Raw genomic sequence first — 54170 nt, 5'->3', positions numbered from 1 at the left:
GCGGAAGCATCATTTTCAGCAGCGCAGCTTTACGTTCTTCTGAGTAGAAAGGCATGACCATACTCTTGCCGCCCCCGGAATGCTTTTCAAAAAGCGGGGGACACGACAACTACCCTGACACCGGGGGAGCAGATCAAGATCAAGAGCGACTCGCTTCGCATCGTGGTTACCGTCGGCTGCTACAGCCTACAAAGTTGTGTAGATACCTATGCTGCGATAGCGGTGCATCAGGTTAAACATCTGGAGCTGACCCACCGCTATCGCAGGCAAGCCACACATTTAGTCCGCAAACCGCATTTCCAGCGTCTGCCCCATCAACAACCCCTGATTCTGCTCCGTCACCTCCCTGATGTAATCCCACAACAACGTGATCCGCTTCAACTTCCTCAAATCCTCCCGGCAGTACATCCAGAACTGCCGCGTAATCGCAATCTGCTCCCCCAGCACCGGTAACAAGCGCGGGTCCTGCGCCGCCAAAAAACACGGCAATATCGCCATCGACCGGCCTTGCTGCGCCGCCACGTACTGCGCGATCACGCTGGTACTGCGCAAACTTGCGCTGGCGCCGGGCACGACGTTGGCCAGGTACAGCAACTCTGAGCTGAAGGCCAAATCATCCACATAGCTGATAAACGGATGCTCGGCCAAATCCGCAGGTTTGCCGATCGGCGGGTGTTGGTCGAGGTAGTCCTGGGTGGCGTAGAGCTGCAGCTTGTAGTCGCACAGTTTGCAGCACACATACGGCCCGTGTTCCGGGCGTTCCAGGGCGATGACGATGTCGGCTTCACGCTTGGACAGGCTGATGAAGTGGGGCAGGGGCAGGATATCCACCGAGATCGCAGGGTAAGTGTCGACAAAGTGGCTCAGTTGCGGGGTGACGAAGAAGCTGCCGAAGCCTTCGGTGCAGCCCATGCGCACATGGCCGGACAGCGCCACGCCGGAGCCGGAGACTTGCTCACAGGCCATGTGCAGGGTGCTTTCGATCGACTCCGCGTAGCCGAGTAAACGCTGGCCCTCGGTGGTGAGCACGAAGCCGTTGGTCCGGGATTTTTCGAACAGCAGCGTGCCGAGGGACACTTCCAGAGAGCTGATGCGCCGCGACACGGTGGTGTAGTCCACCGCCAGGCGCTTGGCGGCCACGCTGGCCTTGCGGGTGCGGGCTACTTCGAGGAAAAACTTCAGGTCATCCCAGTTCAGGGCGCCCAGGGAGGTGATGTTTTTTTGCATATTAGACCGGCTTTTATGTGCGTTCTTATTAGAGATTTGCACATCTATACTCCAAAAACAGTCCGAACGCCTCATTCTTCAAGGCGATTCAACGCCTTGGTTCTCTGCATAACTACAAGATTCTGGAGACCACATGAACGCATCTGCCGATATTTCCGTGCAACAGGTCAAGTTGCTGATCAACGGCGAGTGGGTCGAGTCCAAGACCACCGAGTGGCAAGACATCGTCAACCCCGCCACCCAGCAAGTGCTGGCCAAAGTCCCGTTTGCCAGCGCCGATGAAGTCAACGCCGCCATCGATGCCGCCCACCGCGCCTTCCAGACCTGGAAGCTGACGCCGATCGGCGCGCGCATGCGCATCATGCTTAAGCTGCAAGCCTTGATCCGCGAACATTCCAAGCGCATTGCTGTAGTCCTCAGCGCCGAGCAGGGCAAGACCATTGCCGATGCCGAGGGCGATATTTTCCGTGGCCTGGAAGTGGTCGAGCACGCTTGTTCCATTGGCACCCTGCAAATGGGCGAGTTCGCCGAGAACGTGGCCGGCGGCGTGGATACCTACACCCTGCGCCAGCCTATCGGCGTGTGCGCCGGCATCACCCCGTTCAACTTCCCGGCGATGATTCCGCTGTGGATGTTCCCGATGGCGATTGCCTGCGGTAACACCTTTGTACTCAAGCCGTCCGAGCAGGACCCGCTGTCGACGATGCTGCTGGTGGAGCTGGCGCTGGAAGCCGGTGTGCCAGCCGGCGTGCTCAACGTGGTGCATGGCGGCAAGGATGTGGTGGATGCACTGTGCACTCACAAAGACATCAAGGCGGTGTCCTTCGTCGGTTCGACTGCTGTGGGCACCCATGTCTACGACCTGGCCGGCAAACACGGCAAGCGTGTGCAGTCGATGATGGGCGCCAAGAACCATGCGGTGGTGCTGCCGGATGCCAACCGTGAACACACCCTCAATGCCCTGGTCGGTGCCGGTTTCGGCGCGGCGGGCCAGCGCTGCATGGCCACCTCGGTGGTGGTGTTGGTGGGCGCGGCCAAGCAGTGGCTGCCAGACCTCAAGACGCTGGCACAAAAGCTCAAGGTCAACGCCGGCAGCGAAGCGGGCACGGATGTCGGCCCGGTGATTTCCAAGCGTGCCAAAGCACGTATCCTGGAGCTGATTGAAAGCGGTGTGAAGGAAGGCGCCAAGCTGGAGCTCGATGGCCGCGATATCAAGGTGCCGGGCTTTGAGCACGGCAACTTTGTCGGCCCCACCCTGTTCTCGGGCGTGACCACCGACATGCGCATTTACACCGAGGAAATCTTCGGCCCAGTGCTGGTGGTGCTGGAAGTCGACACCCTCGATGAGGCCATTGCCCTGGTCAATGCCAACCCGTTCGGCAACGGCACGGGCCTGTTCACCCAGAGCGGTGCGGCGGCGCGTAAATTCCAGAGTGAAATCGATGTGGGCCAGGTCGGCATCAACATTCCGATCCCGGTGCCAGTACCGTTCTTCAGCTTCACCGGCTCGCGCGGTTCCAAGCTTGGCGACCTGGGCCCGTACGGCAAGCAAGTGGTGCAGTTCTACACCCAGACCAAAACCGTCACCAGCCGCTGGTTCGATGACGATACGGTCAACGATGGCGTCAACACCACCATCAACCTGCGCTGAACCTGGGAGACGACCATGAAGATTGCATTTATCGGCCTGGGCAACATGGGCGCGCCCATGGCCCGCAACCTGATCAAGGCTGGGCACGCGCTGAACCTGTTCGACCTGAACCAGGCGGTACTCAAGGAACTCGCCGAACTGGGCGGCACCATCAGCAGCTCACCGCGTGATGCGGCCCAAGGTGCCGAACTGGTGATTACCATGCTGCCGGCCGCCGCCCACGTGCGCAGCGTGTGGCTCAATGACGACGGCGTGCTCGCGGGCATCGGCCAAGGCGTGCCGGCGGTGGATTGCAGCACCATCGACCCGCAAACCATCCGTGATGTAGCGGCAGCAGCGGCGAAACAAGGCGTGGCTGTGGCCGATGCACCGGTCTCCGGTGGTACCGGCGGTGCCCAGGCCGGGACGCTGACCTTTATGGTCGGCGCCAACCCGGAACTGTTCGCCACCCTGCAACCGGTGCTGGCGCAGATGGGCCGCAACATCGTGCACTGTGGTGATGTCGGCACCGGGCAAATCGCCAAGATCTGCAACAACTTGCTGCTGGGTATCAGCATGGTCGGCGTCAGCGAAGCCATGGCCCTGGGCGATGCACTTGGCATTGATACACAAGTGCTGGCCGGCATCATCAACAGCTCCACCGGGCGCTGCTGGAGTTCCGATACCTACAACCCTTGGCCGGGTGTGATCGAAACCGCACCATCATCGCGTGGCTATACCGGTGGGTTTGGTGCCGACCTGATGCTCAAGGATTTGGGTCTTGCGACTGAGGCTGCGCGCCAGGCGCATCAGCCGGTGATTCTCGGCGCAGTGGCCCAGCAGTTGTATCAGTCGATGAGCCAGCGAGGGGAGGGCGGTAAAGACTTCTCGGCCATCATCAATAGCTATCGCAAACCTCAATAAGGGTAAGTTCCGAGAGCCCCGTTCGGCGGGCTCTCGGAGATTGGCTTGTCTCTGCGTTCGCAGCATTTCAGGCGCCTTGCGCACCTGTGCCTCGATGTATCCCCCTAATATCTAATTCCCCTCGTGATTAACAATTTTTGCTGTCTCGCATTACGCGAGCTTCGCTGCTATATGCGCTTTTATTACTAATCAACTAACTGGTTCGCATGAGCCTGTTTAAGGTGTGTGTCGCCTTGAAATAAATTATTACAACTTTGAAAAATTGGATGGGTTTTCTCGGTTTTTGATCATTGATTCATCATGTGGAGCGCATGGGTGGAGTGATTAATTATCATGGTGTGATGATGAAAAAATAACTGATGGGCGTCATATATGTGATGAGCATGAGCGTTAAGTATGTGTGCTTAGTACCTGTTTAGTTTTCCCTTTGATGTCGGCTATTGCCTCGCTAGTATCTGGTTTGCGGGCGTTTTCAGGTGGGTATACCGCCGCAGTTTTCACCGCAGTGTTCTACTTTTTCCAGGTTGTGCAGGTGCCTTAGAAATGGCTAGCGAAAGGAAGCGGAAAGCGAGTGTTGCCGAACGATCGGCTGCTTTGGCCCAAAACGGTCAGGGACTCGACAAGACCAGTCTTATGGCTCTCCATCTCTCCCGATTGCTCGATTTGTGGGCTTGCGGGCGTACTCACTCATTGCCGGTGGCGGCGCCTTCCAGGCTTGCGAACCTGTCACATCTATCGCCGCCAGCGAGTAGCGAGTCCGAGGCCATCAACTTGCGCCTACGTGAAGAAACGGGCGTGGGTTGATCGCCACTTATTCCGAACAGTTCACCAATAACGCAAAAACAAATTCAGCGCTCGGCGGTAATCACCGTCGTGGGCATTCGCTCGCGCTGAGCTTTGTGTGTCCATACATTGAAACGGGTGAGAGATGAAAAATATAACAGTTGTTGACAAGGCGACGGGGACGACGACGGAACATGCCTTGGGAACTACCAGCCTCAAAGGGACCAGCATTGTAAAAATGCCCTTCGGGCCGGAAAGCGTTCAGTCGTTTCAACAGTCCGGGCAGAATCTGGTAGTCACGCTGAAGTCCGGTGAAACCGTCACGGTTCAGAACTTCTTTGTGGTGGGCGCCGACGGTGCGAAGAACCAACTGGTGCTGGAAGGTGCAGACGGTACTTTGCTGCTTGGCAACTATTCCACGCCTTATTCGGGTTTCACCTTCACTGAAATTTCGACCCTCGACGACCTGGGTGTGGCCGCCATCGCCGCAGACAGTTCCATCCCGAGCTGGGTGCTGTGGGGATTGGGGATACTCGCCGTGGGCGGTGCTGCTGCGGCAATGAGCGGCGGCGGCGGCGGCGGCGGTGGTAACGATTCACCGCCAGCCGCTCCGGGAGCCGCGAGCGGTCTGGCCGTCAACAGCGCTGGCACGCTCCTCACCGGTAAAGGCCAGGCCGGTACGACGGTAACGGTCAAAGATGCTGCGGGTAATGTGCTTGGCACCAGCACCGTCGGCGCAGATGGCAATTTCCAGGTCAATCTGGGCACACCGCAGACCAACGGTGAAACGCTGCAAGTCACCCTCAAGGATGCCTTGGGCCAAGTCTCGCCGCCTGCGACCGTTGTCGCTGGTGACACCACCGCACCCGCCGCCGCTTCGGAGTTGGAGGTCAGCCCTGACGGTTTGACCGTCAGCGGTAAGGGCGAACCCAATTCCACCGTCACCATCAGCGATGCTGCCGGTAATGTGATTGGTACCGGCAAAGTGGGTGCCGATGGCAGCTTCCAGATCGACCTGAGCACGCCGCAGACCAATGGTGAAACGCTGCAGGTCACCCTTACAGACGCAGCAGGCCAGGTGTCGCCGCCTGCGACCGTTGTCGCTGCTGACACCACGGCGCCGGCCGCCGCTTCGGAGTTGGAGGTCAGCCCTGACGGTTTGACCGTCAGCGGTAAAGGCGAACCCAATACCGCGGTGACCATCAAGGATACCGATGGCAACGTAATCGGCAGCGGTACGGTCGGTGGTGACGGCACCTTCCAGGTCACGTTGAACACGCCGCAGACTAACGGCGAAACGCTGAGCGTCGCTCTCAAAGACGCTGCCGGCAATGAATCACCTGCCAGCCCTGTGGTGGCGGGTGACACCACCGCACCTTCTGCACCGACCGACCTGGCGTTGAGCACCGACGGCTCAACGCTCAGCGGTAAAGGCGAACCCAATACCGCAGTGACCATTAAAGATACCGATGGCAACGTAATCGGCAGCGGTACGGTCGGTAGTGACGGCACCTTCCAGGTCACATTGAACACGCCGCAGACAAACGGCGAAACGCTGAGCGTCGCTCTCAAAGACGCTGCCGGCAATGAATCACCTGCCAGCCCTGTGGTGGCGGGTGACACCACCGCACCTTCTGCACCGACCGACCTGACGTTGAGCACCGACGGCTCAACGCTCAGCGGTAAAGGCGAACCCAATACCGCGGTGACCATTAAAGATACCGATGGCAACGTAATCGGCAGCGGTACGGTCGGTGGTGACGGCACCTTCCAGGTCACGTTGAATACGCCTCAGGTTAACGGCGAAACGCTTGCTGTCGCCTTGACGGACGCTGCTGGGAATGAGTCTGTCCCGACTACCGTGGTTGCCGTTGATATTGATGATACTGACGCCGACGCCGACGCCGACGCTGATGCTGATGCTGATGCTGATGCTGATGCTGATGCTGATGCTGATGCCGACGCCGACGCCGACGCCGACGCCGACGCCGACGCCGATGCTGATGCTGATGCTGATGCTGATGCTGATGCCGACGCCGACGCCGACGCCGACGCCGACGCCGACGCTGATGCTGATGCCGATGCTGATGCTGATGCCGACGCCGACGCCGATGCCGATGCCGATGCCGATGCCGATGCTGACGCGGATGCTGAGCGATGCCGATGCCGATGCCGATGCCGATGCTGATGCCGACGCCGATGCTGATGCTGATGCTGATGCCGACGCTGACGCTGACGCTGATGCTGACGCTGACGCTGATGCCGACGCTGACGCTGACGCTGATGCTGACGCTGATGCTGATGCCGACGCCGACGCCGACGCCGACGCTGATGCTGATGCTGATGCTGATGCCGATGCCGATGCCGATGCTGACGCGGATGCTGACGCTGACGCCGATGCCGATGCCGATGCCGATGCCGATGCTGATGCTGATGCCGATGCCGATGCCGATGCCGACGCCGACGCCGACGCCGATGCTGATGCTGATGCTGATGCCGACGCCGACGCTGATGCTGATGCCGATGCCGACGCCGACGCCGACGCCGATGCCGACGCCGATGCTGACGCGGATGCTGACGCTGACGCCGACGCCGATGCCGATGCCGATGCCGACGCTGATGCCGATGCCGATGCCGACGCCGACGCCGACGCCGATGCCGATGCCGATGCCGATGCCGACGCCGATGCCGATGCCGATGCCGACGCCGACGCCGACGCCGACGCCGACGCCGATGCCGACGCCGACGCCGACGGCGACGCCGACGCCGATGCCGATGCTGATGCGGACGCCGATGCTGATGCTGATGCTGACGCCGATGCTGACGCCGATGCTGATGCCGATGCCGACGCCGACGCCGATGCTGATGCCGATGCCGATGCCGATGCTGACGCGGATGCTGACGCCGATGCTGATGCTGATGCGGATGCGGATGCCGATGCCGACGCCGATGCTGATGCTGATGCTGATGCCGATGCTGATGCTGATGCCGATGCGGATGCCGATGCCGACGCGGATGCTGATGCGGATGCTGATGCTGATGCTGATGCTGATGCTGATGCTGATGCTGATGCGGATGCTGATGCTGACGCTGATGCTGACGCCGATGCCGATGCCGATGCCGATGCTGATGCCGATGCCGATGCTGACGCCGAGCGATGCCGATGCCGATGCTGACGCCGACGCCGATGCCGATGCCGATGCCGATGCCGACGCCGATGCCGACGCCGACCTCGAAGCCTTCGACGACCTCGCCACAAGCGAAGTGACCATCAAACCCGTTACATCCAACACCAGCCTGGCCGATATGCGTGTCTTCACCCTGCTGGGTGTCGGCGGGATCATCCTGGGCGATCACACCAAGGCGCAGGAATTCTCGGTTGCCGAGGGTTCCAGTGGCACGCTGAACCTGCAGTTTGCCCAGGCGGATCTGGTGTCGCTGCTAGGCGGTGGGTTCACCGCGGTTCTGGAGGTGAGCGACGGTGCGGGTGGCTGGTTGCCGGTTCAGCAGGGCAGTAACGGTTCGGGCTTGCTGGATCTGTTGGGCCTGTTCGGTCAAAGCACCACTGCCGAGATCGAAGGGCTGCAGGCCGGGCAATACCGCTTCACGCTCAAGCTGGATCCAAACCTGGTGAGTATCGGTGCGGGTGCAACGGCGGTATTGAGCGTCACCAACGACAGCCTGACTGAGTTCACTGGCGAAGCCGGTCCCGAAGTCTCCGGCAACGTCATCACCGATCCTGGTGTTGGAGGCACCCCGGATGTGCCGGGCAACGGCGGGCCCGTCAAGGTGCAGGTCGAGGTCGGCGGTGAGTTCGTCGATGCGGACGCCACTACCGGCACGGTGCTGCAAGGCCAATATGGTCAACTGACTATTTTTGCCAACGGTGACTACAAGTACACCCCGAACGGCGATGTCGCCAACATCGGCAAAGTGGATGCGTTCGAATACCACTTGGTCAATGGTGCAGGTGGTTCTGCCGCCGCCACCTTGTATGTGCGCATCGATAGCCCAAGTGTCGACGTGACCTGGAACGCCACAGACCCATCGGCTCCAGGCACGGTCAGCACGGTTGCGAACGATGATCTGGGCTCGGCGCAGATAGCGATCGTCAACCTGGTGACAGAGGTAACCGAGCCAGCCTTGAGCTACAACCTGCCGGTTATCGGTACGGGCTCGGGCACCGGCCAAGTCATCGTGGTGGCTGCCGACTCTGTTGCAGCGTTGAAAGTCGATGTCAGTGCTTCTGGCTTGACCCTGTTGCCGTCCACCACCGTCAATCTGCAAAAACTGATTGCTGGTGTTTGGGAAACGCAACAGACCACCACCCAGGCGTCGCATACGTTCACCGGGCTGGACGCCGGTTCGTATCGGGTCACCGCATCCACAGGTTCGGTGCTGTCATTGTCGACCATCACGGTGGCTCAGACCTTGACCACCACCTTCACCACGCAATTTGTGGCCGGTGAAATGACCAACGCCACCGGCGACCTGTTGGCTGGCAGCCTGGCCGGGCCAGATGTGCTCGGCTCGCCATTGACGGTGTTGAGCGTGCTGGTGGCCGGGGCCTACGTGGTACCTGGGCAGACGGGGGCGAAAGTCGTCGGTGAACACGGCACGTTGACCGTCTTTGCCGATGGTAAATACGTCTACACGCCGGATGCCGGCCTGACGCTGGATGAGATTGGCCAGGTGGATAAATTCACCTACAAACTCACCACGCCGACGGGGCAGGAAGAAATCGCAGACGTGTACATCCGCATCGACTCGCCAGACCGTGACTTGGTCTGGGACGACGCCAACCCGGGCGCGCCTGCCACTGAGGGCGCCGGCTTTGCCGCTACCCTCGGGGCGGTGGAACAGCCCGCGGATGACGCCGCCAACGTTGATGCGCAGCACCACGATGCCGTGGTGGTTGATGACACCGACTTCACCCACGTCGATGCCGGCGCGGGTGCAAACGGGTTGCTGTGGGAAGGGGGGGATGCCGCCATTAACCTCACCGACCTGATCGGCAAAGTCAGCGATGTGCACAGTATCGACCTGAACGATATCAGCGCGGTTGACCTGACGTTGAGCCTGGAAGACCTGGTGTCCATCACCGGGCCTGAGTCGGAGCGCTTGATGATCCACGGCGACGATCAGGACAGCGTGCACCTGACCGGCGACTGGACTGGCGGTGTGACGCAAGTAGAGAACGGTCTGGAGTACGTGATCTACACCAGCCCGGAAGATCAGGCCCATCAGCTGTGGGTACAAAGCGGCATCAACGTGGTGTAGCGCCACCTCCCGACAACCGGGCAGCAATGCCCGGTTTTTCTCACCAACGAGCGTGCAGCGATGGATCGTGACTGATGCCAGTCACGGTTCGTTGTTGTCCCCATCCGGTTTGACAATAGTCAGGTGACTTGCAGTGAGGCATAAGAGTTTGGCCAACCAACTGTCTGCCACGGTTCTGGCAGCCGCAATGATCGCGCCAGGGATTGAGCCGGTCATGGCCACGTCGCTTTTCGACGATGAAGAACCCGTCAACATCATCAGCCCCAGCAACCTGGGCACGAATTTACCGGGAGGGCCAACGGGCGTCAGCGCACCGGTGGCACCCCAGCGCAACATACCGAGCAACCTTGACCTCATGCGCGCCATTCAGTTGGCCGTAGAGTGGCACCCGGCAATTGCCGAGGCGATCGGACAGCTGTACCAACAAAACGAGAACGTGAACATCGCCCGTTCCGGCTATTACCCGCAAGTCAGCGGCGGCTTCAACTCGGGCTACGACAGCGGCTTGAGTGGCAATGGCCAAAGCCGAGCGTTTTCGTTGTCGGCGTCGCAGATGCTCTATGACTTCGGCAAGGTTTCCAGCTCCGTGGACAGCGCACTGGCGCGGGTCAGCGGTAGCCAGGCGGCGATCCTGTTGTCGATTGACCAGGTGGCCCGCGACACCTCGTTTGCAATGATCGAACTGCAACGCTCGCAACGCCTGGTGACCGTGGCCCGCGAGCAGATCGAGGGCATTTCGGCGATTGCCGAATTGGCCAAAAAACGCAGCGATATGGGCGCCAGCACCCGTTCCGATCTGATCCAGGCCCGCTCGCGGGTCGAGGCGTCAATGGCGACCCAAATGCAGTTCACCGCGCAATTCAACCGCTGGCGCAGCACCTTGAGCAGTTTGCTCGGGGCCCAGTCGCCGGTGAACGTGACCAGCGATTTTCCTGCCAGCCTGGAACAGTCCTGCGTGGGCGTGGTACCCGATGCAGCAGTCACGCCAACGTTGCTGATCGCCCAGGCTCAGCGGGTCGATGCCCTGGCACTGATTGCACAGGCGCGTGCCGAAGCCTTGCCCACGGTGTCGCTGGACCCGTCCATCACGCACTACCTGGACAACAACGACGAGAGCAACCTGCCCGGCGGCCGCGATCGCACCCGTTATGGCGTGTTTCTCAACGTGAAGATGCCGCTGTACCAGGGCGGCGCAATCACCGCGCGCAAAACCGCGGCCCAACAGGCGCTGCGCTCGGCCGAGGCGGCCAACGACGCCGCGCGGCTTGCCGTTCGCCAAGGCTTGCTCGAAGCCCGCGACCAGATCTCAAGCCTGTCGCAACGTCTGTCGACCCTGGATTTTCGTGAGCGCAGCATCTCCGAAACCCGTGACCTTTATCGCCAGCAATATCTTGAGCTGGGGACACGGCCGTTGCTCGACTTGCTCAATGCCGAGCAGGAAATCCACCAGGCGCGCATGGATCGGGAAAACACCGCGGCTGACCTGCGTCGCCTGAATATCGATTGCCTCTACAACACGGGCGGGCTTCGCACGGCGTTCCATTTGGACAACAGCACCCTGCAGGGTGTGGAGATTCGGCCATGAATGAAGCGGTGAAACTTGAAGATGACCTGAGTGCCGTGCAGCCTCCCCACACCCCGCCACCAACGTTCGATTACGAGGTATGGCTGGAAGCAGTTCTTGGGGTGGCTCGCCATTACCGCCTGGAGTGTTCAGCGCAAAGCGTACGCCTGGCAGCCCAATGGAGCGACAGCGCGTCGGTGGAAGACGTGGTGCGGCGTATGGCGCGTCAGGCCGGGTTGAATTGCGTGATCGGCGACTTTTGCGCCTCGACCCTGATGCAGCGCCAGTTGCCGCTGGTGGTGCAGTTTGCGGACGGGCAGGTCGGTGTGCTGGAGCTCATCGGTGAGGATGACAGCATCGGCATCGCCTACAGCGGTGATGGCGGTTTGCAAAGCCGTCTGGGCCGCCGCGAATTGCTTGAACAGGCACGCAAGACGGTGATCTTGCGGCCAATGCGCGCGGTGCGCGACACGCGCGTCGACGACTACATCAAGCCGTACCAAAAGAACTGGTTCAGCGCCATCGTGCTGCGCGACCTGCGGCCGTATGGCTACGTGATGCTGGCGTCCCTGGTCACCAGCGTACTTGGCCTGGCCGGGGTGCTCTTTTCCATGCAAGTGTATGACCGCGTCATTCCTGCCGAATCCATGCCCACCCTGTATGTACTGTTCGGCGGGGTGATGTTGGCGCTGGTCTTTGATTTCATCATGCGCATCACCCGCGTGCGCATCACCGACATGCTCGGCAAACGCGCCGACTTGCGCGTCTCGGACCTGGTGTTCGGGCACGCCATCCGCCTGCGCAACAGCGCCCGGCCCAAGTCCACGGGGTCGTTTATTTCTCAGCTCAAGGAATTGGAGCAACTGCGTGAACTGATCACCTCAAGCACGGCGACCGCGCTGGCGGACCTACCGTTTTTCCTACTGTTTCTGGTGATCTATTGGTTGATCGCCGGTCCGCTGGTGGCCGTACCCTTGGTGGCCGTGCTGTTTCTGGTGGTGCCGGGCTTGCTGGCGCAGAAAAAACTCGCGGCCTTGGCCTCCGAGTCGATGCGTGAAGGCGCGTTGCGCAGCGCGATGCTGGTCGAAACCGTACAAGGCCTTGACGACATCAAGGCCCTGCAAGCCGAGCAGCGTTTTTCGCAGCAATGGAACCATTACAACGCCACCTGTGGTGATGCCAGCCTGCGCCTGCGCCTGCTCACCAATAAATTGGTGGCGTGGAGCAACAACGTCCAGGGCTCGGTGTTTGCCGTGGTCGTGGTGTTCGGGGCGCCCATGGTCATGGCCAGCGATATGACCACCGGCAGCCTGGTGGCCGCCTCGATTCTGGCCTCGCGCATGATGGCGCCGATGTCGCAGATCACCCAGGTACTCACGCGCTGGCAGCAGGCCAAGGTGGCGCTGCAGAGTTTGAACCACATCATGCAATTGCCGGTGGACCACGCTGAAGGCAGCAAGCGCGTGCATTTACCGGTGGTGCGAGGTCACTACGTGCTCAAGCAGGCGGCCTTTCAGTATTGCGACGAAGCGCCGGTGCCGGCGTTGTTGGTGGCGGATTTGCAGATCCAGCCGGGCGAGCGTATCGCTATTCTTGGCCGTAACGGCGCGGGCAAATCGACCTTGCTGCAGGCCCTGGCCGGAATGCTCGATCTCAAGGGTGGAAACATCAGCCTCGACGGAGTTGCCCTGGGCCATATCGACCCGGCGGACGTGCGCCGGGATGTGGGGTTGATGACACAAAACTCGCGTCTGTTCCACGGCACCCTGCGTGACAACCTGATCATGGGGGCGCCCCATGCATCGGATCAGGAAATCCTCCAGGCCCTGGCGATGACCGGAGCCGGCGACTTCATCGGTAAATTCGCCGACGGCATGGACCACCTGATCCTCGAAGGCGGCCTCGGCCTCTCTGGTGGCCAGCGCCAATCGTTGCTGTTGTCGCGCTTGATCATTCGCCAACCGCATATCGTCCTGCTCGACGAGCCCACCGCGTCCCTGGACGAGGCCACCGAGCGCCAATTGATTCAGAACCTGGACCGCTGGGCGGCCCATCGCACGCTGATCATCGCCACTCACCGCATGAGTGTATTGAGCCTGGTCAACCGCATCATCGTGGTCGACAACGGCCAGGTCATCGTCGATGACAGCAAGGACAACGCCATTGCGCGGCTATCCAAACCCAAGGGGAAAAACCAGTGAAAACCCATGCGCTGAAAACAATCCCCCTGCTTGCCAGTGAAGACGAACACATCGGGCGCCCCCACGAGGCCGTGGATGACAGCACGGTGCTGCGCGCTACACGGGTGGTGGCGTGGGTTGCAGTCATGCTTGTCGCATTTGGCGCCTGGGCCTACGTGTTTGAAGTAGACGAGGTATCCACCGGCAGCGGCAAGGTCATTCCGACCTCGCGCGAGCAGATCATTCAGTCCCTGGAAGGCGGGATCGTGACGGAGCTGAATGTGGGGGAGGGCGATATCGTCAAGCAGGGGCAGGTCCTGGCCAGGCTTGATCCGACCAAGACCGAATCCAACTTCGATGAAAGCGCCTCCAAGTACCGCGCGTCCCTGGCCAGCGTGGCGCGGTTGCAGGCGGAAGTGAATAGCAAGCCGTTGGCGTTCCCAGCGGAGCTGGCCCGTTACCCGGCGCTGATCAGCGCTGAAACCGATCTGTTCAACACCCGACGCAAAGGCCTGGAGGAGTCCCTGGCCGGTGTGCGTTCTTCCCTGGGGCTGGTGCGCAGTGAATTGGAAATTACCGAGAACCTGGCCAAGGTCGGGGCTGCCAGCAATGTCGAGGTGCTGCGTCTCAAGCGCCAGAAGGCCGAGCTGGAATTGAAACTCAGCCAGGCGCGCTCCGATTACATGGTGCGCGCCGGTGAGGACCTGGCCAAGGTCAACGCGGATGTCCAGACGCTGTCGTCGGTGATGCGCGGGCGTTCGGACTCCGTAACCCGCCTGACCTTGCGCTCGCCGGTGCGCGGTATCGTCAAGGATATCGAGGTCACTACCATCGGCGGGATCATTCCTCCCAATGGGCGGCTGATGCAGATTGTGCCGCTGGATGAACAGCTGCTGATCGAGGCGCGAGTCTCACCCAGAGACATTGCCTTCATCCATCCCGACCAGGTGGCCAAGGTCAAGATCACGGCCTACGACTATGCCATTTACGGCGGCATGGACGGCAAGGTGGTGACCATTTCGCCGGACACCATCCAGGACGAAGTCAAACCGGAAGTTTTTTACTATCGGGTGTTTATTCGCACCGATGCCGACACCTTGAAGAACAAGGCCGGAAAAACGTTCTCGATTGTGCCCGGCATGATCGCCTCGGTGGACATCAAGACCGGTCAGAAAACCGTGCTCGACTACCTGATCAAACCGATGAATCGGGCACGCGAAGCGTTGCGAGAACGCTAGGGAGGCAGGGTGGGTAGAACGTTCAGCACCGGTGTACTGTTCGGCCTGGCGTTGGCCTGTGCGTCCTGTGCGCAGGCGTTCGATGACGCCAAGACCCCGCTGCGCTGGAATGCCCCCGCCGACCGCGCCACCTGCACTGAGCCAGGTTCGGCGCTGTGGGTCGAGACTGCCCGAGGCGATGCGTGCATTCGTTACTTCGCTGGCGACGCCCTGGAGCGTGCGCCCGTGGTGATTGTGATGTTTCATGGCGATCGCACGAGCGAGATGCATCGCGCGCCGCAGGCGATTGCCGGCAACACCCTGGCCGCTAAAGTCAGCCAGGCCAGGGCGCTGACCAAACGCGCGGCTGTGCCCTTGGTGATCGTGGCCCGCCCCGGTACCTACGGTTCCAGCGGCAACCATGGGCAACGGCGCCAGGCGCAGGAGTTCATTGCGCTCGATGGCGCACTGGATCAGTTGCGCGAGCGCTATGGCATTGGGCAGTTCGTGTTGCTCGGGCACAGTGGCGGCGCTACGGTCGCCGCTGCATTGTTGACGCTGGGTCGTACCGACGTGAAATGCGCGGTGATGACCTCCGGTGCTTTCTCTCTGGTGCAGCGCGCGCAGATGATCCGCCAAAGCAAAGGCCTGCCTTCAAGGCCTGGGCGTGACACCAATGGGTTGCTGCACCCTTATGACCCGGCCCGGCACATCGATGGCATTGCCGTCGCGCCCACACGGCCGCTGTATGTGATTGGCAGCCCGGACGATCAGGTTGCACCGTTTGCCCTGCAGGAAACTTTCTTCCAGGCGCTGATGCGGGCCGGGCACCAGGCGCATTTGATCAAGGCGCAGGGCGTGCCGACGGCCTTTCACCAGTTGCGCCATGACATCGGGCTGAAGACCGCCGCGCAGTGCGCGGGCTAGGCCTGATGCCAGTTGTAGGAGCGAGCTTGCTCGCGAAAAACGTCAACGATAACGCGTGCTTGCTGAATGAACGCGGCGCCTGTGAGTTTTTCGCGAGCAAGCTCGCTCCTACAAAAAAACCTTAACTGACTGGCATTAGGGCTAGGCCGGCACCGGCTGTTCGCGTGAGGTCAACCCGTCACACAGCTGCGACAACCCCGTCCCGCCCGAGCTCTTGACCATGACCCAATCGCCCGGTTGAAACCACGGGTGCGGGTCGTTCGCCAGCGCCTGGGTCAGCGCCTTGGCATTCTCGAACCATTGCACCGGCAGCTCATCACACAGCGACAGGTACAGCGCGTGCATCAACGGGCCGCACAACACTACATGCCTTGGCGCTACCGCCCGCAAAGACTCGGCCATCTCCAAGTGATAACGCTGGGCGTCGGCACCGAGTTCGAGCATATCCCCCAGCACCAGCACACGGTGTTGCGGTGGGGCGGGCACATCGATCATTGAGCGCAGGGCTGCATTCATCGAGCCCGGGTTGGCGTTGTAGGCATCGTTGATCAGTTGGAAATGACCGCCTGTGCAACTGATTGACAGGGTATTGCCACGGCCTTCGACGGGCATGAATGCGCCCAGTGTTTCCAGCGCCTGTTCGACCGCGAGCCCGCGTGCGGATAGCGCCGCCAGTACCGCCAGGGCATTGAGTGCCATGTGCTTGCCGCGTGCCTGCAGGCTGAAGCTCAACGGTTGCCCGGCGATGACTGCGTTGACGGTCACCTGAGTTTGCTCGCTGCGCCAGTCCAGCAAGCGCAGGTCCGCTTCGGGGTGTTCGCCAAAGCTGATCACGTGCAATCGGGCCACCTCGGCGGCTTCGGCGAACAGTTCGTAGTAAGGCATGTCGCGACAGAGTACGGCATGACCACCCGGGGCCATGGAGGCGAAGATCGCACTTTTTTTGCGCGCCAGGTTTTCCAGGGTACCGTGATACTCCAAGTGCGCCGGTGCGATGCCGGTGACGACGGCAACCTGCGGGCGAACCAGCGCCGAGTTGATCGGCATACGCCCGACGGCCATTTCCAGCACCCAGAATTCTGCCGGCTCAGTCATGCTCGCCAGGTTCCAGGCAATGCCATGGGGCAGGTTGGCGTTGGCTTCGGTCTGGCCCACGTTACCCCAGGGTTTCAACGCCTGTGCAAGCATTGCTACCACGGTGGTCTTGCCGAAACTGCCGGTCACACCGAACACTGTTCCACTGAAGTGCTGCCGGGCGTGGCGGCCCATCTGCAACATGGCCTCGCTGGTGTCGGCAACTTGCAATACCGGCAGCCCACTGCCCAGGTAGGGCGTCGGGTCTACACACAGGAAGGCTGACGGTCGACGTTCGGGTTTGGCCTGGGCCCAGCGTTGTGCCGATTGCGCCTCATTGGGGCCGACCCGGCTGGGATGGCGACTCAGGATCCGGTGCGGCTTGAAGAACTGCATGGAGGGTGTCAGCCCCGTTGCACGCCAGCCGGGCGGCGGTGGGGTTGCCCAAGTGCCCTGGGTTACTTGCGCCAGGGTATCAGCATCCCAGGCTCGATCCAGGCCGGTTGCGCCCTGGACCACACTGACCTGGGGGGCGCCATCGAGCAGGTAACGGTGGTAAGCGATCAGCCCGGAAAGATAGTGCTCTACATCGTCGATCCGTACCCTGAACGCGTGATGACGAATAAAGAAAGCCCCGGCGATGCGCGCAGGGTTGGCAAAATACATCGCCAGTTCCGGCCAGAAATAGCCGTTGAGCAGGTAGCGGGCACGATGATGCAACGCGCGGTAGAACGCGTGCAGATCAATCTCTTCAAGCAGGTGGCGCAGTGATGGTTGCTGGGCGATGCGCGTCAGCATCTGCTGCGCTGCCATCATCAGTTCAAGCAAGGTAGGAAAGGTGGTAATGCGTTGTTGGACGAACCCCAGGTAGCCCGCGACGTTGTTCAGGCCGAAGCGAAAATATTTTTCGTCAGGCCGATAGTGGGTCAGTTCGTTCACGCAGTAGCTGAGCCAGTGGTCATGCTCGCGCCAATGCTCTTTCTCGATGAAATAGTCGAAGGCTTTCTCCACCACGGCCAGCCAGCGCTCGTTGTGGGTCAGCCCATACAGACGGATCAACCCGAACGCGGCCTCGCCATCGTAGTAAATAATTCTAAAGGCCTCTTTTACACTCAGGTCTTGGGCATGCAACACGTGCACAAACGCCCCGCTGACAGGATCCTGCATCCAGGCCATGCCGTTGGCGAGGGCTTCAAGAAGGGGCAGGTAACGGCGAGTGCCGGTGACTTCGCTGTACTTGACCAGTGCCAGCAGGCACACCGCATTGCCGCCCAGCTTGATCTCATTGTCAGTGTCGATGAGAAACGCTGCCACGCTGCCGTTGGGCAGCAAAGAGGGCCTGATCAGCACCTCAGTGAGGTGGGTCAGCGAGCGTTCGATAGCGACCTTAAGCTGTTCATCGCCAGTCAGTGCCCAGGCCTCGATCATCGAGTAAGTGGTGCTGGCGTGACGCAGCGTGTTGTAGTTTTTGATGGTTCGGTCAAAGCATGGGAAGTAGCCGTAGATAAACTGCCCGCTGTCTTGCACCTGCTTGCTCAGGTAGCCGGATGCGCTGTTTATACAAGCCCGAACGTCATCAGGTGCAAGTGCTCCCAGGGCACGCCAGCCGGTTTGCGGCCCGCTGCTGTTGAGGGTGTTGGCGACGCCATCTTCGGCGCAGAATACGCCGGTCGTGTTGAAGGTGAACACGCGGGTTTCGGGGGCAAGCTTTGCCACAATCGCTGCGGCCTGTGGGCCGCTGAATCGCCGCTTGGCATAGGTGGCGAAGTTATTTGCATTGAAGGTCGCATGGGCAATGTCGCTGCCGCCGTACAGGATGGCATTGGCATTCAGTTCCTGTTCGGTGATTGCCAGTTGCATATCGGCATCGAATGCAAGGCCGTGCCTGAAGTAATTGCGCTTGTGACGCTTGAGGCGCTCACTGAATTGTTCCCAGGTTATTGGCGTCACGTTAAGCGCACGTTCGATGCGAATCCACGAACGATCGGTTTTATTTGTCCTTTGGAGTGCTGCCTGGGCAGAGCGACGTTCGAGTTCAAGCTCACCCAAGTGCCAGGCAGTTTCGAAGTTGTCAGCCGTAATATGAAAAACCACCGCACGGTGGGTGCTATCACTTATTGAAAAAAATAAGGTGCAGGTATGCGGGGCGTCTGATGAGCGTGTCAACTCGTTAACGTGTTTGCTCAAAAGAGTGTAGCAAGCGAGCAGTTGCTGTTTCACAGGCGATACTCTCCATGCATCATAACTTGGCGATGGCTTTGTTAATTGACGTGTTGATACGCCAAAAACGCAAACTTTCTCGCGGCAGAAGTTATTGTCAGTACGTAGGCTGATGTCCAGATTTATATATCAGGAATACATCGAAGAGTCTCCCTTTGCGGGCTCTCGAACAGGGGTTATAACGGGGTTTTCGTGTTGTTGAAGGTGGTCGCGAATCAGCTTGCGAATGACCTGAGAAATAGTAAGGTCAACGTCGTTGGACAGGGACTCTAGCCGCTGCTTGGTAGGCGCGTCGATGAGGATGGTCAGGCGCGTAGTTTTATCAGGCATTTTTCTAGTCCTTTTACATACAAAAGCGCGGTCTCAACTGCCGCGGGCAGTAAGTGTTACGAGAGGTTTTGATAGCTTAGAGCCGTGCAGTCAATACAACCGGATTCTAATTCAACTCTCCTGGCATTTTCTACAAAGGGTGATTGAAAGTTGAGATAATGTGAGCCTCTGCACCTTTTACCAATATCCCTATTATCATTTGATTATAATCAAATGAGTCTGGGTACTAACAAGGTACCAATGAAATTATACGAAGCAGGGAGGGGTGTCAAAAATTAATACTATCTATAACTAAAGTAGTGTAGGTGCGGGCTGATGATTGTGGTCAGGTGGTTTTGCGCATGATGCCGGTTTTTTTCGGGGGGTTCGCTGAAAAATATCGCTCGGAAAAACGACTGTTGTTTGTTTTTTGGTGGTTTGGAGGGGGCGTCGGGGGCATAGACACGAAGTCATGGCGCTGAAGCAAAAAGGGTCAGGATGACCCTTTTTCAGGTGAGGGGATCAAGCAAAAACGAAGTACTTGCGCACGGTCTCCACGACTTCCCAGGTGCCTTTCATGCCTGGTTCCACCACGAAGATGTCTCCAGCGCGCAGATGGATCGGCTCCATGCCTTCAGGCGTGATCACGCAGTAGCCTTCCTGGAAATGGCAGTATTCCCACTTCACGTATTCCACGTACCACTTGCCCGGTGTGCAGATCCAGGTGCCCATGATCTTGCTGCCGTCTTCGCTGGTGTAGGCGTTGAGGTTGACAGTGTGCGGGTCGCCTTCGAGCTTTTCCCATTTGCAGGCATCCAGGACCGGCAGTGGGTGAGTGTCGCGCAGTACGGTGATGGGCTTGGACATGATGACTCCGAGGCAGGGAAGGAAAAGATGCACCCTAAGGCCTCGGGCGTTGCGCAGATGGTCTGAACTCGACATTGGGATGCCCAGAAGCGCAGTCACGTGAACACCGCAGTCCCCTGTGGGAGCCGGGCTTGCCCTAATGCCGTTCAGTTAAGCGTATATCGCCCTCTGTAGGAGCGAGCTTGCTCGCGAAAAACGTCAACGATAACGCGTGTTTCCTGATTGAACGCGGCGCCTGTGAGTTTTTCGCGAGCAAGCTCGCTCCTACAAAAAGCCTTAACTGAACGGCATTAGGGCTTGCCCGCGATGACGGTGCCACAGCGAGCATCTCCATTGCCTGACACTCCGCTATCGCGGCATTGGTATCTACACAACTTTGCAGTTGCCAGCAGTACCCACGATGCGAAGCGAGCCGCTCTTGATCTTGATCTGCTTTTGATCTCAGGCGGCCCCCCAAACCCATGGCGGATTACGGGCACACCGAGCCTGGGCGAGGTGCCGAGTGGTGGGGCAAGAGCGCTTTGGTTACGTTCGCGCTTTTCGAAAGTGACCCGCTGTAAAAGCCGAACCAATAGCAGCCATTACCGCAGGAACGGATATGTACGCGGTCTGATCCGAGATCCTGGTCGGCTTTCAGGCCGCCTTCGCAGCGATGCGGCGACCCGACAAGCCAGCTCCCACCTTTGATCTTCGTTGCTTTGAGCATTGTGTTCGCTTGACTGATCGGCATTGGGGCAAGCCCGGCTCCCATAGGAGGTCGTGGCGTATCTGAGCGACAGATCTGTGCATCAAACCGATGTTTCCTCGCAGTAACTGCGAAAGATTTCCCGTGTCGCGCCAGAATTCGCAAGAAAATTCACACCCCTCCCTCGTATCATTCACCTCAGTAACGAGTGAGAGCCTTGCAATGAACCCAATAAAAGCGTGGTGGGATATCAGCCCGCCCTTGAGCACGGCCACCCCGACCTGGCCGGGTGATACGCCGTTTCAGGAAGAACGGGTGTGGCAGTTCGGCCCGGAGTGTCCGGTGAATGTGGGGCGCGTAACCCTATCGCCGCACACGGGCGCCCATGTGGATGCGCCGCTGCATTACAGCGCCGACGGTGCACCGATTGGCGAGGTGTCGCTGGATGTATATATGGGCCCGTGCCGGGTGCTGCATTGCCTGGGCAGCGGCGCATTGGTGCAGCCCCACCAGTTGCAAGGGCGTGTGGATAACTTGCCCGAGCGCGTGCTGCTGCGCACTTATCCACAAGCGCCACTCACCGAATGGGATTCGAATTTCACCGCCATCGCCCCACAGACCATTGAGCTGTTGGCCAGCCTGGGGGTGCGCCTGATCGGTATCGACACGCCGTCCCTGGACCCGCAACAGTCCAAGACCATGGATTCCCACAACGCCGTGGCCCGCCATGGCATGGCGATCCTCGAAGGCATCGTGCTCGATGAAGTGCCGGAGGGCGACTACGAACTGATCGCGCTGCCGCTGCGTTTCGCCAACCTGGACGCGAGCCCTGTGCGCGCCATTCTCCGCCCACTCAAGGAGCCCACGCGATGAGCCAATGTCCTTTCTCTCCAGACTATAAGCCTGCCGACAACCAACCCCCGGAAGAATGGCATAACGCTGAATTGAATTTCTCCGAGTCCATGAGCTATGGCGACTACCTGGACCTGGGCAAAGTCCTCAGCGCCCAGCACCCGCTGTCGCCAGACCACAACGAAATGCTCTTCATCATCCAGCACCAGACCTCGGAGCTGTGGATGAAACTGATGCTTCACGAACTCAAGGCCGCCCGCGAACATGTGCGCCTGGGTGAGCTGCCGCCGGCGTTCAAGATGCTGGCGCGGGTGTCGCGGATCTTCGATCAACTGGTGCACGCCTGGGCGGTGCTGGCGACCATGACGCCGTCGGAGTACAAGGCGATTCGCCCGTTCCTTGGGCAGTCGTCGGGGTTCCAGTCGTTCCAGTACCGCGAAATCGAGTTCATCCTCGGCAACAAAAGCCCGGCGCTGCTGCGGCCCCATGCTCATCGCCCGGAGTTGCTGCAGCAATTGCAGGTGGCGATTGCCACGCCGTCGCTGTATGACGAGGCCGTAAACCTGATGGTCAAGGCGGGGTTGGCGATTGACCCCAAACGCGCCGAGCGCGACCCGACCGCAGCCACGGTGCACGATGAATCGGTGGAAGCGGCCTGGCGCGAGGTGTATCGCGACCCGAGCCGTTACTGGGATTTGTATCAGTTGGCCGAGAAGTTTATCGACCTGGAGGATTCGTTCCGCCAGTGGCGTTTCCGGCATGTCACCACGGTGGAGCGCATCATCGGCTTCCAGCCGGGTACTGGCGGTACTGAAGGCGTGGGGTACCTGCGCAAGATGCTCGACACGGTGTTGTTCCCCGAACTGTGGCGGGTACGTTCCACGCTCTAATAAAAAAGCCCCGGATTACCGGGGCTTTCATTTGGAACGCAATCCAAAATGTGGGAGCGGGCTTGCTCGCGAATGCGGTAGTTCAGTCAACGTATGTGTAGCTGACACTCCGCATTCGCGAGCAAGCCCGCTCCCACAGGGGTTACTGCGCCACAGCTACTTTCCCGTTTCTGATCCGCAACCGATAGGCCACGTAGATAATCCCCACCCACACCGGCATCGCATACACCGACTCACGAATCCCCGGAATCGCCAGCATCACCCCGATGATCATCACCATGAACGCCAGGCACAGGTAGTTGCTGAACGGGAACCAGAAGGTCTTGAACGATGGCGTCACGCCTTGCTCGCCCATGGCCTTGCGGAACTTGATGTGGGTCAGGCTGATCAGCGCCCAGTTGATCATCAACGAAGCAACCACCAGCGCGAACAGCAACTCCAGCGCACTGTGCGGCGCCACGTAGTTGACCACCACGCACAGCATGGTCACCAGCGCCGAAATCGCCAGCGCCCGCAGCGGCACGCCTTGTTTGTTGAGTTTCATCAGCGCCTTGGGCGCATCCCCTTGTTCGGCCAGGCCGAACAGCATGCGGCTGTTGCAGTACACGCCGCTGTTGTACACCGACAAAGCCGCGGTCAGCACCACGAAGTTGAGGATGTGGGCGGCGGTGTCGTTGCCGATCAGCGAGAAGATCTGCACAAACGGGCTGCCGCTGTAGGCATCGCCGGACGCGCCGAGGGTTTGCAGCAACTGGTCCCACGGGTACAGCGACAACAGCACAGTGAGTGCGCCGACGTAGAAAATCAGGATGCGGTACACCACCTGATTGATCGCTTTGGGAATGACCTTGCGCGGTTCGCTGGCTTCGGCGGCGGTAATGCCGACCAGTTCCAGGCCGCCGAACGAGAACATGATAAAGGCCATGGACATCAACAGCCCCATGCCGCCATTGGGGAAGAAACCGCCGTGGCTCCACAGGTTGCTGATCGAGGCTTGCGGGCCGCCGGTGCCGCTGAACAGCAGGTAGCAGCCGAGCACGATCATGCCGACAATCGCCACCACCTTGATGATCGCAAACCAGAACTCGGTTTCACCGAAGAACTTCACGTTCAGGGTGTTGATCAGGTTCACCGCGACAAAGAACACCAGCGCGCTGACCCAGGTTGGAATTTCCGGCCACCAGAACTGGATGTACTTGCCCACCGCCGTCAACTCGGCCATGCCCACCAGCACGTAGAGCACCCAGTAGTTCCAGCCCGCCAGGAAGCCCGCGTAACCGCCCCAGTATTTGTGTGCGAAGTGGCTGAAGGAGCCGGCTACCGGTTCTTCGACGATCATCTCGCCAAGCTGGCGCATGATCAGGAACGCGATAAACCCGGCTACCGCATACCCCAGGATCATCGAAGGCCCCGCCGACTTGAGTACCCCGGCCGAGCCGAGGAACAAGCCTGTACCAATCGCCCCTCCCAAGGCGATCAGCTGAATGTGCCGGTTTTTCAGGCCTCGCTTGAGGCCCACCGGGTTAACCATGTCATCCGCCATTAACATTCCCTTCTACTTGTTTTTCTCAAGGGTGATTGCACGCCGCATCGGCCCCTCAGAACTGCTGAGGGTCAGATATTACTCTGGGTAAACTTTTCGTAATACAACTGAACGCCATCAAGTGCCTGATCCGCCAGCCATTGTTGGATGGATTCGACCATTGGAGGGGGACCGCATACATACATATCCGCCGATCTGTCCCGCAATTCGGCCAGGTCGAAATGCTCGGTGAGGTAGCCGCGTTTGCCTCTCCACTCGGCTGAGGCATCGCTCAGCACTTCGGTGTAGCGAAACTTCGGGATTTTTGCCGCGTAGGCGTGGATACGCGCCGCTTCACATAAATCTTCGGCGCCGCGTACGCCGTAGTACAGGTGCACGGGTTGTGTGCAGCCGTTGACGGCCAGCTCATCAAGCATGCCCAGCAATGCCGACAACCCGGTGCCGCCCGCCACCAGTACCAGTGGTTGGGTGACATGCCGCAGATAAAACGCACCCAAGGGCGCCTCCATCAGCATGTCATCACCGACCTGGCAGCGTTCACGCAGGTAGTTGCTCATCACCCCATCGGGCAGCAGGCGCACCAGGAACTGCAACTGCCTGCCTGGCCGGTTGGCGAAGGAGTAGGAGCGCCAGCTATCGGTGCCGGGTACCGACAAGCGGGCGTATTGGCCAGGCAAAAAATCCAGTGGCTGGTCCAGTTGCACCTGCAAGATGGCGGTGCTGGTCGAGACCTGCTGCAACGCGCTCACCGTACCGCGTACCTGCACGGGCCCGGGGGCATTGCACAGGCTTGAATCAAAGTCGAAATAGAAGTTCGCGTCGGATTTCACCCGGGTCTGGCAACTGAGCATCTTGCGTTGTTGCAGGTCGAGGCTGGAAAGGGCTTCCTCGTCAACATAGTCCTGGGTGTATTCGCCGGACTCACAGCGCCCCTGGCAGGTGCCGCACACGCCTTCGCGGCAATCGAGCGGGATCTTGATGCCGTTGCGCAGGGCCGCGTCCAACAGGATTTCATTGGCGCCCACCGGGAAGAACAGGGTCTTGCCATCGGCAAAACTGAAGGCCACTTTGTGATTCATTCACATAACTCCGTGGATAAGTATGAACCCCTTGTAGGAGCGAGCTTGCTCGCGAAAAACGTCAGCGATGACGCCCGACACCCTGGATGCTCGCGGTGTACTTGTGTTTTTCGCGAGCAAGCTCGCTCCTACAGGGCGATGCACCACCGTTACAGGTGATAGAAATCCAGCACCGAGTTGATGGTGTCGTTGAGCAGCAAGGCGTGCTTGCGCATGATCAGCCAGCTGTCGCCCGCAGGCTTGAGGCGATACGTGGCATGCCCGTAAAACTGCTCGGACGTGGCCAGGCGATAAAACAACGTATGCCAGTTCAAACGCACCTCCAACGTGCCGTCGGCCTGCTCGGCAATGCGCAGGTTATTGATCAGGTGCAAGGTGCGCGGCATCGGCGTGGCCGAGGCGGCCTTGCCGGTGCGCAGGCGGAACACGCGGTCTTCCAGCCCCGAACGGTTGGCGTAGTAGATCAATGACATCTCGCGCTTGGGGTCTTGGGTGTAGACGTGTTCCGAGTCCCATTGCGGCAGGTGGAATTCACTCTGCGGGTCGAACAACTGCACGTAGGCGTCCCAGTCCTGGGCGTCGCACAGTTCGGACTTGCGGTAGAAGAACTGTTCGATCTGGTACTGCAATTGCGCATTCATCACTTCACCTCCCGCAGTGCCAGGGCTCGCTGGTCCAAACCCTTGAGCAGAAACTGCTGCCAGTTGCGATGCTGGTTGACGTACAAGCCTTCGTGGGTGAACTCGGTACCGGTCATCGCCGGTTGGATGCCGATGGCCTCGCTGTTGGGCGTCGGCCCGGTCTCCCAGCGATGGCTGCCTCGTGAGATGTCGCTCCAGCGTTCCAGGCGGCCCTGGAAGCCGCGCTGGGCTTCGCGAAATTCCACCAGGTCGTCGGGCGTGCCCATGCCCGAAACGTTGAAGAAGTCTTCGAACTGGCGAATCCGGTTTTCGCGATCGGCGTCGGACTCGCCCTTAACCCCCAGGCACTGGCTGATGATCTCGGTCTTGTTCCAAGCCACCGGGCGGATGATGCGCAACTGCGAGCTGATCTGGTCGAGGAAAAACAGGCTGGGGTAGATGTTCAGGTTGCGCAGGCGATGCATCATCCACTCGGCCTTCTGCTGGCCGTGTTCTTCTACCAGGCGCGGCATGATGGTGGCGTAGCCGGAGCGCACGCTGGGGTTGGGCATGTCGCTGAACAACACGCTGTGGCCGTTGTTGAAGGCAAACCAGCCATCGTCGGTATTCGCGTCGCCGGCGCCGAGCTTGCTGTAGTCCAGCGTCGTGCTGGAACCTGCGCCGTTCTCGGTGTTGACCTGCTGACGATGCTGCACGGTGGCCACGTAGTTGTAGTGCACGGTGCTGACGTGATAACCGTCCAGGCCGTTTTCGTTTTGCAGCTTCCAGTTGCCGTCGTACGTATAGGCGGACTTACCCGGCAGCACCTCCAACTCAGCGGTGGCCGATTGCGCCACCATCATGTCGAAGAACACTTTGGCGTCGCCCAGGAAGTCTTCCAGGCTGTTGCTGCCGTTCACGTCCAGGCTGATAAACACAAAGCCCTTGTAGCTTTCGATGCGCGCTTTTTTAAGGCCGCGGGTGGCCTTGTCGAAACCTTCCGGGTATTCCCCCGGCGCCTTGACCTTTACCAGTCGGCCATCGCTCTTGTAGCACCAGGCGTGGAACGGGCAGGTGAAGGTGGACTGGTTACCCTTGCCTACGCGGGTGAGGGTGGTGCCACGATGCTGGCAGGCGTTGATCAACGCGTTGAGCCGGCCTTCGCCATCGCGGGTGATGATCATCGGCTGGCGCCCGGCGCGCATCGTGATGAAGTCGTGGTTATTGGCCAGTTCGCTTTCGTGGCAGGCGTAGATCCAGTTCTTCTCGAAGATCAGTTCCATCTCCAAGTCGAACAGCTCGGGCTCGGTGAACATGTCGCGGGCGATGCGGAACACTTCATCGGCCGGGCGAAAGTCCAGGCAGCTTTCGATAAAAGATTTCCACTGCTCGACGGTTCTTGCACCACTCATGGGAGGCACCTTTTGATCATGGCTAAACGGTGAGCCATTAAGAGGCTGCGAGGCGGTGGCCGGCTATCCGCTTAATGGGGGAACGCAGGCCGCAAAATTGGGCAGCAAATACCCATGGCGGTGCGCGCAGGTGACGGCATGCGCTACTGTGATGACAGGCGATGGTCGTAAAACCCTGGGATTTATCCACATAGTCGACCGTTGCTATCCACCCAGTGGTCACGCTGCTGGCGTGGCCTGGAACTTGCTGTCGACGTTCAACGACGCGCCGCCAGAGCGCGCAAACGCCTAACCGCCGTGGGTGCACCCTGATGAGTAGCCAGACACGCGATATTCATATTCAACGCTTCGACCTCGAAGGCGCCCGCAGCTGGATGTCCGGCATCTGCGGGCCCCATCGCCTGGCGACGGCAACCCCTGAGCGCCTGCGCTTTCACCACAGCGCCAACGTGTTCAAGTCCCGCGCCACCACCCTGGGCGTGATCGAGTACGGCACCGATGTGACCATCGACATCGAGGACGCCGAGCACTTCAGTAGCTACAGCCTGAGCCTGCCGTTGGTGGGCGAGCAGGAGTTGAGCAAGAACGGTGAGCGCCTCAGTTCCAACCGCGACCAGGGCGTGATCATTTCGCCCAATGAGCATCAGGTGCTGGCGATTTCCGGTGATTGCCGCAAGTTGCAGGTGGTGATCACCCGCGCGGCGATGAGCGAGTCGCTGGAAGGTTTGCTGCAACGGCCCATCGATGCACCGCTGCGGTTTGAGTCGGTGATGGATGCCGTGGACGGGGCCCCGGCGTCGTGGTGGCGCATGGCGCGTTATTTCATCGCCGAACTTGAGCGCAGCAGTGAACTGTACGAACAGGCGGCGTTTACCCGCGACCTGGAAAGCTCACTGATCAAGGGGCTGATCCTGGCGCAGCCGAATAACTACTCCGAAGAGCTGCGGGACGTGCTGGGGGTGAAACTGCCGCACTACCTGATCCGTGCGCGCCAACTCATCCACGACAATGCTCGTGAAGCGCTGCACCTGGAAGACTTGGAGGCGGCTGCGGGCGTGTCGCGGTTCAAACTGTTCGATGCGTTTCGCAAGTACTTCGCACTGTCGCCCATGGCTTATCTGAAGAAGCATCGGTTGGGGGCGGTGCGCCAGGAGATTCTGGAGCAGGGCTCAATGCGCACTATTTCTGAAATCGCCCTGGGCTGGGGGTTTACGCACCTGGGGCGGTTTTCGGCGGAGTACCGCAAGCTGTTCGATGAATCTCCTAGCCAGACATTGCAGCGCAAGCGCCTGCGCAGCCTCTGAAATCAATGAAGATCAAACTGTGGGAGCGGGCTTGCTCGCGAATGCGTTGGGTCAGCCGGCACATGCATCGACTGGTATACCGCATTCGCGAGCAAGCCCGCTCCCACATTGGATGTGTAGTGTCAGGGCTGTCTCAGATCAGTTCCTCCACCAGTTGCAGGCAATGAGTCAGCCCCGGCGATTGATCATTCACCCGCTGGCTGAGGATGATCGGCGAAGTCGCCGTCGCCTCCACCACCGGCGTATAGCCAATATCCGCCCGATGCAGCACCTGCACCGACGCCGGCACCAGCGTCACCCCCATACCTGCGCCCACCAGGCCGATAGCGGTCTGCAATTCGTTGGTCCACTGCGCCACCTTCACACTCAAGCCGTGGGCGTCGAACAGCGCGATCACATGGTCGGCATAACTGGGGCGCGGGTTGCCGGGGTAGAGCACGAAAGGCTCGGCAGCCAATTGGGCAAGGGTGGCGGGGGCGGCGAGCAAGGGGTGACCACTGGGCAGCACCGCCACCAGACGGTCTTCCACCAGGACACGCTGGACGATGGCCGGGTCGTCAATGCGAATCCGCCCGAAGCCTACGTCAATGCGGCCAGCCTTGAGCGCTTCGACCTGCTGCAAGGTGGTCATCTCCGACAAACCCAGCTCCAGCTCCAGGGCCTCGTGAGTGCGCAGGCGCCGAATCAATTCCGGCAGCACGCCGTACAAGGTCGACGGCGCAAAGCCGATGCCCAGCCAGGTTTTCTCGCCTTGGCCGATGCGCCGAGTGGTGTCGCAGACCTTGCCCAGTTGTTCGAGCAACACATTGGCATGCTCATAGAAAAACCGTCCGGCCTCGGTCAGCCGCAAGGGCCGGCTGCGTTCCAGCAGCACCACCCCGAGTTCATCCTCCAGTTGCTGGATCTGCCGGCTCAAAGGCGGCTGGGCGATATGCAAGCGTTCGGCAGCTCGGGTGAAGTTGAGGGTTTCGCCCAGCACCTGGAAATAGCGCAAGTGACGCAGTTCCATATCGACTCCTTTCATACCTTAAGGGTATCGCACGAGACCAATTCTATATTGGAAGCCCGAAAAAATGCGGAACAGAATCGACGAAAATCTATAAAGAACCCAACGGGTATTGCCATGCCGATTTGCGCCATCGAGTCCATCGAAACTGTCATCGTCGATCTGCCCACCCTTCGCCCGCACAAGCTGGCGATGCACACGATGCAAAACCAGACCCTCGTTATCATCCGTCTGCGTTGCACCGACGGCATCGAAGGCATCGGTGAAGCCACCACCATCGGCGGTCTGAGCTACGGCAACGAGAGCCCCGACAGCATCAAGGTCAATATCGACCGTCACTTCGCGCCGCTGCTGATCGGCCAGGATGCGAGTAACGTCAACGCGGCGATGTTGCGTCTGGAGCGCAGTATTCGCGGCAACACTTTTGCCAAGTCCGGCATCGAAAGCGCCTTGCTCGACGCCCTCGGCAAACGCCTCGGGCTGCCGGTCAGCGAGCTGCTTGGCGGGCGTGTGCGTGATGCGTTGCCGGTGGCCTGGACCCTGGCCAGCGGTAATACCGAACAGGACATCAGCGAGGCCGAGAAAATGCTCGACCTGCGCCGTCATCGCCTCTTCAAATTGAAGATTGGCGCGGGCGAGGTCAACCGCGACCTGGCCCATGTGATCGCGATCAAAAAAGCCCTGGGCGAGCGCGCCAGTGTGCGCGTCGACGTCAACCAGGCCTGGGATGAAGCTGTGGCCCTGCGGGCATGCAAGGTGCTCGGCGACAACGGTATCGACCTGATCGAACAACCGATCTCACGCAATAACCGTGGCGGCATGGCCCGGCTCAACCTGTCGAGCCCGGTGCCGATCATGGCCGATGAATCTATCGAATGCGTCGAAGACGCCTTCAACCTGGCCCGCGAAGGCGCGGCCACGGTGTTCGCTCTCAAGATCGCCAAGAACGGCGGCCCGCGCGCCGTATTGCGCACGGCGGCGATTGCCGAAGCGGCCGGCATCGGCTTGTACGGCGGCACCATGCTTGAAGGGGGCATTGGCACCCTGGCCTCGGCCCATGCCTTTCTCACGCTGGACACACTGGCGTGGGGCACCGAGCTGTTTGGCCCGCTGTTGCTGACCGAAGACATCCTCACCGAGCCACCGGTGTACCGCGATTTCCAGCTGCATGTGTCCACTGCGCCGGGCCTGGGCCTGACGCTCGATGAAGAGCGCCTGGCGTTCTTTCGCCGTGACAAACACTGAGAGGCCTCTGCCATGTTGTTCCACGTAAAAATGACCGTGAACCTGCCCCTCGACATGCACCCCGAGCGCGCCGCGAGCCTCAAGGCCGAGGAGAAAGCCTTGGCGCAGCGCCTGCAACAAGAGGGCAAATGGCGCCACCTGTGGCGCATCGCCGGGCATTACGCCAACTACAGCGTGTTCGATGTCGACAGCGTGCAGGACCTGCACGACCTGCTGATGCAATTGCCGTTGTTCCCCTACATGGCCATCGAAGTGAATGCGCTGTGCCGCCATCCGTCGTCGATCCATGCGGACGACCGCTGAGCCGGCTCCCACCTATAACTACAAGATGAGGAATGCACCATGTCCATCCGCCTGTCCCAGACTGCCCACGCCCAACAGTTTCTCGAAGAGGCCAGCGGTAACCTCAATGACGCGGGCAACCCGCGCACCAAGGCGCTGATCTACCGGATCCTGCGCGACACCGTGAACATCATCGAAGACCTGGAAGTGACTCCGGAAGAATTCTGGAAGGCGGTCAACTACCTCAATGAGCTGGGCAAAAACCAAGAGGCCGGCCTGCTCGCCGCCGGCTTGGGCCTGGAGCATTACCTGGACCTGTTGATGGATGCCGCCGACGAGGAGGCCGGCAAGTCTGGCGGCACGCCGCGCACCATCGAAGGCCCGTTGTACGTGGCCGGTGCGCCGCTGTCCAAGTACGAGGCACGGCTGGATGACGGCAAGGACGACGCGGTGCCGTTGTTCATGCGCGGGCAAGTACGCGATACCGAGGGCAAGCCGTTGGCAGGGGCGATTGTCGATGTGTGGCAGGCCAACACGGGCGGGACCTATTCGTGGTTCGACCCGGCGCAATCGGAATTCAACCTGCGTCGGCGCATCGAGACCGACGCCCAGGGCAACTACCGTTTTCGCAGCATCGTGCCTTCGGGCTACGGCTGCCCACCGAGCGGGCCGACCCAGCAGTTGCTCGACCAACTAGGGCGCCATGGGCAGCGGCCGGCGCATATCCACTTTTTCATCTCGGCGCCTGGGCACCGGCACCTGACCACGCAGATCAACCTGTCGGATGACCCGTACCTGCATGATGACTTTGCCTATGCCACCCGGGATGAACTGATTGCCGAGATTCGCTTCAGTGACGATCCGCAACTGGCGCGGGAGTTTGGCGTGCAGGGGCGGTTTGCGCAGATTGATTTTGACTTTGAGTTGCAGCCTGCCGCCGCGCCGGTAGAGCAGAAACGGATGCAACGCGTGCGTGCCCTGGAAGACTGATCAACTCGGTCAAAATGTGGGAGCTGGCTTGCCTGCGATAGCGGTGGTGAATGTTCCACCGCTATCGCAGGCCAGCTCCCACATTGGTTTTGGGGTGTTTGTGCTATTTGCGCACGACCAGGTCCAACACCTCATCCCGGTCCTTGATCTTCTGCAGCACTATCTCCGAACGGATATCCATCACTCCCGCCGTGCGGTTCAGGTGGTTCACGATAAAGTCCGAGAAGTGCTTGAGGTTGCGCGCCTGCACCCGCAGCACATAGTTGCTGGCGCCAGTGATCACATAGGCGCTCGCCACCTCTGGCCAGCCTTGCACCTTCTTGATGAATGTCTCATGCCAGTCCTCCACATCCTGGCGCAACGACAGGTGCACGATGGCTTCCAGCTCGATCCCCAACTGCTCGGCGTTCAATACCGCGCGGTAACCGCTGATGATTCCCTCGCTCTCCAGCAGGCGCAAACGGCGCAGGCATGCGGACGGCGACAGCGCGACTTTTTCCGCCAATTCCTGGTTGCTGATGCGGCCATCCTGTTGCAGGAAATGCAGGAGGCGCAGGTCGGTAGCGTCGAGAATCATGCTTGGAAGATATCCGCGTGTTTGGAGGTTAAATTCGAATTTTCTACAGCTTAAATAGTCGTTTACCCACCACTTTGCACGAAAATTCTCTAAAAGTTCGTTCATTATTTGGCCCATCCTCACTTATAAAAACCAGGACGACCCATGACCACTAGAAGCCATTGCCTAGCCCTAGACACCCAGGACCCGTTGGCACCACTGCGCCAACAGTTCGCCTTGCCCGATGGGGTCATTTACCTCGACGGCAACTCCCTCGGCGCTCGCCCGGTGGCGGCGCTGGAACGGGCACAACAGGTGATCGCCCAGGAGTGGGGCAATGGCCTGATTCGCAGTTGGAACAGCGCCGGCTGGGCCGATTTGTCCCAGCGCCTGGGCAATCGCCTGGCGCCGTTGATCGGTGCGCGGGAGGGCGAGGTGGTGATCACCGATACCACCTCGATCAACCTGTTCAAAGTGCTCAGCGCCGCCTTGAGCGTGCAGCGCCAACGCTCCCCGACGCGCAAGGTTATCGTCAGCGAAGCGAGCAACTTTCCCACCGACTTGTACATCGCCGAAGGCTTGGCCGAACTGCTGCAACAAGGCTATTCCCTGCGTCTGGTGAACAGCCCGGCCGAACTGCCCCAGGCCATCGACGCAGACGTGGCGGTGGTGATGCTCACCCACGTCAACTACAAGACCGGCTACATGTACGACATGGCGGCGCTGACCGCGCTGAGCCACGAGTGTGGCGCGCTGAGTATCTGGGACCTGGCGCATTCAGCGGGCGCGGTGCCTGTCGACCTGCACCAGGCCGGCGCGGATTATGCCATTGGCTGCACCTACAAATACCTCAACGGCGGCCCGGGCTCCCAGGCGTTTGTGTGGGTCAACCCGGCGTTGGTAGATGTGGTGCGCCAGCCGTTGTCCGGGTGGTTCGGGCATACCCGGCAGTTCGCCATGGAGTCCACCTACGCCCCCAGCGCCGGCATTGCCCGCTACCTCTGCGGTACGCAGCCGATTACCTCGTTGGCCATGGTGGAATGCGGCCTGGAGATTTTTGCCCAGACCGACATGGCCAGCCTGCGCCGCAAATCCCTGGCATTGACCGACCTGTTTATCGCGTTGGTCGAAAGCCGTTGCGCCGCCCACGGCCTGGAACTGATCACCCCGCGTGAACACGCCCGGCGCGGCAGTCACGTCAGCTTTGAACACCCCGAAGGTTACGCGGTGATCCAGGCCTTGATCGCTCGAGGCGTGATCGGCGATTACCGTGAGCCGCGGATCATGCGCTTTGGTTTCACGCCGTTGTACACCAGCTTTACCGAGGTGTGGGACGCCGTGGAAATCCTCGGTGAAATTCTCGACAACGCCACCTGGGACCAGCCGCAATTCAAAGTGCGCAACAGCGTCACCTGACAACAACGCAAACCCACTGTAGGAGCGAGCTTGCTCGCGAAGATCATCAACGAAAACGCGTGAATGCTGAATGCATGCGGCGTTCTCAGGTTTTTCGCGAGCAAGCTCGCTCCTACAGAACACAAGCGCTTCCTGTGCAATCACAATAATAAAGGGGCACACCAGTGACCACGCCAGACAACGGCTTTGCAGAGATTACCCACCGTGAACTGGGCCTTAGGCGCCAGCTCACTTCCGGCCAGATGAGCATGATCGCCATCGGTGGCGCCATCGGCACCGGGCTGTTCATGGGCAGCGCCTACGCCATCGGTTATGCCGGGCCGAGCGTACTGGTGAGCTACGCCATCGGCGCGTTGATTACCTTGCTGCTGATGGGCTGCCTGGCGGAGATGACGGTGGCCCATTCCACCTCCGGCTCCTTTGGCGCTTACGCCGAGTTCTACATCAGCCCGTTGGCCGGGTTCCTGGTGCGTTATGCCTACTGGGCGGCGATTGTGCTGGCGGTGGGCGCCGAGGTCACGGCGGTGGCGATGTACATGAAGTACTGGTTCGCCAACGTGCCGGAGTGGGTGTGGATCGTGTCGTTTTCCAGCGTGTTGATCCTGCTCAATGCGATCAGCGTGAAGACCTTCGGCAACTTCGAATACTGGTTCTCGACGATCAAGATCAGCGCCATTGTCGGTTTTATCATCCTGGCAGTGTATGTGGTGTTCGGCTCCGGCAACCCAGACTACGGGGTGCAGAACTACACGGCCCACGACGGCTTTTTCCCCCATGGCTTGAGTGGCATGTGGATCGCGGTGATCGTGTCGATCTTCAGCTACCTCAGCGTCGAGATGATCGCCGTGGCCGCCGGTGAAGCCGCCGACCCGGAGCAGGCGGTGAAGAAAGCCTTTCGCGCTACCATCGTGCGGCTGGTGGTGTTCTACCTGCTGACCCTGGCGCTGATGCTCGCCATCGTGCCCTGGAACCAGGCCGGCCAGGCCCAGAGCCCGTTCGTCACGGTGATGCAGACCATCGGCATTCCTGGCGCCACTGGCGTGATGAATTTCGTGATTCTGATCGCGGCGCTGTCGGCCATGAACAGCCAGCTCTACATCACCACGCGCATGATGTTCAGCCTGTCTCGCGCAGGCTTTGCGCCCAAGTCCATGGGCGCGTTGAGCAAGAACGGCATCCCGCTCAACGCATTGCTGCTGTCCAGCTCGGGCATTGCCCTGGCGACGTTGCTCAACGTGGTGTACCCGGAAAGCTCGTTCACCCTGATGATGGCGATCTCGATGTTTGGCGCGATCTTCACCTGGTTCATGATCTTCCTCACGCACCTGTTTTTCCGCCGCTATCGCAAGCGTCATGGCGGGGCGAAGTTGTCGTTCCAGTTGCGCCTGTTTCCCTACAGCACGTTGCTGGGGCTGGTGCTGATGGGGGCGGTGATGATCACCACCTATTTCACTGACGCATTCAAGATGACGCTGGTGTTTGGCGTGCCATTCCTGCTGATCCTGTCGGCGGTCTACTACACCTTCTTCCACAAGCGGACATCATCTGTAGGAGCGAGCTTGCTCGCGAAAAAACCGAGAGCGCCGCGTTAAACCGGATAGCTCGCGTTATCGTTGACGATCTTCGCGAGCAAGCTCGCTCCTACAGGGGGCGGTGAGCGCAGAGAGCAAGGTGCTGGCGTAACCTGGCAATTGCTTGAACGAGCGTGCGCATAACAGCAGTTTGCGGCGGGCCCACTCCTCTTGCAGGGGGTGGGCCTTGAAACGACGTTCTGACGGCCAGCGCGCTAAAGCGGCCTGAGGCACGATGCCCAGGCCCGCACCGCCGGCGACCATGCGAATCAACCCATCAAAACCGTCGGCGCGAATGCGTGTCTGCAAGCGAAAGCCTGCATGCAGTGCCTGTTCCTCCAGGTAAACCGCCAGCGCGCTGTTGGCCGCCAGGCTCACATAGTCGTATTGCAAGCTGTCGATAAAACTCGGGTGGGTCAACGGATGGTCGAGGGGCATGATCAGCACCAGCGGGTCATCGCGAAACGCCAGGGTCTGCAAGCCTTGGGTGTCTACCGCATCGGAAATAATCCCCAGGTCGGCGGTGCCCTGGCGCAAGGCGTGGGTGATGCGCAGGCTGGGCAATTCTTGCAGGTCGATATCGAGGTTGGGGTGCTCGCGCAGAAACTGCGCGAGCAGCTCCGGCAGGTACTCGCTAAGGGCGGTGGTGTTGCACAGCAAGCGTACCTGGCCTTTGACGCCGTTGGCGTATTCGGCCAGGTCCTGTTGCAGGTGGTCGGCCTGTTGCAACAGCAGGCGAGCATGCCGAGCCAGGGCTTTGCCCGCTGGTGTCGGGGTCACGCCACGGCGGCCACGCTCAAGAAACGCGATGCCCAGTGAAGACTCCATTGCCCGGATGCGTGCGCTGGCGGCCGCCAGGGACAGGTGGCTGCGGGCCGCGCCGGCGGTGATATTGCCGGTGTCCAGGATGTGCAGGTAGAGGCGCAGGTCGATCAGGTCAAAGTGCATGAGGTTTTCCGGTGGCTTGCCTGCGATAGCGGTATCAGCCTCACACAAAACAAGAGGCTGCCTCAGTATATGGCGAATTTCACAAGCCATGGAAAAGCACCAGAATGCACCCATGAATACCTTCCTAGCGTTCTACCAAAACCTCGGCCCCGCCCTGACAGCGCTGGTCATTACTACCTTCCTGCTGGCCGGCACGGTCAAGGGCGTGATCGGCCTGGGCCTGCCCACCGTGGCGATGGGTATGCTTGGCCTGGCTATGCTGCCGGCGCAGGCTGCGGCATTGCTGATTATTCCTTCGACGGTCACCAACCTCTGGCAACTGACCTTTGGGGGGCACTTGGGTGCTTTGCTCAAACGCCTGTGGCCGATGTTGTTGCTGATTTTTTTCGGCACCGGTCTGGGCTCCGTGTGGCTGGGCATGGACGGTGGACCGTGGGTGGTTCGCGCGTTGGGCGCGGCGTTGCTGGTGTATGCATTGAGCGGGTTATTCCTGCCGGCCTTCAAGGTCGCGCCTGGAACCGAGCGCTGGCTGGGCCCCTTGTGCGGGGTGATCACCGGCATCATCACCTCGGCCACCGGTGTCTTCGTGATCCCTGCGGTGCCGTATTTGCAGGCGCTGGGCTTGAGCCGTGACCAGTTGGTGCAGGCGCTGGGGCTGTCATTCACCGTGTCGACATTGGCGCTGGCCGCCGGGCTGGCTTGGCGAGGAGCGCTGGGCGGCGGTGAAATGGGCGCGTCATTGCTGGCGCTGGTGCCGGCCTTGCTGGGGATGTGGCTGGGCCAGGTGGTTCGTCGGCGCATCAGTGCGTTGTGGTTCAAACGTGGATTTTTCACCGGCATGGCGTTGTTGGGAGGCCATTTGTTGCTGGCTGGTTAATAATGAGCGGGCACGTGTCAGCCGATAAATGAAGGACCGCCCGTGAAAGCCCGTTCCGATGAGCTACAGATCTTCGTCAGTGTGATTGAATGCGGCTCGATTTCGGCCGCCGCCGAAAAGGTCGGGCAAACGCCATCGGCAGTCAGCCGCACCTTGTCGCGCCTGGAAGCCAAGCTCGACACCACCTTGATCAACCGCACCACGCGGCGCATGGACCTGACCGAAGAGGGCAAGTACTTCTTCGAACAGGCCAAGCTGATCCTGGCGCAGATGGACGAGCTGGAAGAGCGCCTGTCATCGCGCCAGAAAAAACCGGCCGGGCGCCTGCGTATCAACGCCGCCGTGCCGTTCATGCTGCATGGGATCGTGCCGTACATCGCCGAATTTCGCAGCCTCTACCCGGACATCCAGTTGGAGCTCAACAGCGATGACTTGATCATCGACCTGCTGGAGCAGAGCACTGACATCGCCATTCGCATCGGCGCCCTGGCCGACTCGACCCTGCATGCGCGCTTTCTGGGCAGCACGCCGCTGCATATCCTGGCCAGCCCCGATTACCTCCAGCGATACGGCATACCCACAACCGTTGCCGAACTGGCCGACCACACGCTGCTTGGCTTCACCCACACCGAAACCCTCAACCACTGGCCGCTGCGCCATGGCGAAGGAGACCGCTGGCTGATCCAGCCCGGCGTCAGCGCCTCCAGTGGTGAAACCTTGCGCCAGTTGGCGCTGGAAGGGCAGGGCATTGGCTGCCTGTCGAATTTCATGACGGCCCACGACCTCGACGCCGGGCGCCTGGTGCCGTTGCTGGAGGGGTTCAACAGTGGCTATCGCCAGCCGATCCACGCCGTGTTCTACCGCAACTCGCAATTGGCGTTGCGCATCCAGTGCTTCCTGGACTTCATTCAGGACAAGCTGGCGCGTTATGCGAGCTGATTTGTGATCTGTACGCAAGAGTGAATTGGGTCGTACGGGCTTATTCGACAGCAGTGGGGGCTGGATACTGGGCTCATTACTTACCCAGTCAGGAGCAACCTCCATGAATGTATTCGTTACTGGCGCCGCAGGGTTTATCGGCGGCTCCATCGCTACCGGCCTGGTCAAGGCTGGCCACCAGGTCACCGGCCTGGTGCGCAGCGCCGAGCAAGCCGCCGAAATGACTGCCCTGGGCATCACGCCGGTGATCGGCACCCTCGACGACGCAGCCGTATTGACCGAGCAGGCGCAGAAGGCCGATGCGGTGATCAACGCCGCCAGCAGCGACCACCGCGGCGCCGTGCAAACCTTGCTGGCCGCCTTGAAAGGCTCGAACAAGCCGTTCCTGCACACCAGCGGGTCGAGCATTGTCGGCGATGCGTCGGGTGGCAAGGCCAGTGAAACCATCTACTTCGAAGACAATCTGCCTGAGCCGACCGTCGACAAGGCTGCCCGCGTGGCCATCGACAACCTGATCCTCGCGGCGGCCAATGACGGCGTGAATTCGGCGGTGATCTGCAACACCCTGATCTACGGCCACAGCCTGGGCGTGAAGCGTGACAGCGTGCAATTGCCGCGCTTGCTCAAGCAGGCGCGCAAAAGCGGGGTGGTGCGCCATGTGGGGCCCGGCCAGAACATTTGGTCCAATGTGCATATTGAAGACGTGGTGGCTTTGTACCTGCTGGCGTTGACCAAGAACGTACCGGGGACTTTCTACTTTGTAGAAAGCAGCGAAGCGGCGTTTATCGACATGACCACGGCGATTGCCCAAGCGCTGAACCTGGGCGAACCGCAGGATTGGCCCTTGGCCGAGGCTGAGGCCGAGTGGGGCTATGAAATGGCCAACTACGGGTTGGGCTCCAATAGTCGAGTGCGCGGCAAACACGCCCGTGAACTGTTGGGGTGGACGCCTGAGCGCACCTCGGTGGTGGAGTGGATTCGCAACGAGATGGTGTGATGTTTGCTTAGCACCGCGGTGCTGCCTTCGCGAGCAAGCCCGCTCCCACATTTGGATCTGTGAATAGATTCAAATGTGGGAGCGGGCTTGCTCGCGAAAGGAGCGACTCGGTGTATCGGACCTGACACTTCACTAGCCCCACCCGCCGCAATTCCGTACCATTCCCCGCCTTATCCCCCGCAATTCCCTGGTACTCCATGAACCTCACCCGTCTGCGCGCCGACGCCCTGGCCGGCCTCACCACGTCTTTCGCCTTGCTGCCCGAATGCATCGCCTTTGCGCTGGTGGCCCATCTCAACCCGCTGATGGGCCTCTACGGCGCTTTCATCATTTGCACCCTCACCGCGTTGTTCGGCGGCCGCCCGGGCATGGTCTCGGGCGCGGCCGGCTCCATGGCAGTGGTGATCGTCGCGCTGGTGGTGCAGCACGGCGTGGAGTATTTGCTGGCGACGGTGTTGCTGGGCGGGTTGATCATGGTCGCCTTCGGCCTGCTGCGCCTGGGCAAGCTGGTGCGCATGGTGCCGCATTCGGTGATGCTCGGCTTCGTCAACGGCCTGGCGATCATCATTGCGCTGGCGCAATTGGAGCATTTCAAGAGCGGTGAAACCTGGCTCAGCGGTACGCCGCTGTACGTAATGGCCGGGCTGGTGGCGGCAACCATGGCCATTGTGTACCTGTTGCCCCGCCTGACCCGTGCCGTACCGCCCGCGCTGGTGGCGATTCTGGGGGTGGGCCTTGCGGTGTACCTGCTCGGTTTGCCGACCCGTACATTGGGTGATATGGCGCACATCGCCGGTGGCTTGCCGACTTTCGCCCTGCCGCAGATCCCCTGGACCCTGGAAACCCTCGGCATCATCGCGCCCTACGCGTTTTTGATGGCGATGGTTGGCCTGTTGGAAACCTTGCTGACCCTCAACCTCACCGACGAAATCACCGAGACCCGTGGTTATCCTGACCGCGAAAGCGTGGCCCTGGGCGCAGCGAATATGGTCTCGGGCCTGTTTGGTGCCATGGGTGGTTGCGCGATGATCGGGCAAACCGTGATCAACCTCAGCTCCGGCGGGCGTGGGCGTTTCTCCGGGGTGTTTGCCGGGGTGATGATTCTGTTGTTCATTCTGTTTCTGTCGCCACTGATCGAGCGGATTCCGCTGGCGGCGTTGGTGGGCGTGATGTTCGTGGTGTCGCAACAGACCTTCGCCTGGGCGTCGCTGCGGGTGATCAACAAGGTGCCGCTCAATGATGTGCTGGTGATCATGGCAGTGACGATCATTACGGTGTTCACCGACCTCGCCACCGCCGTGCTGTGCGGTATCGTCATCGCCGCGCTGAACTTCGCCTGGCAGCAGGCGCGGGAACTGTATGCCGATGAACACCTGGAGGCCGATGGCAGCAAGCTCTATCGGCTGCATGGCACGTTGTTCTTCGCCTCGACCACACCGTTCTTGAATCAGTTCGACCCGGCCAACGACCCGGCTCAGGTCACACTGGATTGCCGTCACCTGAGCTTTGTCGACTATTCGGCGATTGCTGCCCTGATGACCCTGCGCGATCGCTACACCAAGGCTGGCAAGCACCTGCGGGTGCTGCATTTATCCGAGCGCTGCAAAAAACTGCTCAAGCGCGCCAAGGTTCGCCACGACTGAACCCCTACCTCTTGTAGGAGCGAGCTTGCTCGCGAAAATCGTCAACGATAACGCGGGCATTCTGATGCACTGCGGCGTGCTCGGGTTTTTCGCGAGCAAGCTCGCTCCTACAGGAGGCAAGGTCGTTATTACGGCCCTACCAGGTCTTCCAGCTCCTGGGCGCGGGTCTGGGTCATGTCCAGCACGCAGCCCGAGCCGTTTACCTGATCAATCGTGCCGCCGGTGGCGCTGCCTGCGAAGGCGCAGTTGGCGTCGCGGTATTTGATCCACAGGCGCTGCACGTCTTGCAGTTGCTGTTTGCGCGGCCCTTCCTGGGCGGCGAGGGCGGTCTTGTAGGCGCGGTTCAGACGGTCGTCCTGCACCTTGGTTTGCCTGGCGTTGCAATTGACCATCTCTGCGGTGGTATTGGCGCTGTCCATGCATTTTTTCAAGGCAGCGTTGTCGGCGGCGTAAGCGCTGCCGCACAAGAGCAGGACGCTGGCGGCGATTGTTGTGCGAATCATGAGCGGGTTCCTGGGCAATGGATGCGCATTCTATGACTCAAGCGCAGCGATTGAGTTTCCGCCTTCTCTGATCTTCATGTAAGAACGCCCCCCGAATTTTCATCCACCCACGTCGGGCATATCCCCAAGCGACAGCGCTTATCCATGGGCGAAAATTACTTTCATAAAAATTGAAAATGCTCCTCGGGAATGATTTATGAGTTTCACAACCAATTCGACGTGACCCTTTCCGAGGAGTACCGCATGGCCGCATTACCGGGCTTCGGGCTGTTGGCATACGCTGCCATCGCCATCATTGCATTGATCGTGCTGATTGCACGCTACCGACTCAACCCCTTTATCGTGATTACCCTGGTGTCCATCGGCCTGGCGCTGATGGCCGGGATGCCGGCGGACACTATCATGGGCTCGTACGAGGCGGGTGTCGGCAAGACCCTGGGGCATATCGCCCTGGTGGTGGCGCTGGGCACCATGCTCGGCAAGATGATGGCCGAGTCGGGCGGCGCCGAGCAGGTGGCGCGCACGCTGATCAACCGCTTCGGTGAGCGCAATGCCCACTGGGCGATGGTGTGCATTGCGTTCCTGGTGGGGCTGCCGCTGTTTTTCGAAGTCGGTTTTGTGCTGCTGGTGCCGATTGCTTTTACCGTGGCGCGGCGTGTAGGCGTGTCGATCCTGATGGTCGGGCTGCCGATGGTCGCCGGCCTGTCGGTGGTGCATGCGCTGGTGCCGCCGCACCCGGCGGCGATGATGGCGGTGCTGGCCTATAACGCCTCGGTCGGGCAAACGGTGCTGTATGCGATCCTGATTGGTATCCCTACGGCGATCATTGCCGGGCCCGTCTACGCCAAGTTCATCGTGCCGCACATTCATTTACCGGCGGAAAACCCGCTGGAGCGACAGTTTATCGAGCGTGAACCGCGTACGCGCCTGCCCAGCTTTGCGTTGACCATGGGCACCATCCTGTTGCCGGTGGTGTTGATGATGATCGGTGGCTGGGCCAATGTGATTTCCACCCCGGGCACAGGTTTCAATCAGTTCCTGCTGTTTATCGGTAACTCGGTGATCGCCCTGTTGGTGGCGACGCTGGTGAGTTTCTGGACCTTGGGTCTGGCCCAGGGCTTTAACCGCGAGTCGATTCTCAAATTCACCAACGAATGCCTGGCCCCTACCGCCAGCATTACCTTGCTGGTGGGCGCGGGCGGTGGGTTGAATCGAATCCTGGTGGACGCTGGTGTTACTCATGAAATCCTTGGCCTGGCCCATGCGTTCCAGTTGTCGCCGCTGGTGATGGGCTGGCTGTTCGCCGCGTTGATGCGCGTCGCCACCGGCTCGGCCACGGTGGCCATGACCACCGCATCTGGGGTGGTCGCGCCGGTCGCCTTGGGCCTGGGTTATCCACACCCTGAATTGCTGGTGCTGGCGACCGGTGCAGGCTCGGTGATCTTTTCCCACGTGAACGACGGCGGCTTCTGGCTGATCAAGGAATACTTCAATATGACGGTCATCCAGACCTTCAAGACCTGGACCGTACTGGAGACCCTGATTTCGCTGGTCGCCTTCGGCCTGACCTACGGCCTGTCCCTTGTTTTATGAGCCTGTAACCCGGAGCCCCCATGGACATCCTCTATCAGATCCGCGCCCGCCAGGACTCTTTCAGTGCCGGTGAAGGGCGTATTGCCCAGTTGATGCTTGAGGATGTGGGCTTTGCCGCCTCCGCCAGCCTGGAGGCGTTGTCTCAACGAGCGGAGGTGAGTACCGCCACCTTGTCACGCTTCGCCCGCAGTGTCGGCTGCCGTGATTTACGCGATTTGCGCCTGCAATTGGCCCAGGCCAGCGGCGTGGGCAGCCGCTTCCTGGACCCGGCGGGCAAGCCTGAACAGTCAGCGTTTCATCGACAGATCCTGGGGGATATCGAGGCGACGTTGCGTCAGCACCTGTCGGGGTTCAATCAGCGCAGCTTTGGCGATGCGGTCAACCTGTTGGGCAAGGCGCGGATGATCCATGCGTTCGGCATGGGCGGGCCGTCGAGCCTGTGCAGTGATGAGTTGCAGGTGCGCCTGGTACGTCTGGGCTATCCGATTGCCGCCAGCCATGACCCGGTGATGATGCGTGTCACGGCGGCGACCCTGGGGCCCGAACATGCCGTGATCGTCTGCTCGCTCACGGGCCTGACCCCCGAGTTACTGGAGGTGGTGACGCTGGCGCGCAACTACGACGCGCGGATCATTGCCATCACCCTTGCCGATTCGCCCCTGGCGCAGTTGGCGGATGTCGTGCTGCCGCTGCAACCGGCGGAAACCAGTTTTATCTACAAGCCCACTGCGGCCCGCTACGGCATGCTGCTGGCTATCGACCTGCTCGCCACTGAGCTGGCGCTGGCTCTGCCGGACGACAACCAGGAACGCCTGCGCCGGATCAAACTGGCCCTGGACGATTACCGCGGCGGCCCTGGCAGCCTGCCGCTTGGAGACTGATATGAAGTACGACACGCTGATTCGCCAGGCGCTGATCATCGATGGCAGTAACACCCCAGGGTATGTCGCCGATGTGGGCGTGCACGCAGGGCGCATCCGCACGATTGGTGACTTGCCCACAGCCCAGGCCGAGCAGATCATCGACGGCCATGGCCGGGTATTGGCACCGGGTTTTATCGACGTGCACACCCACGACGACACGGTAGTGATTCGCCAGCCGCAGATGCTGCCCAAGCTCAGCCAGGGCGTGACCACGGTGATTGTCGGCAACTGTGGCATCAGCGCTTCGCCGGTCAGTTTGCGCAGCGACCCGCCAGACCCGATGAACTTGCTGGGCACCCGCGAGGCGTTCTCTTATCCACGGTTTGCCGATTACCGTGCCGCGGTGCAACGGGCCTGCCCGGCGGTGAACGTCGCCGCGTTGATCGGCCACACGGCGCTGCGCAGCAACCATATGGACGACCTGCACCGTACCGCCACACCCTATGAAATCGCGGCCATGCGCGTGCAGTTGCAGGAGAGCCTGGAAGCCGGCGCCCTGGGTTTATCCACAGGTCTGGCTTACGCGAGCGCGTTCAACGCCGAGACCGATGAAGTGCTGCAACTCACCCAAGAGTTGACGGCCTGCGGCGCGGTGTACACCACCCATCTGCGCAGCGAGTTCGAACCGGTGCTGGAGGCGATGGATGAAGCATTCTTGATCGGCCGAGAGGCCAGGGTGCCGGTGATCATTTCCCACCTTAAATGCGCCGGAGCCGGTAATTGGGGACGCAGCCCGCAGTTGCTGGCGGCCCTGGAAGCAGCGGCAAAAGATCATCCGGTGGGTTGTGATTGCTACCCCTATGCCGCCAGCTCCTCGACCCTGGACCTCAAGCAGGTTACTGACGCGTTTCGCATCACCATCACTTGGTCCACACCGCACCCGGAAATGGGCGGGCGTGATTTGCAGGAGATTGCCGCCCAGTGGGGCGTTTCGCTGATGGATGCCGCCCGCCGTTTGCAACCTGCGGGGGCGGTGTACTACGGCATGGATGAGGCGGATGTGCGGCGCATTCTTGCGCATCCGTTGTCGATGGTGGGGTCGGATGGGTTGCCTGAAGATCCGTTTCCTCATCCGCGCTTGTGGGGCGCCTTCCCACGGGTGCTAGGGCATTTCAGCCGGGATGTCGGATTGTTCCCGTTACACACGGCGGTACACAAAATGACCGGGCTCTCGGCGGCGCGTTTCGGCTTGGCCCAAAGAGGCGAAATTCGCGAGGGGTACTGGGCTGACCTGGTGCTCTTCGACCCTGCGCGGGTGCGTGACATGGCGGATTTCAAGACGCCTCAGCGTGCGGCCGAAGGGATTGAGCGAGTGTGGGTAAACGGCGTCTTGAGCTACAGCGAAGGGCAGGCGAATGCACAGCGGGCGGGTCGCTTTCTGGCCCGCAGCGGTGATTTGCGCCGAGGGTTTCAGATTGGTGCGCGGGACGCGACCTGATAGTGCTCGGCCCGATAGCGTGTCTGAATATGGCCAAACAGCGCTTACAAAAAGCTAATTGATTGCAAAGGACGGCTCTCTAGCATGTGCAGGTCTTATTACGGAGAGCCTGTATGAACACTCAGTCTGTAAGCCCCCACCAATTCGCTAACCGGGCCGCCAACGCCGTCATTTCATCTACCGTCACGCCGCTTCACGCAGCGGTGAGTGAGGGCGTCAATGCGATCACGGCGTTCCCTTTTCCGCGCGACACGATCAAAGGCTGGATCCAGGAAAAAGTCTGGAACCTGACCAATCAATGGATCGACCCAGACAAGGTATATCTGCATCAGTTTTCTGCTGCCAACAGTACCCACACTGGCAGCGCCGTGACCGGGTGGGAACATCGCGGAGTTCCCGAATCATCCATGACGCTGACCGATGCCGTGGCCAGTGATTTTTTCTCGGCGGAACGCTACGGCACGGCCGGCAAGGCTCAGGCGCTGGCGCATTTCGTATCTTCGAATACCAGCCCGTTTTCGTTGCTGGACAGCGAAAGTGTGCCGGATTTTTTCAGCCGGCTGGGCAAGTTCATTTTCGACCGGACGGGACCGGGATACCTCTACTCTAAAATTCACGATGATGTGCCCAACGCCGTGGAGACCTGGCGTGATCTGGACGCCGCCTATGGCCTGTACCTGGATGGCCCGGGAAAAGGCACCTACGACGCCGGCAACCAACTGCGCATGAAGCCCAGCGAGCTGTTGAACCTGGTGCGTGAGGGAGACCTGCAGAAAAAGGTGATGACCAGGCTGGACAGTTTTTGGACGCAGCACGGTGACGAGTGGCGGATGCTGGCCAAGCAACAGTTCGTGATGGAGGCCCGTGTCGCGCGCGCCCTCAATCAACAAGACTCCAGCCAGGGCCTGAGCCCGCAGGCTTATGCCGAGGTGATGAAAGCGGCGGCGTCAGGTGTACCGCTCGAGGGGCCGGTGTCCAAGGCCCAGTTACAGGCGCAGACGACGCCGGGTCCTGACACCAGGGTGTTTTGCTTCGACATCAATGGTTATAAGTCCAATGACATCCTGCGCTTCATCTCCAAGAGTGGTACCGAAACCCTCTATGTCCCCGGCGCAAAACCCGCGATCCAGACTTTCAAGGACCGAGCCGCCGTGGACCAGTGGGTGCTCGAACAAAGCAAGGATCCCGCCAAAGCCAAGGCGCTGGAGGAACATTTCTCGCTGCGTGATCGTCAGCAGGGCGTGTTCGGCGCCCTGAGTGCCAACGGCGTGGACGTCACCCTGGCCAAGCTGGGTGCAGGCAACCAGGCAGCCAATGACAGTGTTATCGATACGTTGAATTACCCAATCGGCGGGGACGTGTTTTCCTTCATGGCCAGCCAGACGCGCCAACGCATCGACAATGATGCAGACACCGAAATGAAATCCAACGCCGAAGTGCGCAAGGACGACGCACTGGCTCTGTTGCAAGCCGGCAACGCAATATTCTCCATCCCCATGGCCTTGCTCGGGCCTATTGGTCTGGCGCTCGGCGCCGCCTCTTACACGGCACAGGTAGGAATGGAAATCGACCAGGCCGTGGAGGGTGACACTCAGGCCGAGCGCAAGAACGGGCTGCATTCGGCGGTGATGGACGTCGCGACGATGGCCTTTTTTCACGCCCTCGGCAAGGCGGGCCCTTCCACGGCCGACCCCGCTGTCGAGTCCGGCGCTCAACCGGCGACGGCGCAAAAACCGTTTTTCAACTATCGCCGCGTGAACGGGCAGATCGGTGTGCTGATGAGCCCGACCGAACCTGCGCGGCTACCCGAAAAACCAGCAAACGGGTTGAATCCTGCGTGGGACCCATCCATGGAGATTTACCTGCAAGGGGGGGCCAAGCGTCCCTCAGTGCAGCCCCGTTATGAGATCGTCGAGGAGGGCCCGTCTACGGCGAAGAAGCCCAAACTCGAGGACTCGGAAAACGAACTGTCGGAGAATGAGGAGTCGCCGTCTTCGGTGGTTTCCAATGCTACGTCCTCCGGGGATTACGAGCCGTACGACGATGTCAACGTGCTCAAGGTCAATCCGTTCAAGGCCGGCGTCCAGGTGCCTGATGGTGGGTATTTCAACAGTCGAGGCATGATCGAGCGCACCGATATACCCAAGTTGTACCGCGTCGAAAAGGCGGATCGCGTAGAGCGTCGCGGTGGTCCGGAAAGTTATGGTTTCCGGGACTCAAACTTTTTTTCCGGGCCTGAAAAAATGATGGACGGCAATGTCGTGGTGACGTCTCGCTCAAAGGCGGCGGCGATACGTTTTGGTGATGCTGCACTCGACGGTAAATACCACCTTTACGAAATCGACAGTCGCGGTGTTCCCGTCGTCTCTTTCAACGAAAATATCGAGGTAAACCCACAGTTCGTCGAGGCTCGCCAGTGTGTGGCACCCGGCACCATCGAGCGGATGCGCAAGTCGGGCCACTTGAGCCAGTTTGCAGAAAGTTCCTATGAGTTCGATGAAGTGCATGTGGACAATGATCAACTGTCGAGCGCAAGGATCAGGGAAATTCCCCATCATTGAGCGTGTTCACTTTGAGCGCTTGCTGAACTAGGGTGATCGCTCGCCAGCAACGAGCGACTGGCACTTGGAGAGTTATATGCACTTAGGAAAAGTCACCCCCATCCTGCGGATTTTCGACGAGGCCAAGGCGTTGGAGTTCTACGTCGATTTCCTGGGGTTCAAGGTCGATTGGCAGCATCGCTTCGAGGCGAATTTTCCGTTGTACGTGCAAGTGTCGCTGGGGGAGTGTGTGCTGCACTTGTCCGAGCATCATGGCGATGCTTCGCCGGGGGCGGCTGTGCGGATCCAGGCTCAAGGGGTCGATGCGTATCAGCAGCAATTGCTGGGCAAGGAGTACCGGTATGCCAAGCCTGGGGTGGAAGACACGCCGTGGGGGAGGCGGGAGATGAGCATCAGAGACCCGTTTGGGAATCGGTTGGTGTTTGTTGAGGATAGCGAGGGGTGAGTGGCAAATTGCGGGCAATAAAAAACCGCCTTAGTAGGGCGGTTTTTTTGCAAACCCAGTTAGTGGCTGGGGTCGCGGCTTCACAGGAGCACTGACGTGATAGCGATACTACTGTTGCTTTAGGGCTTTATGCAACACTCGACGACAAGCGGTTTTCCACCGCAGTACACATCTTTTTTATTAGTTAAATCTGCAAAAAGCAGCAACAAGTTTTAAGGCGAACTGAGGAGTGCTTGTCACACCTTGGCGCAGAGTGCTGAGCTAGTATCGCTCTCGTTCTGGGTACATCGTGAAGTAGGTTGACTGGGTTAGCGCGCAAATTTTGGACCGACCGCCACGGGCTAGTAATCCGTGCCGGATTCATGCGGGAGGACCATAAACCCAGCCGCCTCACAGGAGCACTGACGTGCATCCAAAGGCTCACATGTTCCGGTAAGTGCGCTGGAGGTAAGGCCCAACTCACGGAGGGCCGAGTATGTCTAAGTTTGCACGACGTACATGGAACCTCGTAGTGAACTGCCTACGTGCTTATCACGTATGGAAGTTCCTGCGGGACAGCTTCGATGACCGTTAAGGTCTGAAAAGTGGAAGCCGCCTCGGTTCAAGCTGAGGCGGCTTTTTGGTGTCCTACACCCGGAAATGACTGACCATCTGCTGCAACTGGCTACCCAGGCGCGCCAGTTCAACACTCGACTTGGCCGTCTCATCACTGGCAGTCGCGGTCTGCTCGGACACGTCCCGCACATTCACGATACTGCGGCTGATCTCTTCCGCCACGGCGCTTTGCTGTTCGGCGGCCGCTGCAATCTGCTGGTTCATCGACTGGATGTTCGACACCGTACGGGTGATGTTCTCCAGGGATACACCGGCCTTGCGCGTCAGCTCGACACTGCTGTCGGTGAGGCTGCGGCTGTTGTTCATCACGTTAGCCACTTGTTGGGTACCGTTCTGCAAACCCGCCACCAGGTCTTCGATTTCTTCGGTGGACTTCTGTGTACGCTGCGCCAGGCCACGCACTTCATCGGCGACCACGGCAAAGCCGCGACCGGCTTCCCCGGCACGCGCAGCTTCAATGGCGGCGTTGAGGGCTAGCAGGTTAGTCTGTTCGGCCACGGCCTTGATCACGTCCATCACGCTGCCGATCTTGTTGCTCTCTTGTTGCAGGTGCGTCATAGCGTCGGTGGAGCGCGCCACTTCGGCCGCCAGACGTTCGATCTGGGCGATGGCTTCGGCCACCACTTTATCGCCTTCGCGGGCCTGGCCGTCAGCGTCGGAAGCAGCTTGGGAAGCCTGCTCGGCATTGCGCGCAACTTCCTGCACAGTGGCGGTCATTTCATGCATGGCGGTGGCGACCTGATCGGTCTCGATCTTCTGGCTGTTCACGCCGGCGCTGGTCTGCTCGGTCACCGCTGACAACTCTTCGGCGGCGCTGGCGATCTGAGTGACGCCGTCGCGAATGCCGCTGATCAGCTCGCGCAGGGTGGTGCCCATGCGCTGGATGCCTTGCTGCAACACGCCAAGTTCGTCACGACGGGTCACCTGGATGTTGTGGCTCAGGTCGCCCGAAGCGATGCGCTCCACCACGGCCAGGGTGTCCTGGATCGGGCGGGTGATCTGGCGGGTGATCACCCACGCGGCAATCACGCCGACCAACAGAGCCAGCAAGGTGCTGATCAGTTGCAGGCTGCGGGCCTGGGTGCTTTCGGCGTCGCGACGTTCCAGTTGGATGTCGTACAGCTTGTCGCTGATTGTCACGATGTCGGCGCCCTGGGTGGTCATTTCGGCACGGGCGGTGACAATATTGGCATTGGCCGCCTTGTAGCTCTGCACGGCGCTGCGATAGGCGCCTAGCGCGGTTTCCAGTGCGGACAATGCGCTTTGCTGGCCAGTACCGAAGGCAACGCTGAGGCCTTTCAAACCAGCGACAGCTTTTTCCAGCTGTGTAGCAGCGCGGGCTTCGGTTTCTGCGTTGGGGCTATTGGTATAGCCGCGCACTTCGTAGCGAGCCTGCATGAATTCGTTCTTGGCCTGGGTCACGGCCAGGAACTGCGTGAAGCGTTCCGGGCTGTCGGGTGACTGCTGCACACTGGTTTCCAGCGCATTGATTTGTGCGTTGGCAATGTCGGCCTTGGCGCCCATGACATCGCGCGCAGCGTTGCCATTGCGGTAGGCCTCGCGCATTTTGTTCAGGGACTGGCGGTAAGCGGTAATGACGGATTTCTGCTCATTGAGCAGCTTGAGGTTTTCCGGGCTCTTGAAGCTGTCGAGCAGCTTCTGTTGCTGGGCGGCGAAGGCATCGAGGCTGGTCTGTACGTTCTGCGCGACAGCTTCGTCGCCATTGGCCAGCATGTATTGCAAGCGCACGATACGCAGCTTGGTCAGCGAGGCATTGAGCTGGGTGATGTCGCTCATCCAATTGCTACGGTCGATCAAGCCGCCCAGGCTGGTCCAGCCAGTGAGTGCCAGGATCGAGGTGAGGACCAGCACCAGGCCGAAGCCCAGGCCGAGTTTGAGATTGACGCTGATGTTACCGAACCAGCTGTTCATCGAAAGCTCCTTGAAGAGTGATGTCTGTCTGCTGGACGGTGTGTTTTTGTTTGAGCCAGCCAAGATGTGTAGGGCTGTATCGGCGGGAAAGGATGATTCTGAAATACTTTTATTGTTCGTCGACGAAGGGTCGCTGGCGCGCAACGGCGATGCCGGGGTGGGGCTGATCACGGCCCGCTCATGTGTGCTAGTCTGCGGGCCCTTTTAGTTCTGGGCGGCGCGGGAAACCGTGGCGTCCTACAGCGGAGCCTCTTCATGTCCGAAGTTAATCTGTCCACCGACGAAACCCGCGTCAGCTACGGTATCGGCCGTCAGTTGGGCGACCAACTGCGCGACAACCCGCCACCGGGCGTCAGCCTGGACGCGATCCTGGCCGGCCTGACCGACGCGTTCGCAGGCTCGCCAAGCCGTGTGGACCAAGAGCAAATGGCGGCCAGCTTCAAAGTGATCCGCGAAATCATGCAAGCCGAAGCCGCTGCCAAGGCTGAAGCTGCAGCGGGCGCTGGCCTGGCTTTCCTGGCGGAAAACGCCAAGCGTGATGGCATCACCACCCTGGCTTCCGGCCTGCAATTTGAAGTGCTGACGGCCGGTACCGGCGCCAAGCCTACCCGTGAAGACCAAGTGCGTACTCACTACCACGGCACCCTGATCGACGGCACTGTGTTCGACAGCTCCTACGAGCGCGGCCAGCCTGCAGAATTCCCGGTGGGTGGCGTGATCGCCGGCTGGACCGAAGCCCTGCAACTGATGAGTGCCGGCAGCAAGTGGCGCCTGTACGTGCCGAGCGAACTGGCTTACGGCGCTCAAGGCGTTGGCAGCATCCCGCCGCACAGCGTTCTGGTATTCGACGTCGAGCTGCTCGACGTTCTGTAAAACCTGCTGGTTACCTGTTGGGACGAACGCGTTCGCCCCAACAGGTATTGCCAGTTTCTTCATGGATGGAACTTGCCATTCAAGTCGGTCGCCGGGCGCAACGCTCGTGCATAGCAGAACAGAAACAGGTTCCTCACCACTTCCTTCAGCACCCCAGGCTCACTGGAACTCAGGCCATTCACGTCCAGATCGCCCTGGTCCTGCAGCTCGTTCAGCGCTTCTTCCTCAAGCACCGCACAGACTTCACCGGTTTCCCGATGCAGGATTCGCAGGTAAGGGTGGGGGCGATCCAGCCAGGCATCTATCAAATAAGTCATGGTCGTTCTCCTTGATGGGTTTCAATGAGAATAATTCTTATTCGTAGAATAGCAAGCGTCTATTGGCAGTTTCTGGGTTTTTCTGTGTGGGTATTGCGTTCGATCAACGCAGAGGGCGAAACGCCATCCCGCGGCGGGCGCGGGATGGAATGCAGCAGGATCAGACTTTGCGCACGAACTCGGATTTGAGTTTCATCGGGCCGATACCGTCGATCTTGCAGTCGATATCGTGGTCGCCGTCGCACAGGCGGATGTTCTTGACCTTGGTGCCCACCTTGACCACCAGGGAAGTGCCCTTGACCTTGAGGTCCTTGATCACGGTGATGGTGTCGCCATCCTGCAGGACGTTGCCCACAGAGTCTTTCTTCACGGTCTCATCGCCGGCCACTTCGGCCTCGCCATTGGCGGACCACTCATGGGCGCATTCCGGGCAGACCAGTTGGGCGCCGTCTTCGTAGGTGTATTCGGAATTGCATTTTGGGCAGGGTGGCAACGTGCTCACTAAAGCTCCTAGAAAGTCAGGGATGGCTAAAAGTCGCACATTATATAGGGTTTTGTAGCAGGGGCGGGATCTTGAATGGGCAATGAATTCCAAATGTGGGAGCGGGCTTGCTCGCGAAGGCGGTAGATCAGTCAATAGCTGTATTAACTGGCCCGCCGTCTTCGCGAGCAAGCCCGCTCCCACACAAGCCCACTTGCCACATTGCGCAATCAGTGAGTACGGGCGACCGCAAACTCACTCAGCTCAACCAGGGCATCCCGGTATTCACTGGCCGGCAGCGCTTGCAGGCATGTGATCGCCCGCGCCACGTAGTCACGCGCCAGTTGCGCGGTGTACTCCAGGGAACCCGAGGCTTCTACGGCGGCACGGATGGCTTCCAGGTCTTCGATCCCGCCTTTCTGGATCGCCTTGCGCACCAGGGCAGCCTGTTCCGGCGTGCCTTCGCGCATGGTGTAGATCAGCGGCAAGGTCGGCTTGCCCTCGGCCAGGTCGTCACCGACGTTCTTGCCCAGGGTTTCGGCGTCGCCTTTGTAGTCGAGCAGGTCATCCACCAGTTGGAACGCCACGCCCAGGTGATCACCGAACGTGCGCAGGGCCTCGGCCTGTTCGGCGGTGGCGCCACACAGCGCGGCGGCACTGTGGGTGGAGGCTTCGAAGAGCATCGCGGTTTTGCCGCGAATCACTTCCATATAGGTTTCTTCAGTGGTGCTGGCGTCGCGGACTTTGGACAGCTGCAACACTTCGCCTTCGGCGATGATGCGTGTGGCCTGTGAAAGAATCTTCATCACGGGCATCGAGCCCAGCTCGACCATCATTTCGAACGAGCGCGAATACAGGAAGTCGCCCACCAACACGCTGGGCGCATTGCCCCACATCGCGTTTGCGGTCTCGCGACCACGGCGCATGCCGGACATGTCGACCACGTCGTCATGCAGCAGGGTGGCTGTGTGCAGGAATTCGATCGTGGCGGCCAGCAGGCGCAGGTCATCGCCTTCACGGCCCAGGGCCTTGCCGCACAGCAACACTAATAAAGGACGCAGGCGTTTGCCGCCCGCCGACGTAATGTAGTCGCCAATTTTGGAGACCAGCGGCACTTTAGACGTCAGCTGCTGCTTGATGATGCCGTCGACGGCGCTAAAATCGTCCGCGACCGCGCGGTAGAAAGCTTGGGGTTGCATCAGCGACAGTCGCTCCAGAAGGGTTGCGCGGCATGCTAGGACCCTCACCCCGCAGTGTCAAGGCGCGATAGACGCCCCCTTGCAACGCCCCTTTACCTTGCGTACAATCGCGCACCCTGAACTTCCTGGGCAGCACCTGCCTTACGCAATTGCATTCGGGACGTCCATCCCATGCAGCCATGCCAGCCAATACCTCTTCTTATAAAGCGCTGGGTGAGCAGGATTATCGGAGA

Annotated in this window: 41 protein-coding genes and 2 pseudogenes; 26 read left to right on the top strand and 17 right to left on the bottom strand. The window is 60.2% G+C overall.

The annotated features are described in order from the left end of the window. Positions 1-279: 279 nt before the first annotated feature. Complete coding sequence (locus BUE92_RS03355) at positions 280-1227, bottom strand: LysR family transcriptional regulator (RefSeq protein ID WP_073521916.1); 948 nt, start codon at positions 1225-1227, stop codon at positions 280-282. 133 nt (positions 1228-1360) lie between these two features. Between BUE92_RS03355 and BUE92_RS03350 the strand changes: the two genes are divergently transcribed. The 8 genes from BUE92_RS03350 to BUE92_RS03315 all read left to right on the top strand — a co-directional run bounded on the left by BUE92_RS03350 (position 1361) and on the right by BUE92_RS03315 (position 15732). Continuing rightward, positions 1361-2878 (top strand): CoA-acylating methylmalonate-semialdehyde dehydrogenase, encoded by a 1518-nt coding sequence (locus BUE92_RS03350; protein WP_073521915.1) that lies wholly within the window; start codon positions 1361-1363, stop codon positions 2876-2878. 15 nt (positions 2879-2893) lie between these two features. Further along, positions 2894-3781 carry a 3-hydroxyisobutyrate dehydrogenase gene (gene mmsB, locus BUE92_RS03345; RefSeq protein ID WP_073521914.1) on the top strand — a complete coding sequence of 296 codons (888 nt, stop codon included), beginning with the start codon at positions 2894-2896 and terminating at the stop codon, positions 3779-3781. 928 nt (positions 3782-4709) lie between these two features. Continuing rightward, positions 4710-6752 carry an Ig-like domain-containing protein gene (locus BUE92_RS28440; protein ID WP_178380676.1) on the top strand — a complete coding sequence of 681 codons (2043 nt, stop codon included), beginning with the start codon at positions 4710-4712 and terminating at the stop codon, positions 6750-6752. Positions 6753-7357: 605 nt separating this feature from the next. After that, positions 7358-9844: a BapA/Bap/LapF family large adhesin gene (locus BUE92_RS03335; protein WP_256673933.1), complete on the top strand. Its 2487-nt coding sequence runs from the start codon at positions 7358-7360 to the stop codon at positions 9842-9844. A 187-nt stretch (positions 9845-10031) separates the two neighbouring features. After that, positions 10032-11429: a TolC family outer membrane protein gene (locus BUE92_RS03330; protein ID WP_073521913.1), complete on the top strand. Its 1398-nt coding sequence runs from the start codon at positions 10032-10034 to the stop codon at positions 11427-11429. Further along, entirely contained in the window at positions 11426-13609 is a 2184-nt protein-coding gene (locus BUE92_RS03325) for a type I secretion system permease/ATPase (protein ID WP_073521912.1), read from the top strand. The genes BUE92_RS03330 and BUE92_RS03325 overlap by 4 nt, the downstream gene beginning before the upstream one ends. Positions 13610-13659: 50 nt before the next feature. Next, positions 13660-14826, top strand: coding sequence for an HlyD family efflux transporter periplasmic adaptor subunit (locus tag BUE92_RS03320; RefSeq protein ID WP_073521922.1), 1167 nt, complete (start codon positions 13660-13662; stop codon positions 14824-14826). 9 nt (positions 14827-14835) lie between these two features. After that, a complete protein-coding gene (locus tag BUE92_RS03315) occupies positions 14836-15732 on the top strand; it encodes an alpha/beta hydrolase family protein (protein ID WP_371915179.1) in 897 nt (298 codons plus the stop codon). A 141-nt stretch (positions 15733-15873) separates the two neighbouring features. Here the strand turns inward: BUE92_RS03315 and BUE92_RS03305 are convergent, their stop codons facing one another. From BUE92_RS03305 to BUE92_RS03295, 3 genes are all read right to left on the bottom strand, one after another. After that, the gene (locus tag BUE92_RS03305; protein WP_256673932.1) at positions 15874-18756 is read right to left on the bottom strand and encodes a Mur ligase family protein; all 2883 of its coding nucleotides are present in this window, start codon (positions 18754-18756) and stop codon (positions 15874-15876) included. A 399-nt stretch (positions 18757-19155) separates the two neighbouring features. Then, positions 19156-19356 carry a hypothetical protein gene (locus BUE92_RS28675; protein ID WP_073521909.1) on the bottom strand — a complete coding sequence of 67 codons (201 nt, stop codon included), beginning with the start codon at positions 19354-19356 and terminating at the stop codon, positions 19156-19158. Positions 19357-19857: 501 nt separating this feature from the next. Then, positions 19858-20202 (bottom strand): cupin domain-containing protein, encoded by a 345-nt coding sequence (locus BUE92_RS03295; RefSeq protein ID WP_003230905.1) that lies wholly within the window; start codon positions 20200-20202, stop codon positions 19858-19860. 907 nt (positions 20203-21109) lie between these two features. Between BUE92_RS03295 and kynB the strand changes: the two genes are divergently transcribed. Both kynB and kynA read left to right on the top strand, forming a co-directional pair. After that, positions 21110-21760: an arylformamidase gene (kynB, locus tag BUE92_RS03285; protein ID WP_073521907.1), complete on the top strand. Its 651-nt coding sequence runs from the start codon at positions 21110-21112 to the stop codon at positions 21758-21760. Continuing rightward, complete coding sequence (gene kynA / locus BUE92_RS03280) at positions 21757-22629, top strand: tryptophan 2,3-dioxygenase (protein WP_073521906.1); 873 nt, start codon at positions 21757-21759, stop codon at positions 22627-22629. Before kynB ends, kynA begins: the two co-directional genes overlap by 4 nt. 142 nt (positions 22630-22771) lie before the next feature. Here the strand turns inward: kynA and BUE92_RS03275 are convergent, their stop codons facing one another. The 4 genes from BUE92_RS03275 to antA all read right to left on the bottom strand — a co-directional run bounded on the left by BUE92_RS03275 (position 22772) and on the right by antA (position 27283). Next, a complete protein-coding gene (locus BUE92_RS03275) occupies positions 22772-24172 on the bottom strand; it encodes an amino acid permease (RefSeq protein WP_073521905.1) in 1401 nt (466 codons plus the stop codon). A gap of 71 nt (positions 24173-24243) precedes the next feature. Continuing rightward, the gene (antC, locus tag BUE92_RS03270; protein ID WP_073521904.1) at positions 24244-25251 is read right to left on the bottom strand and encodes an anthranilate 1,2-dioxygenase electron transfer component AntC; all 1008 of its coding nucleotides are present in this window, start codon (positions 25249-25251) and stop codon (positions 24244-24246) included. A gap of 149 nt (positions 25252-25400) precedes the next feature. Then, positions 25401-25892, bottom strand: coding sequence for an anthranilate 1,2-dioxygenase small subunit (antB, locus tag BUE92_RS03265; RefSeq protein ID WP_073521903.1), 492 nt, complete (start codon positions 25890-25892; stop codon positions 25401-25403). Continuing rightward, on the bottom strand, positions 25892-27283 hold the full coding sequence (gene antA / locus BUE92_RS03260; protein WP_073521902.1) for an anthranilate 1,2-dioxygenase large subunit: 1392 nt from the start codon (positions 27281-27283) through the stop codon (positions 25892-25894). Before antA ends, antB begins: the two co-directional genes overlap by 1 nt. Before the next feature lie 311 nt (positions 27284-27594). Here antA and BUE92_RS03255 point away from each other — a divergent pair, with 311 nt between their 5' ends. Beyond that, the gene (locus tag BUE92_RS03255; RefSeq protein WP_073521901.1) at positions 27595-28587 is read left to right on the top strand and encodes an AraC family transcriptional regulator; all 993 of its coding nucleotides are present in this window, start codon (positions 27595-27597) and stop codon (positions 28585-28587) included. Between the two features lie 133 nt (positions 28588-28720). Here BUE92_RS03255 and BUE92_RS03250 read toward each other — a convergent pair whose 3' ends face one another. Continuing rightward, entirely contained in the window at positions 28721-29596 is an 876-nt protein-coding gene (locus BUE92_RS03250; protein ID WP_073521900.1) for a LysR family transcriptional regulator, read from the bottom strand. Between the two features lie 114 nt (positions 29597-29710). Here BUE92_RS03250 and BUE92_RS03245 point away from each other — a divergent pair, with 114 nt between their 5' ends. The 3 genes from BUE92_RS03245 to catA are packed head-to-tail and all read left to right on the top strand — an operon-like array spanning position 29711 to position 32110. Then, positions 29711-30838, top strand: coding sequence for a muconate cycloisomerase family protein (locus BUE92_RS03245; protein WP_073521899.1), 1128 nt, complete (start codon positions 29711-29713; stop codon positions 30836-30838). Between the two features lie 12 nt (positions 30839-30850). Continuing rightward, the gene (gene catC, locus BUE92_RS03240) at positions 30851-31141 is read left to right on the top strand and encodes a muconolactone Delta-isomerase (protein WP_014719906.1); all 291 of its coding nucleotides are present in this window, start codon (positions 30851-30853) and stop codon (positions 31139-31141) included. 39 nt (positions 31142-31180) lie between these two features. Continuing rightward, positions 31181-32110 (top strand): catechol 1,2-dioxygenase, encoded by a 930-nt coding sequence (catA, locus tag BUE92_RS03235; protein WP_073521898.1) that lies wholly within the window; start codon positions 31181-31183, stop codon positions 32108-32110. Between the two features lie 103 nt (positions 32111-32213). On the opposite strand, the gene BUE92_RS03230 is transcribed toward catA, so the two are convergent. Further along, complete coding sequence (locus tag BUE92_RS03230) at positions 32214-32687, bottom strand: Lrp/AsnC family transcriptional regulator (protein WP_003176072.1); 474 nt, start codon at positions 32685-32687, stop codon at positions 32214-32216. Positions 32688-32831: 144 nt separating this feature from the next. On the opposite strand from BUE92_RS03230, the gene kynU reads away from it, so the two are divergent. Beyond that, complete coding sequence (kynU, locus tag BUE92_RS03225) at positions 32832-34082, top strand: kynureninase (protein ID WP_073521897.1); 1251 nt, start codon at positions 32832-32834, stop codon at positions 34080-34082. Between the two features lie 164 nt (positions 34083-34246). Next, a complete protein-coding gene (locus tag BUE92_RS03220; RefSeq protein WP_073521896.1) occupies positions 34247-35674 on the top strand; it encodes an amino acid permease in 1428 nt (475 codons plus the stop codon). Positions 35675-35689: 15 nt separating this feature from the next. Here BUE92_RS03220 and BUE92_RS03215 read toward each other — a convergent pair whose 3' ends face one another. Then, positions 35690-36601 carry a LysR substrate-binding domain-containing protein gene (locus BUE92_RS03215; protein ID WP_073521895.1) on the bottom strand — a complete coding sequence of 304 codons (912 nt, stop codon included), beginning with the start codon at positions 36599-36601 and terminating at the stop codon, positions 35690-35692. A gap of 112 nt (positions 36602-36713) precedes the next feature. Between BUE92_RS03215 and BUE92_RS03210 the strand changes: the two genes are divergently transcribed. The 4 genes from BUE92_RS03210 to BUE92_RS03195 all read left to right on the top strand — a co-directional run bounded on the left by BUE92_RS03210 (position 36714) and on the right by BUE92_RS03195 (position 41057). Then, positions 36714-37478, top strand: a complete 765-nt coding sequence (locus BUE92_RS03210; protein ID WP_073521920.1) for a sulfite exporter TauE/SafE family protein — start codon at positions 36714-36716, stop codon at positions 37476-37478. A 42-nt stretch (positions 37479-37520) separates the two neighbouring features. Continuing rightward, positions 37521-38417 carry a LysR family transcriptional regulator gene (locus tag BUE92_RS03205; protein WP_073521894.1) on the top strand — a complete coding sequence of 299 codons (897 nt, stop codon included), beginning with the start codon at positions 37521-37523 and terminating at the stop codon, positions 38415-38417. A gap of 103 nt (positions 38418-38520) precedes the next feature. Then, entirely contained in the window at positions 38521-39414 is an 894-nt protein-coding gene (locus BUE92_RS03200) for an NAD-dependent epimerase/dehydratase family protein (protein WP_073521893.1), read from the top strand. A 197-nt stretch (positions 39415-39611) separates the two neighbouring features. Next, positions 39612-41057: a SulP family inorganic anion transporter gene (locus BUE92_RS03195; protein ID WP_073521892.1), complete on the top strand. Its 1446-nt coding sequence runs from the start codon at positions 39612-39614 to the stop codon at positions 41055-41057. A 128-nt stretch (positions 41058-41185) separates the two neighbouring features. Here the strand turns inward: BUE92_RS03195 and BUE92_RS03190 are convergent, their stop codons facing one another. After that, positions 41186-41560 carry a lysozyme inhibitor LprI family protein gene (locus BUE92_RS03190; protein ID WP_073521891.1) on the bottom strand — a complete coding sequence of 125 codons (375 nt, stop codon included), beginning with the start codon at positions 41558-41560 and terminating at the stop codon, positions 41186-41188. Positions 41561-41749: 189 nt separating this feature from the next. Between BUE92_RS03190 and BUE92_RS03185 the strand changes: the two genes are divergently transcribed. From BUE92_RS03185 to BUE92_RS03165, 5 genes are all read left to right on the top strand, one after another. Then, on the top strand, positions 41750-43153 hold the full coding sequence (locus BUE92_RS03185; protein WP_073521890.1) for a GntT/GntP/DsdX family permease: 1404 nt from the start codon (positions 41750-41752) through the stop codon (positions 43151-43153). 20 nt (positions 43154-43173) lie between these two features. Next, entirely contained in the window at positions 43174-44034 is an 861-nt protein-coding gene (locus BUE92_RS03180; RefSeq protein WP_073521889.1) for a MurR/RpiR family transcriptional regulator, read from the top strand. Position 44035: 1 nt separating this feature from the next. Then, complete coding sequence (locus tag BUE92_RS03175) at positions 44036-45514, top strand: N-acyl-D-amino-acid deacylase family protein (RefSeq protein ID WP_073521888.1); 1479 nt, start codon at positions 44036-44038, stop codon at positions 45512-45514. Between the two features lie 113 nt (positions 45515-45627). Beyond that, positions 45628-48075: a dermonecrotic toxin domain-containing protein gene (locus BUE92_RS03170; protein ID WP_073521887.1), complete on the top strand. Its 2448-nt coding sequence runs from the start codon at positions 45628-45630 to the stop codon at positions 48073-48075. Between the two features lie 76 nt (positions 48076-48151). Beyond that, entirely contained in the window at positions 48152-48520 is a 369-nt protein-coding gene (locus BUE92_RS03165; protein WP_073521886.1) for a glyoxalase superfamily protein, read from the top strand. Positions 48521-49147: 627 nt separating this feature from the next. On the opposite strand, the pseudogene BUE92_RS29235 reads toward BUE92_RS03165, so the two are convergent. Continuing rightward, positions 49148-49744: pseudogene (locus BUE92_RS29235) on the bottom strand (methyl-accepting chemotaxis protein); the annotation flags it as partial. Between the two features lie 306 nt (positions 49745-50050). After that, positions 50051-51067, bottom strand: a pseudogene (locus BUE92_RS29230) (methyl-accepting chemotaxis protein); the annotation flags it as partial. A gap of 255 nt (positions 51068-51322) precedes the next feature. On the opposite strand from BUE92_RS29230, the gene BUE92_RS03150 reads away from it, so the two are divergent. Further along, positions 51323-51940, top strand: a complete 618-nt coding sequence (locus BUE92_RS03150; protein WP_073521883.1) for an FKBP-type peptidyl-prolyl cis-trans isomerase — start codon at positions 51323-51325, stop codon at positions 51938-51940. A 59-nt stretch (positions 51941-51999) separates the two neighbouring features. Here BUE92_RS03150 and BUE92_RS03145 read toward each other — a convergent pair whose 3' ends face one another. The 3 genes from BUE92_RS03145 to BUE92_RS03135 all read right to left on the bottom strand — a co-directional run bounded on the left by BUE92_RS03145 (position 52000) and on the right by BUE92_RS03135 (position 53937). Further along, entirely contained in the window at positions 52000-52257 is a 258-nt protein-coding gene (locus BUE92_RS03145) for a PA4570 family protein (protein WP_005791321.1), read from the bottom strand. 160 nt (positions 52258-52417) lie between these two features. Further along, positions 52418-52759, bottom strand: coding sequence for a zinc ribbon domain-containing protein YjdM (locus BUE92_RS03140; protein ID WP_073521882.1), 342 nt, complete (start codon positions 52757-52759; stop codon positions 52418-52420). Between the two features lie 209 nt (positions 52760-52968). Beyond that, positions 52969-53937, bottom strand: a complete 969-nt coding sequence (locus tag BUE92_RS03135; RefSeq protein WP_073521881.1) for a polyprenyl synthetase family protein — start codon at positions 53935-53937, stop codon at positions 52969-52971. Positions 53938-54170 lie beyond the last annotated feature (233 nt).

Origin of the sequence: Pseudomonas fluorescens (assembly GCF_001902145.1) — a bacterium.
GTDB lineage: Bacteria > Pseudomonadota > Gammaproteobacteria > Pseudomonadales > Pseudomonadaceae > Aquipseudomonas > Aquipseudomonas fluorescens_BV.
This window is presented reverse-complemented; position numbering and strand designations above follow the sequence as displayed.

Bases quoted from the DNA above. Each gene is read 5' to 3' on its own strand.
- BUE92_RS03330 (WP_073521913.1), top strand. From the start codon at position 10,032: ATGATCGCGCCAGGGATTGAGCCGGTCATGGCCACGTCGCTTTTCGAC.
- mmsB (WP_073521914.1), top strand. From the start codon at position 2,894: ATGAAGATTGCATTTATCGGCCTGGGCAACATGGGCGCGCCCATGGCC.
- BUE92_RS03275 (WP_073521905.1), bottom strand. From the start codon at position 24,172: ATGGCGGATGACATGGTTAACCCGGTGGGCCTCAAGCGAGGCCTGAAA.
- BUE92_RS03180 (WP_073521889.1), top strand. From the start codon at position 43,174: ATGGACATCCTCTATCAGATCCGCGCCCGCCAGGACTCTTTCAGTGCC.
- catA (WP_073521898.1), top strand. From the start codon at position 31,181: ATGTCCATCCGCCTGTCCCAGACTGCCCACGCCCAACAGTTTCTCGAA.
- BUE92_RS03150 (WP_073521883.1), top strand. From the start codon at position 51,323: ATGTCCGAAGTTAATCTGTCCACCGACGAAACCCGCGTCAGCTACGGT.
- BUE92_RS03355 (WP_073521916.1), bottom strand. From the start codon at position 1,227: ATGCAAAAAAACATCACCTCCCTGGGCGCCCTGAACTGGGATGACCTG.
- BUE92_RS03215 (WP_073521895.1), bottom strand. From the start codon at position 36,601: ATGCACTTTGACCTGATCGACCTGCGCCTCTACCTGCACATCCTGGAC.
- antA (WP_073521902.1), bottom strand. From the start codon at position 27,283: ATGAGTGGTGCAAGAACCGTCGAGCAGTGGAAATCTTTTATCGAAAGC.
- kynA (WP_073521906.1), top strand. From the start codon at position 21,757: ATGAGCCAATGTCCTTTCTCTCCAGACTATAAGCCTGCCGACAACCAA.
- BUE92_RS03250 (WP_073521900.1), bottom strand. From the start codon at position 29,596: ATGGAACTGCGTCACTTGCGCTATTTCCAGGTGCTGGGCGAAACCCTC.
- BUE92_RS03165 (WP_073521886.1), top strand. From the start codon at position 48,152: ATGCACTTAGGAAAAGTCACCCCCATCCTGCGGATTTTCGACGAGGCC.
- antC (WP_073521904.1), bottom strand. From the start codon at position 25,251: ATGAATCACAAAGTGGCCTTCAGTTTTGCCGATGGCAAGACCCTGTTC.
- BUE92_RS03245 (WP_073521899.1), top strand. From the start codon at position 29,711: ATGCCGATTTGCGCCATCGAGTCCATCGAAACTGTCATCGTCGATCTG.
- BUE92_RS03195 (WP_073521892.1), top strand. From the start codon at position 39,612: ATGAACCTCACCCGTCTGCGCGCCGACGCCCTGGCCGGCCTCACCACG.
- BUE92_RS03200 (WP_073521893.1), top strand. From the start codon at position 38,521: ATGAATGTATTCGTTACTGGCGCCGCAGGGTTTATCGGCGGCTCCATC.
- BUE92_RS03335 (WP_256673933.1), top strand. From the start codon at position 7,358: ATGCTGATGCTGATGCTGACGCCGATGCTGACGCCGATGCTGATGCCG.
- BUE92_RS03185 (WP_073521890.1), top strand. From the start codon at position 41,750: ATGATTTATGAGTTTCACAACCAATTCGACGTGACCCTTTCCGAGGAG.
- kynB (WP_073521907.1), top strand. From the start codon at position 21,110: ATGAACCCAATAAAAGCGTGGTGGGATATCAGCCCGCCCTTGAGCACG.
- BUE92_RS03325 (WP_073521912.1), top strand. From the start codon at position 11,426: ATGAATGAAGCGGTGAAACTTGAAGATGACCTGAGTGCCGTGCAGCCT.
- BUE92_RS28675 (WP_073521909.1), bottom strand. From the start codon at position 19,356: ATGCCTGATAAAACTACGCGCCTGACCATCCTCATCGACGCGCCTACC.
- BUE92_RS03145 (WP_005791321.1), bottom strand. From the start codon at position 52,257: ATGACTTATTTGATAGATGCCTGGCTGGATCGCCCCCACCCTTACCTG.
- BUE92_RS28440 (WP_178380676.1), top strand. From the start codon at position 4,710: ATGAAAAATATAACAGTTGTTGACAAGGCGACGGGGACGACGACGGAA.
- antB (WP_073521903.1), bottom strand. From the start codon at position 25,892: ATGAATGCGCAATTGCAGTACCAGATCGAACAGTTCTTCTACCGCAAG.
- BUE92_RS03255 (WP_073521901.1), top strand. From the start codon at position 27,595: ATGAGTAGCCAGACACGCGATATTCATATTCAACGCTTCGACCTCGAA.
- BUE92_RS03170 (WP_073521887.1), top strand. From the start codon at position 45,628: ATGAACACTCAGTCTGTAAGCCCCCACCAATTCGCTAACCGGGCCGCC.
- BUE92_RS03135 (WP_073521881.1), bottom strand. From the start codon at position 53,937: ATGCAACCCCAAGCTTTCTACCGCGCGGTCGCGGACGATTTTAGCGCC.
- BUE92_RS03350 (WP_073521915.1), top strand. From the start codon at position 1,361: ATGAACGCATCTGCCGATATTTCCGTGCAACAGGTCAAGTTGCTGATC.
- BUE92_RS03190 (WP_073521891.1), bottom strand. From the start codon at position 41,560: ATGATTCGCACAACAATCGCCGCCAGCGTCCTGCTCTTGTGCGGCAGC.
- kynU (WP_073521897.1), top strand. From the start codon at position 32,832: ATGACCACTAGAAGCCATTGCCTAGCCCTAGACACCCAGGACCCGTTG.
- BUE92_RS03175 (WP_073521888.1), top strand. From the start codon at position 44,036: ATGAAGTACGACACGCTGATTCGCCAGGCGCTGATCATCGATGGCAGT.
- BUE92_RS03230 (WP_003176072.1), bottom strand. From the start codon at position 32,687: ATGATTCTCGACGCTACCGACCTGCGCCTCCTGCATTTCCTGCAACAG.
- BUE92_RS03295 (WP_003230905.1), bottom strand. From the start codon at position 20,202: ATGTCCAAGCCCATCACCGTACTGCGCGACACTCACCCACTGCCGGTC.
- catC (WP_014719906.1), top strand. From the start codon at position 30,851: ATGTTGTTCCACGTAAAAATGACCGTGAACCTGCCCCTCGACATGCAC.
- BUE92_RS03210 (WP_073521920.1), top strand. From the start codon at position 36,714: ATGAATACCTTCCTAGCGTTCTACCAAAACCTCGGCCCCGCCCTGACA.